We start from the raw sequence: 56787 nt of genomic DNA on the forward strand, positions 1-56787 counted from the left end.
GCGGATCGCGGCCAGCATCGGGGTGTTTTGCGCCAGGGCCTGATGATGCAGCTCCGGGTAACCGCCGGGCAGGTAGAGACTGTCGGCGTCGGGCAGTGCGCGGTCGTGGATCGGCGAGAAGAAGTGCAACTCGGCGCCCATCGCCCGTAGGAGGTCGAGGCTGGCGCCGTAGGTAAACGCGAAAGCTTCGTCGCGGGCCACGGCGATGCGCACACCGGCCAGCAACGGCTCGGCTTCCACGATCGTCGGCGCGGCGAAAGTGACCGGCGGCGGCACCGCGACTTCGCAACTGCTGCCCAGGGCTTGGGCGGCGGCGTCCAGGCGCAGGTCGAGGTCATTCAGTTCGCTGGCCTGCACCAGCCCCAGGTGACGGCTGGGCAGCTCGATCCCGGTTTCGCGGGACAGCGCGCCGTACCAGCGCAGGCCTTCGGTAAGGCTGCCTTCGAGCAGTTGCGCATGGCGCAGGGTGCCGACACGGTTGGCCAGCACCCCGGCGAACGGCAGGTCCGGCTGGTAGCGCGCCAGGCCCAGGGCCAGGGCGCCGAAGGTCTGGGCCATGGCGGTGCCGTCGATCACACCCAGCACCGGCACGCCGAAATGCCGGGCCAGGTCGGCGCTCGAAGGTGTGCCGTCGAACAGGCCCATCACGCCTTCGATCAGGATCAAGTCGGCCTCGCCGGCGGCTTCCCACAGCAGACGGCGACTTTCCTGCTCGCCCACCATCCACATGTCCAATTGGTACACCGGCGCACCGCTGGCGCGCTCGTGGATCATCGGGTCCAGGAAGTCCGGGCCGCATTTGAACACGCGCACCTTGCGCCCCAGGTTGCGATGCAAACGGGCCAGCGCGGCGGTGACCGTGGTTTTGCCCTGGCCGGACGCCGGTGCGGCGATCAGAACCGCCGGGCAATGACGGGGCTGATTCAAAGTTCGACGCCTTTCTGTGCCTTGATACCGGCCTGGAAGGCATGTTTGAGCATGCCCATTTCGGTGACGGTGTCGCCCATCTCGATCATTTCGGGCTTGGCGCCACGGCCGGTGACCACCACGTGCTGCATCGGAGGGCGGGCTTGCAGGTCGCTGAGCACTTGGTCCAGGTCGAGATAACCGTGCTTGAGGGCGATGTTCAGTTCGTCCAGCACCACCAGGCCGATGGCAGGGTCTTGCAGCATCGCGCGGGACACGGCCCAAGCGGCCTCGGCGGCGGCGATGTCGCGTTGGCGGTCCTGGGTTTCCCAGGTGAAGCCTTCGCCCATGACGTGAAAGCGCACTTGTTCAGGGAAGCGTCGGAAGAACAACTCTTCGCCTGTGCTGTGGCGGCCCTTGATGAACTGCACCACGCCGCATTGCATACCGTGGCCCATGGCCCGGGCCAGCATGCCGAAGGCCGAGCTGCTCTTGCCTTTGCCATTGCCGGTCAGTACCAGCAGCAAACCGCACTGATTAGGGGAATTGGCGATGCGCTCGTCGATCACGGCTTTTTTGCGCAGCATGCGCGCCAGGTGGCGTTCGTCGCGGTCGGGGGAATCGGTCATGGCAGCTCTCCGTTGGGGCTGGACAAAAACGGCGGGCAGGAAAAAACACAATCAGACAGCCAAGCATCGCCCACCGTGATGCTGTTGAATGGTCCAGGCCGGTCTCCGGGCTCATAAGTGGCCGTACCCTGGCGAACCAGGAGCGGACCCACGCTGCGCCTTCCCATATCGCATGCGATACAGTGGCCAAAGGCAGCGTCTTGACTCATTTACCGTTGCGGGGGCAGCGCCGGAATTGCGGCAGCACTGTGTCTAAGTGCGCTCACTCACCGGCTTCCCTGTTTCACTCCGTCGACCCTTGGGTCACAGAGCACCTGAAACAAGCCGCGAAGGTTAGTGGGTTGGGGGTGGAGCGTCAATTAAAGCCGGCCTTGTACTTGAACCATCGCACCCGCGCCCTCCTCTATCCCTACAGGTATTAAGGAGAACACCATGCATAAAACCAGACTCGCCTTACTGATCATGCTCGCCGGCACTCTTGCCGCCTGTGGCGAAAGCTCCACGTTGCAGATCAGCGACGGCACCGGGCCATCGCCTAACCTGCCGGAACCGAACAAGACGCTGATCCCCACCGTCAATATCGCCCCTGCCATCGGCTGGCCCGAGGGCGTCAAGCCCACCGCAGCACCCGGCCTGCAGGTGAGCGCTTTTGCCGAAGGCCTGGACCACCCGCGCTGGCTGTACGTATTGCCCAATGGCGACGTGCTGGTAGCTGAAACCAATGCGCCGCCCAAGCCGGACGATTCGAAGGGGGTGCGTGGCTGGGTAATGGAAAAAGTCATGAGTCGCGCAGGCGCCGGTGTACCCAGCCCGAACCGCATCACCCTGCTGCGCGATGCCGACCACGACGGCGTGGCCGAAACCCGTACGGTGTTCCTGGAGAACCTCAATTCGCCGTTCGGCATGACGCTGGTGGGCAATGACTTGTACGTGGCCGACTCGGACAAACTGCTGCGTTTCCCCTACCAGCCAGGTGAAACCGCGATCAAGCAAGCCGGCACTAAAGTCGTGGACCTGCCGGGCGGCCCGCTGAATCACCATTGGACGAAAAACGTGGTGGCCAGCAAGGATGGCAACCAGTTGTATGTGAGTGTGGGCTCCAACAGCAACGTCGGCGAAAACGGCCTGGAGGCCGAACAGGGCCGCGCCGCGATCTGGGAAGTCGACCGCGCCAGCGGCCAGCACCGCCTCTTCGCCTCAGGCTTGCGCAACCCCAACGGCATGGCGTGGGAACCCCAGAGCGGCAAGTTGTGGACCGCAGTGAATGAGCGCGACGAAATTGGCAGCGACCTGGTGCCGGACTACATCACCTCGGTCAAGGACGGCGCTTTCTATGGCTGGCCTTTCAGCTACTACGGCCAGCACGTGGACGAACGCGTCACGCCGCAGAACCCGGATCTGGTGGCCAAGGCCATCGCCCCGGATTACGCGGTAGGGCCACATACCGCCTCTCTGGGCCTGACCTTCGCCGACGGCAGCAAGTTGCCAGCCGCCTACAGCAACGGCGCCTTTATCGGCCAGCACGGCTCGTGGAACCGCAAACCCCACAGCGGCTACAAAGTGATCTTCGTGCCATTCGAGGGCGGCCAGCCCAAAGGGCAACCGCTGGATGTACTGACCGGCTTCCTCGATAAAGATGAGAAAGCCATGGGCCGGCCGGTGGGCGTGGTGATTGATCGGCAAGGCGATTTGCTGGTGGCCGATGATGTCGGGAATAAGGTGTGGCGGGTGTCGGCCGCTCGATAGGCGCTGTGAAAACCTGTGGGAGGGCGTTGCACCCTCCCACAGCGGACTCAGGGATTGCGCGCCAGATGCTCAGCCGGCAATACGCGTTTGGCACTCAAGTAAGCATTCTGCCAATACGCCTTGGACAAGGTGTCCAGCTTTACCGTGCCGCCGGTTTGCGGGGCGTGCACAAAGCGGCCCTCGCCCACGTAGATGCCGGCATGGCTGACTTGGGAGCCTGCGCCGGTGGCAAAGAACAACAGATCACCGGTCTGCAGGTTCTGCGCGCTGACGTCCTGCGCACGCATGCCGATCAGCTCTCGGGTAGTGCGAGGCAGGGAAATGCCGGCGGCGTCGCGGAACACGAAGCCGATCAGGCCGCTGCAATCAAAGCCTGAATCGGGCGTGTTGCCGCCCCAGCGATAAGGCGTGCCGACCAGGCCGAGCGCGCGAAACAGCACGTCTTCGGCGACAGGCGAGTCATTCTGGGTGGTATAGGTGAAGACCGGCTTGGGCTTGACCGCAACAGGCGCGGGCGGTGGCCGGTTGGCGCAGGCGCTGATCAGCGCGGCGCAGAGGATAAGAATCAGGCGGGCCGAGGTCGACATGTGCAGAACAATCCTGGTCTGGATGCGGCTTTCGCTGCCGAACGTTGAAAACCAGAACGCGCGAGCAAGGCTCGCGCGAACGGATTACAACAATGTCCAGGGATTCTAGCGCTTACACGTCAAACTTCAAGTATCACTTTAACTTTACTTGCTGGCGGTAACCGTGGTCGGAGCCATCGCCAGGGCACGCTTGGCCTCGATGAAGGTTTTGCTCCAGTAGCTGTCACCCAGGCTGTCGACTCGGACACCGCCACTGCGACGGCTGCTGGAGTGAATAAACTGGTTATCGCCCAGGTAGATACCGGCGTGGCTTACGCGGCCACGACCACTGGTACTGAAGAAAAGCAGATCGCCGGGCTTGAGGTTGTTACGCGCGACCAGCGGTGCATTAACGTTGATCATTTCACGCGTCGAACGCGGCAGATTCATGCCGGCCTCTTCACGGAACAGATAACCGATAAAGCCGCTGCAATCGAAACCGGCTTCCGAGGTGCCGCCGAAACGGTAGCGAGTACCGATCAGGGACATGCCGCGTTCAAGGATGCTGTCGGCCAGAACTGGAAGCTGGTAAGGCTTGTTGCCGGAGAAGTCGGCCAGTTCCTTTTCGGTCGCCACTTCTTCCTCATAAACAGTGGAAGACTGGGCTGCGACGAATTTTGCCTGGTTTTGAACCTGTGGTTTCTGCTGTTCCGCCACCTGTTGAGGGTGGGACGCGCAACCAAACAACAGGGTAACGAGTGCGAGAGGCACGAGGGGTGCGAAGCGATTTAGCATGGGCACGACCGTGGCTGATGGATAAAGAAGCCGCGACTATGCCCTCTATCACATCGATTTGCAAATTCAATCGTGGCTTTTGTGACTTGGCGATTAGACGCTGACATCTAAGCCGTAATTCCATTTATCGACAAAATTGCGTAGCTCACCGGGCTTAAATGCAGGTTTTCTGACGCCTGTAAAATGTCGAAACATTGAAAATCAACGAGTTACCAACCCAACGTCTCTTTGAGAAAAGGGATCGTCAATTTTCTTTGCGCCTGCAATGAGGCCTGGTCGAGCTGTTCAAGCAGATCGAACAGCGCGCTCATGCTGCGGGTACCCCGGGTCAGAATAAAGTGCCCGACTTCATCGGTCAGGTGCAGACCGCGACGCGAGGCGCGTAGTTGCAACGCGCGCAATTTGTCTTCATCGGACAGAGGGCGCATCTGGAAGATCAGCGCCAGGGTCAGGCGCGATTTGAGGTCGGCGAGTTTTATCGGTAATTCCCGCGGCGAAGTCGAAGCCGCAATCAACAGGCGCCTGCCGCTGTCACGCAGGCGGTTGAACAGATGGAACAGTGCCTCTTCCCAATCCGCTTTGCCGGCGATGGCCTGCAGGTCGTCCAGGCACACCAGCTCGTATTGCTCGAGGTGGTCGAAAATCCCGATACCGCGATCCATCAACTCAGCCAGCGGCAAGTACACCGCCGGTTCGCCCATCTGTTCGAAACGCAGGCACGCGGCCTGCAACAGATGAGTACGCCCCACGCCGTGCTTGCCCCACAGATAAATCAGGCTTTCAGTCCACCCGGCGTCGGCTTCGCAGAGCCGCTCGACATAGCCGAGTGCAGCGGCGTTGGCGCCTGGGTAGTAATTGATGAAGGTGGCGTCGTCACGCAGACGCACACCCAAGGGCAGCTGAATCGGTTTCATGCTGACTGAACGGCTCCCATCGAACCGTTAGTGGCCTCTGTGAAAAGTTTGCGAAGTTTATACCCGTGACGTCGGGCGCACAATGCAGCAGACCCCAAGCAAAATCAAAGGTTTGCGTTAACCCGTTGGTTTTAAGCGAATTGTTTGACGCCAAGCCTGCCTGAACGCCACACCCGGCGTTGCGCCGGGTGTGGGTCGTAGCGACTACAGGTCGGGGTCTTCAACCCCGGTATAGACATCCGAATCCTTGTAGAGATCATGCGCATGGCGCACCAGCACCATGATCACCGCCGCCACCGGCAGCGCCAGCAGGATACCGGTGAAACCGAACAGCTCACCTCCTGCCAGGATCGCGAAGATTACCGCCACCGGGTGCAGACCGATTCGGTCACCGACCAGCAGGGGCGTGAGCACCATGCCTTCCAGGGCCTGGCCGACCATAAACACAGCAACAATGCCCAGCATCGGGTACAGGTCACCGCCAAACTGGAAAAGACCCGCCACCAGCGCCGCGCCGATCCCGATGACGAACCCCATGTACGGCACGATGGCGGCCAGACCGGCAATCAGGCCGATCAACAGACCCAGCTCCAGGCCAATAGCCATCAAGCCTGCGGCATAGATAATCCCCAGTGCCAGCATCACCAGCAACTGGCCCCGCACGAATGCACCCAGGACTTCATGGCACTCTTCGGCCAGGGACACAATGCGCTCTTCGCGGTCACGCGGCAGCAGGCTGCGGACCTTGGCCATCATGATGTCCCAGTCACGCAGCAGGTAAAACGCCACCACCGGAATCAGCACCAGGTTGGTCAACCAGCCGATCAATGCCAGGCCGGACGCCGTGGCCTGGCTGAGTACCACCCCGACGATGTCGCCGGTCTGGCCCATATGCTCGCTGATCGCCGCCTTGACCTTGTCGAACTTCCAGAAGCCATCCGAAAGCCCCAGCTTGGCCTGGGCCCACGGCATCGCCGTGTGCTGCAGCCAGTCGAGCATTTGCGGCGCCAGTTCGTACAGCCGGTACAACTGCTTGACCAGCATCGGCACCAGCACCAGCACCAGAGCCGTGATGATCAAGGTGAACAGCGCGAACACCGTGACAACACCGAGCGTGCGCGACAGGCCAGCCTTCTCCAGGCGATCCACCACCGGATCGAACAGATAGGCCAACAGCAACGCGACCAGGAACGGCGTCAGGATCGAATGCAGCAAAAACACAAAAACGCACAGCAGGACGATCCCGCCAAGCCACACCCAACGACGCGTATCCGCCATAAACCACTCCATTTATTTGCTTCTATCTATATAAGGAAGAACATTTACCAGCGAAACCGCAGTTGCGCCTGGGGTTCGGGTGCGCTGGCCGGTGGCGTTCCATCGCCCACAGGCTGCGCTTCACCTGCCGCAATCTCCTGCAACTTGCCCAGGCTCAACTGGGTGCGCAACTGCTCGGCGTTGCCATTGACGCGATACACAATGCGATTGCCATCAACCAGCAGCGGCTGAGCGCCAAATGGCTCCAGCAGATGCCCCAGGGTCGCATAGCGCTCCAGATTCATGCCCTGCACCTCCAGTAACTGCTCAGTGCTGACACCGGGCTTGACCGCAAAGCGTGGCGCCAGCTTCTGGCTGACCGCCAGCATCACCGCATCCGCCAGCGCAGCCGTGTCTGTGCCTTGGGCGGTGCCCTGCTCGGCCTTGTCGCCCAACCACAGGCGCCACTTGGCCTGCCATTGATTGCCTTCCTGACGCGCGTGCACCGCCAGCAAGGCGTCGGCACCGTAGCGTTCGGAAGCGGCGCGCAACGGCGTGGCATCGGCGCTTTCCAGATTCGGCGCGGTGGCCACCACTTGCTCTTCCAGATCGCCCATGGGCAGACGCAGCGGCAAGCCGCGGTGTTGCGCTGCACGGCGCAGGGCCTGGGCAACGGCCTGGCCATCGCCGACCAGGCTGCTGCCTTCGGTGGAGTCGTTCAGCCACCAGCCCAGGATCGAGGGCCGATTGCTGCCCCAGATCGACAGGCCCGCGTCACGCAACGCGCGGTCGGTACTCACCGGGTCGAAATCCACCTGCAGGCTTTCCGGCGGACCGGCGTCGTAGCCGTACTGGCTGATGATTTGCTGCGGGTCTTTGCGCACCGCCGCCAGGCCCGGCCCTTCGGCGGCCTTGGCATCGCCGGTCAGGCGAATCACCAGCGTCTGCACCGCGCGCTGGGTGGCCTGGTCGCGCTCCTGGGGCGACTGGCTGCTGACCGGTTCAAGTACTTGATAAAGGCCATTGAGGGTTTCGGCATGACTCGCCAGGCTGACCAACGACAAACAGCCCACAAAAAACACATTACACAGACGCATGAAAGATTCCCGAACGACAGATTTAGCGGCTGGAACAAACCGCGCGAACTCGGTTTCGCCAGGCTGTGACCATGGCAACCGGTGAAACATTCGCGGGGTCTCGGTAAGTTTTCGTACTGTCACAGTACTAGCGGATTCAAGGCTATACCTTAATACGCGCTGAAGCCGAGCCGATTAGCATTTTTTAATCCGCTTTTTTAGTCGATATGGCCCTGCCCGTCGGCCCGAGGATGGCCGCTGCCCCGCAAGCCTGATAAAATCGCGCGCCTTCGCAGACCGTCAACGGCTGGGCCTCTTTTTCAAACGCCCCCGCCCGCCCGGTCGTTACCCAGAAATCCCCCCTAAAGGCCTGGATCATGAGCAAGCAACCCTCCCTGAGCTACAAGGACGCCGGTGTAGACATCGACGCCGGTGAAGCATTGGTCGAACGCATCAAGAGCGTCGCCAAGCGCACTGCGCGCCCTGAAGTCATGGGCGGCCTGGGCGGTTTTGGCGCCCTCTGCGAAATCCCGGCCGGCTACAAGCAGCCTGTGCTGGTGTCCGGCACCGACGGTGTGGGCACCAAGCTGCGTCTGGCCCTGAACCTGAACAAGCACGACAGCATCGGCATCGACCTGGTAGCCATGTGCGTCAACGACCTGGTGGTGTGTGGCGCCGAGCCGCTGTTCTTCCTCGACTACTACGCCACCGGCAAGCTGAACGTGGACACCGCGGCACAAGTGGTCACCGGCATCGGCGCCGGCTGCGAGCTGGCGGGTTGCTCCCTGGTGGGCGGCGAAACCGCTGAAATGCCGGGCATGTACGAAGGCGAAGACTACGACCTGGCCGGCTTCTGCGTCGGCGTGGTGGAAAAAGCCGACATCATCGACGGCTCCAAAGTGGCCGCCGGCGACGCCCTCCTCGCCCTGCCATCCTCCGGTCCTCACTCCAACGGCTACTCGCTGATCCGCAAGATCATCGAAGTGTCCGGTGCCGACATCGAAAACACCCAGCTCGACGGCAAACCGCTGACCGACCTGCTGATGGCGCCAACCCGCATCTACGTCAAGCCACTGCTCAAGCTGATCAAGGACACCGGCGCGGTAAAAGCCATGGCCCACATCACCGGCGGCGGCCTGCTGGACAACATCCCGCGCGTGCTGCCAAAAGGCGCCCAGGCCATCGTCGACGTGGCCAGCTGGCAGCGCCCTGCGGTGTTCGACTGGCTGCAGGAAAAAGGCAACGTCAACGAGACCGAAATGCACCGCGTGTTGAACTGCGGCGTAGGCATGGTCATCTGCGTGGCGCAGGAACATGTGGAAACCGCGCTGAACGTATTGCGCGAAGCCGGCGAGCAGCCTTGGGTCATCGGCCAGATCGCCACCGCTGCGCAAGGCGCGGCTCAGGTTGAACTGAAGAACCTTAAGGCGCACTGATGCCTGCAACCTGTGATGTCGTGGTGCTGCTCTCCGGCACCGGCAGTAACTTGCAGGCCCTGATCGACAGCACGCGCACCGGCGACAGCCCGGTGCGCATCGCTGCGGTGATTTCCAACCGCAGCGACGCCTACGGCCTGCAACGCGCCAGGGATGCGGGGATCGAAACCCGCTCGCTGGATCACAAGGCGTTCGACGGCCGCGAGGCCTTCGACCGCGCCCTGGTCGAACTGATCGACGCCTTCAACCCCAAGCTGGTGGTACTGGCCGGCTTCATGCGCATCCTCAGCGGCGATTTCGTGCGCCATTACGCCGGGCGCCTGCTGAATATCCACCCTTCCCTGCTGCCCAAATACAAGGGCATGCATACCCATCAGCGTGCCCTCGACGCCGGTGACCGCGAGCATGGCTGCAGCGTGCACTTCGTCACCGAGGAACTCGATGGCGGCCCTCTGGTCGTACAGGCAGTGGTTCCGGTAGAGTCTGACGACTCGGCGCAGACGCTTGCGCAACGGGTTCACACCCAGGAACACAGGATTTACCCGCTGGCGGTTCGCTGGTTTGCCGAGGGGCGGTTGATTCTCGGTGACCAGGGTGCATTATTGGACGGTCAGTTACTCGCGGCCAGCGGCCACTTGATTCGAACCTAGGAGATTTTATGCGTCGCGCCTTGCTCTTCGCTTTTGCGCTATTCGCCTTGCCTGCCGTGCAAGCGGCAGACCTTCATCCCTTCTCCGTAAGCTATACCGCCGACTGGAAACAGTTGCCCATGAGTGGTTCGGCCGAACGCAGCCTGACCAAGAACCCAGACGGCACGTGGACCTTGAACTTCAAGGCCTCGATGATGATCGCCAGCCTGACCGAAACCAGCGTGATCCTGTTTGACAAGGACAGCCTGCAACCGAAGAGCTACACCTTCGAACGCGGCGGCCTGGGCAAGGCCAAGAAAATCAACCTGGACTTCGACCAGGCGACCAAGAAAGTCACCGGCTTTGAAAACAAGGACGCGGTCAATGTGCCCCTGCAAAGCGGCATGCTCGATAAGTCGACCTACCAGTTGGCCCTGCAGCGTGACGTCGCCGCCGGCAAAAAGAGCATGAGCTACAACGTGGTGGAAGGCACCGACGTCGACACCTATGACTTCCGTGTAATCGGCCCGGAAAAAGTACAGACCAAGGTCGGCGCCATCGACGCGATCAAGGTCGAGCGCGTGCGTGATCCGACGCAAAGCAAGCGCATCACGCAGATGTGGTTTGCCAAGGACCAGGGCGGCATCCTGGTTGCCCTGCGCCAGGTCGAGACCGACGGCAAGGAATACAACATCATGCTGCAGGACGGCAAAGTTGACGGTAAAGAGGTCAAAGGCAGCTGATCCAAACGCAAGACCAGGAGCCCCGCAAATGCGGGGCTTTTTTTCGCCTGGGTTTTGTCGCTCGCACCCGTGCGATAAGCCTTTGCACATGAAACTTTCGTCATCTAACCCAGCGCTCTAAAGCGCAACGCCTTGGTTTATCTGGCCTGCAGCATTGTTGCGTATGACGCAATGAATTGTTGCGGGCAAAACCGGTTTACTTAGCAAGCTAACAAAACATATAACGAAGGCCTGCGACGACTTGCCGCAGATCCACCAGAGATTGGAGCAAGCAGATGACTGTAAAAGTAACTGAACGCGACGATGCACATATGTCCCACGAAGCCTTGGGCCATGGGATTCACATCTGGGATGTACACCAACAAGACCTGCTGGTCGGCATGTTTCACAACGAGAGCGACGCTCAGAACTACAAGAACGAGCTCGAAACCCTTGAGATGAGACGCCAGGCACAAAACGTCTGAACCGCTGAAAGTGCGCAGGCGCTGCGTCCACGACACGGAGCACCTGCGAAACAAAACCCCGCCTTCGAGCGGGGTTTTGCGTGGTCAAGACGGTACTTTTTAATCACCGCATAAAACCAGACACGTCTTACAAAAATTGCATCTACGTACTACGGGCTGCGTTAAAAAACCTGAACAGGCCCATTCCAGAGCCTCCCAAGCCCGCCTCCCCGCCTCCAAAGCGACACAGTTGCCTTGAGACACCCCGCCCCAGCCAAGCGCGAATAAACGTGGGCGTCTATTCGAGTAACAAAAAATAGACATTTGATAATGGTTCTCGATACTATCGCGCCGCCTTCGACTCAGTACCCAGGATAAGGAATTCGACTTGATGTACGGAAACAGCATGACGCCTGAATCGTCCCTGCTCGCACGTTGGAGCGAAGCACTGGCCACCTCGCCCTTCCAGGCAAATCACATCACCCTCGAAGACCTTGCCGGCACCTTGCACCCCGCCGCTGAACGTAGCTTTCAACGGCTGCTCCAGGCACTGTTCCGCGAAGCGCTGCTGGCTCCCGACACCTGTACCTACGACGGTCATGGCCATTGCTGGCTGGTGTTGCCGGACCAGTCGCGCCTGTGCTTCGAGCATCTGCGTCCAGGCCGTATGGCCAGCTGGGATCTGCGCGGGCGCGTCGTGCATGTGCGCGAGGGTCAGCCGGCGCTCAAACTGCAATTCCCCTCGCAATTGCTGACGCTGCTCAACAGTACGCTTCAAACCCCTGCCGCGCCGGATGTACTGAATCGTCTGAACACTGAAATTGACGACAGCTTCGTGAACGACACGCTGTGCCTGGCCTTTCACGCGCATTGGACGCTGAAGCTTCAGGCCGCCATGCCACCTGCCCACGCGGGCAACCTGCTCAGCTATCTCAAGCAGGATCCACAGGTCGCCAACCCGACCTGCGTGTTGGAGCAATGGGGCACGCTGGGCCATCCCTGGCACCCCAACTACAAAACTAAACTGGGCTTGAGCACCGAGCAGGTGATCGCGTTCTCGCCGGAGTTCGAAGCGCGCTTCCCGGTGTTGCTGTGCGCCTTGCACCGTCAATACGCACACGTTGAAACGCTGGCCGGTTCTGCGGATTACTGGCCGTGGTGGCAACAGCATTTTCCCCAGGCCGCCCGGGAATTGGCCGACGTGCTGACCGCGCAAGGCCTTGCACCCGCCGACTATCTACCGCTGCCCGCTCACCCCTGGCAGGCTCGCCAGGAGTTGCCACAGCTGTTCGCCAATGAGATCAGCGACCGGCTGCTGGTGCTCACCGAGATTGTCGCGTTTACAGCCCACCCCACCATGTCTTTTCGCACCGTATTGCCGGACGGCCGCTGCGATGCACCGATGGTCAAGCTGCCAGTCTCGCTGCGCCTGACCAGCGTGCAGCGTACCGTTTCACCACGTTCGGCGCGTATGGGGCCGCGTATCAGCAAGCTATTGTTGAGCATTCTTTCCCGTGAGCCGGGTATCTCCAAGCGGCTCAACATCGTACCGGAGCGAATCGGCGTGCACTTCAAGCCGCAACCGGCCAATGACGAACATTCCCGCCACCTCGCCGTGCTGTACCGCGATAACCCGCTGAGCCAGCTGCAATCGGGGGAAATGGCTGTGCCGGTCGGCAGCCTGTTCGCCCTCGACCAGCACGGCGAACCGCTGCTGCGACACTGGGTACGCCTGAGCCAGGGCCGGGACGATGCCCAAGGCATGCGCGCGTTTTTCCGTGATTACGCCGCGATCACGGTGCCGGCGCTGTTGGGCATGTACCTGCGCTACGGCGTCGCATTCGAGGCCCATCAGCAGAATTCCTTTATGGTCATGAGCGACGACGGGCAACTGAGCCGCCTGTTGCTGCGCGACTTCGGCGATATCCGTATCGACCGCAAGACCTTGCATGGCCAGGGTCTGGACATTGAGCTGCACGACCCGAAAATGACCTTGTACGACGACGCCAGCTTCGTACGCGACAAGTTGCTGCACACGGTTTTCATGTGTCATTTGGGCGAGCTGGTCCTGCTCAGCGCGCGTCATTTCGAAATGCCCGAGGCGCAGCTGTGGGATGAACTGTCAGCCCAGGTCAGCCAGTGTTTCGACGCGCTGCGCGACCAGGTCGAGCCCCAACGCTGGCGGACCGAACGCGCAGCACTGCTGGAGCAGGCATGGCCGGCCAAGTCGTTTATGCGCATGCGCCTGTTGGAAAGCCACGCCGATATTGTCGGGCGGCTGCCCAACCCGCTGAGTGCCACCGCCAATGGGCTCTGACCGTACGGCGTTGCGGTTGCTGGTGATGATTCAGTTGGTGTCGATGGGCGCCATGGAAATGAGCGGGCCTTTCTGGCCGTTGCAAATCCAGAAACTGCTCGGCGTTGCCGACGCTCATTACACTGGGCTGCTGTCATCTCTGGTGTACGCCGGGCCGATGATGGCGGCGATGCTCCTGACACCGATGTGGGGCCGCCTGGGTGACCGCACCGGTCACAAGCCGATGATCCTGCGCGCGCTGCTGGCGCTGGCGGTGTGCCAGGCGCTGGCAGCGATCGCACAGGATCCTTGGTTGCTGGTGGCAATCAGGGTCGTGCAAGGCGCGTTGGCGGGCTTTATCGCAGCGGCCCAGGCCTACGCTCTGGCGTGCTGCGGCGACGGCGGACGCGGGCACATCCTAGCGCGGCTGCAATCGGCGACCGCCGTGGGTTCGCTGGCAGGCCCGGTATTGGGCGGCTGGCTGATGGACGTCTCGGGGTTCGCCCTGCTGTGCTACAGCGCCACTGCGGTCTGCCTGCTCTGCGCAGCGCTCAGCCTGTGGCTGCCCAGCGATACACCGCGCGCACGACCGGCGCGCAACGCGACCCGCGCCGCGCTGCCCAAGGGCTGGCTCGGCGCGATGCTTGGCATCATCGTGTTGATCCAGGCGGCCAAAATGATGCCGCAGCCGTTCTATGCGCTGTACGTGGCCGATGTGCTGCACGCGCCGGCGTGGTTGATTGGCGCCAGCTATGCCGCCAGCGCGCTCACCCTGGCGCTTTCCGCGCCGCTGTGGGGTCGCCTGTTCGACCGGCACCCACCGGCGCATACGCTGCGCATCATCGAATGGGTCACGTGGGCCTGTGCCCTGACGCTGGCATTCACCGCCATGGCCAGCGAGTGGCTGGGGTTTCTCGCCAGCCGGCTGCTGTGGGGCGTATGGCAAGGCGCATTGCTGCCTGTCGCTTATACGTTGATCGCCAGCACCGTGCCCCCCAGCCAGCAAGGGTTTGCCCTTGGGCTGGGTAATAGCGCCGCCAAGGCCGGCGCGCTGTGTGGCGCGCTGATCGGCGGTATCGGCATGGGGATGGTGGGCCTGGCGCACAGCTTCTGGCTGGTCGCGCTCACCTATGCCGTGGCGGCCGTGGGCATCCGGGGGATCCGCGGGCTGGCGCGCGCGCCTGAGCCGTCCGATTTTTCTGTCAATACTTCTAATAACTCAAAGGCAAGGTCATGAATAAACCACACTTGGCACTTCTACTGCCCTTCCTCGGCTCACTCAGCAATGCTGCCTGGGCCGATACCGCGGAGCAAACCCAGGCAGCTCCCACTAACCTGCAGTTGCAGGCAACCGTGGTCTCGGCCACGCGCAATGAAACCAGCATCGCGGCGATCCCGGGCTCGGTGCAGGTCATCGACGAAGCGCAGATCCGTCAGCAAACGGGCGCCGGGCGCCGGGTCGCGGACATCCTCGGGCAGTTGGTGCCGGGCATCGCCCCTTCCAGCGGCGGAATGAGTAACTTCGGCCAGACACTGCGCGGGCGCAATACACTGATCCTGATCGACGGCGTGTCCCAGAACGCCACGCGCGACAACTTCCGCCAGCTCAACAGCGTGGCGCCGGAGAGCATCGAGCGTATCGAAGTAATTTCCGGCGCCAGCAGTGTCTACGGTGCGGGGGCCTCCGGCGGCATCATCAACATCATCACCAAGCGCAACAAAGGTGAGGACCTGGCGTTCAGCAGCAAAATCGGCATGACCTCCGGCAACAATTTCAACCGTAAAGGCTTTGCCTACGAGGCATTCCAGAGCGCCACCGGCCGCCAGGGCCCGGCGGACTGGTATTTGTCCGCCAATACCGTGCAACGCAACGACCAGTTCGACGGCAACGGCAAGCGCATCCCCCAGGACACGTCCCAGGGCAGCAACATGGACACCGACACCTACGACCTGCAAGGCCGTTTCGGCTACGAGTTGGATGACGATAAAAAGATCAGCCTGTCGCTGCAGGACTACAAGGACGAACAGGATACCCGCTACACCAAGAACCCACGCATCACCAGCACTGCTGTTGCGGTCAAAGGCCTGGACCTGGACGACCAGCCGTCCACCCACAACCAGGCCGTCAACCTCAACTACACCGACCGGGACTTCTACGGTCAGGGCCTGCAGGTGGAAAGTTACTGGCGCCGCGCCGACGCGCTGTTCTTCCCGGACCTGTCTCGGGGCCGCGCCGGGGTATCGGACAATAACAGCGTGCAGGACGTGTACGGCCTACGCGCCGCCATCGACACGCAAATGCCGGACATCGGCCGCGCCACCGGCAACCTGGTGTGGGGCGCGGATTACGATCACGAGACATCCCGCCAACGCGGTGACCAGTACCGGGTCAATGGCCTGACCTACACCAAGACCGGCACTACCTTCGAGTTGGGCCCGGACATCCAGACCACTACCAAAGCCATCTTCGGGCAGCTGTCCTACGACATTGATGACTGGACCCTACGCGGTGGTGTGCGCCGCGAATGGATCGAAAGCGATGTGGACGACAGCATCGCTTACGGCGAAATCGTGCAGACCGGCAATCGCGCGACACTGCCGGGGGGCACCCTCAAGTATGACGACACCCTCTACAACCTGGGCGCGGTGTACCACCTGAGTGAAAACCAGGATGTGTTCGTCAATTTCAGCCAGGGGTTTTCCCTGCCGGATATCCAGCGTTTTCTACGTGACGTGAGCAGTCGATACGATATCCAGAACCTCAACGCCCAGGCGCTGAAAGTCGACAGCTACGAGCTGGGCTGGCGTGGCAATTGGGACAAATGGCTGGCCAATGTCACCGTGTATGAAAACACCTCGGACGTCACACAGTTCTACGACGCCAACGACCGTGTGCTGCGCCTGGTCAGCCAGAAAGAGCGCGTGCGCGGTATCGAAACCAGCCTGACGTATAACGTTACCGATGAGTGGTCAGTCGGCGGAACCTACGCCTACGCCAAGGGCGAGACGCGCCAGAATGGCCAATGGATTGACCTTCCGGCCACGCGCATCGCGCCAGCCAAGACTACCGCCTTTATCGGCTATGACCGCGGCGACTACAGCCTGCGCCTGCAAGGTATGCGCCTGGCCGACTACGACGTCGCGTTCAAGGACAATAACGGTCGCGATATCAAGGGCTACACATTGGCCGATCTGCTGGGATCGGTGCGGTTGCCGGTGGGGCGCCTCGAAGGCGCGGTCTACAACCTGACTAATCGCAACTACCAGAACATGTTTGCCCAGGCGAATGCGCGCGCGCCCTATCCGAACGCAGAGGGGCGCACGTTCAGCTTGAGTTACGCCGTGGATTGGTGAGGGAAACTCCCCTTGTAAAAGCGCTTTAAGAAGAAAAACAAACCCCGCCATTGAGCGGGGTTTGTTGTTTGCAGCGGGACGCGCCGCTTACCACATCAGGTCGTCAGGGATCTGGTAAGCCGCGTATGGATCATCCTCGTCCGGCACCTGGCTCTCGGTGAGGATATTGAGCTGCACGATGCGCTCGGGTGCGCGTTCCTGAATCTTCAGCGCGGCTTCACGCGGGATCACTTCGTAACCGCCGCCGTGGTGCACGATCGCCAGGGAGCCGTTACTCAGTTTGTTGCGCATCAGCGTGTTGACCGACAGGCGCTTGACCTTCTTGTCATCCACGAAGTTGTAGTAATCCTCGGTGGTCAACTTGGGCAGGCGCGAGGTTTCGATCAGTTGCTTGACCTGGGCCGCGCGGGCCTTGGCTTCGGCTTTTTCCTGCTGCTGACGGTTCAGTTCCTGGTCGCGCTTGACCTTTTCCGCCTTGGCTTCAAGGGCCAGGCGCGCCTGGGTGTCGTCGGCTTCGGCCTGGCCTTTGTGGACCAGGCGTTGCTGCTTCTGTTTCTCTTTGCCGACCTGTTTGGCCTGCTTTTGGTTGACCAGACCTGCTTTAAGCAACTGGTCGCGAAGGGAAAGGCTCATGGTGCTTACTCACTTAGGCAACTGCTCAACCGCAGCTGGACACGTTCTTTTCCTGACGTTTGGCTTCGCCCCACAGGGCGTCCAACTCTTCGAGGGTGCAATCTTCCATGGGACGCCGGGTCTCGCGCAATGCCTGTTCGATAAATCGGAAACGTCGTTCGAACTTGGCGTTGGCGCCACGCAGCGCGGTTTCGGGGTCGACCTTGAGGTGACGGGCCAGGTTGACCGCCGCGAACAGCAGGTCGCCGACTTCATCGGCAATGGCCGCCGGGTCGTTATCGGCCATGGCTTCGAGGACTTCATCCAACTCTTCGCGCACGTTGTCGACCACCGGCAAGGCGGACGGCCAGTCGAACCCGACCTGGCTGGCGCGCTTCTGCAACTTGGCGGCACGGGACAGGGACGGCAAGGCGTTGGGCACGTCATCGAGCAGCGACAACTGCTGCGGTGCGTCGGACTTTTCCGCACGCTCCTCGGCCTTGATCTGCTCCCAACGCTCCTTGACCTGGTCTTCGCTGAGTCGCGGAACGTCCAGCGGCGCATACAGGTCGCCGCTCGGGAACACATGGGGATGACGCCGAATCAGCTTGCGCGTGATGCTGTCGACCACCCCGGCAAATTCAAAGCGCCCCTCTTCCCGCGCCAGCTGGCTGTAGTACACGACCTGGAACAGTAGATCGCCGAGCTCGCCTTGCAGGTGATCGAAGTCGCCACGCTCGATGGCATCGGCCACTTCGTAGGCTTCTTCGAGGGTATGCGGGACGATGCTCGCGTAGGTTTGTTTGATATCCCACGGGCACCCGTATTGCGGGTCCCGCAGGCGATTCATCAAGTGCAGCAGGTCTTCGAGGCTGTACATCGGGTTACTCATGATGGCGTGCGATTACGCCGCGTCTCGATGATGTTCGGCAACTGGGAAATCCGCCCCAGCAACCGCCCCAGCGCATCCAGCCCGGGAATCTCGATGGTCAGGGACATCAGCGCGGTGTTGTCCTCTTTATTCGAGCGGGTGTTGACCGCCAGCACGTTGATCCGCTCGTTGAGCAGCACCTGCGAGACGTCGCGCAGCAAGCCCGAACGGTCGTAGGCGCGGATCACGATGTCCACCGGATAAGTGAGCACCGGCACCGGCCCCCAACTGACCTGGATGATGCGTTCCGGCTCGCGCCCGCCCAACTGCAGCACCGAGGCGCAGTCCTGGCGGTGAATGCTCACGCCACGGCCCTGAGTGATATAGCCGACGATGGCATCGCCCGGCAGCGGTTGGCAGCAGCCGGCCATCTGCGTCATCAGGTTGCCCACGCCCTGGATCTGGATATCGCCGCGCTTGCCAGGCTTGTAGCCGGTGGCTTTGCGTGGGATCAGCTCCAGTTGTTCGTTGCCGCGTTCCGGCTCGACCAACTGCTGGGCCAGGTTGACCAGCTGCGCCAGGCGCAGGTCGCCGGCACCGAGGGCGGCGAACATGTCTTCGGCGATCTTCATGTTGGCCTTTTCGGCCAGCTTGTCGAAGTCCACCTGGGGCAGGCCCAGGCGCGCCAGTTCGCGTTCGAGCAGGGTCTTGCCGGCAGCGACGTTCTGGTCGCGGGCCTGCAGTTTGAACCAGTGGACAATCTTGGCCCGCGCCCGCGACGTGGTGATGTAGCCCAGGTTCGGGTTCAGCCAGTCGCGGCTCGGCGTACCGTGCTTGCTGGTGATGATCTCGACCTGTTCACCGGTCTGCAGGCTGTAGTTGAGCGGCACGATGCGCCCGTTGATCTTGGCGCCCCGGCAGTTGTGGCCGATTTCGGTGTGCACCCGGTAGGCGAAGTCCAGCGGCGTGGCGCCCTTGGGCAAGTCGATGGCATGGCCGTCCGGGGTGAAGATGTAGACCCGGTCCGGTTCGATATCCACCCGCAGCTGTTCGGCCAGGCCGCCGATGTCGCCGAGTTCTTCGTGCCATTCCAGCACTTGGCGCAGCCAGGAGATTTTCTCTTCGTACTGGTTGGAGCCGGCCTTGACGTCGGTGCCCTTGTAGCGCCAGTGCGCGCACACCCCCAGCTCTGCCTCTTCGTGCATGGCGTGGGTGCGGATCTGCACTTCCAGCACCTTGCCCTCGGGGCCGATCACCGCGGTGTGCAGCGACCGGTAGCCGTTTTCCTTGGGGTTGGCGATGTAGTCGTCAAACTCTTTGGGAATGTGCCGCCACAGCGTGTGGACGATGCCCAGCGCGGTGTAGCAGTCGCGCATTTCCGGCACCAGCACGCGCACCGCGCGCACGTCGTAGATCTGGCTGAAAGCCAGGCCCTTGCGCTGCATTTTGCGCCAGATGGAATAGATGTGCTTGGCGCGACCGCTGATGTCGGCATCGACGCCCGTGGCCTGCAGTTCGGCGCGCAGTTGGCTCATCACGTCACTGATAAAGCGCTCACGGTCCAGGCGCCGCTCATGCAGGAGCGTGGCGATCTGTTTGTATTGATCGGGTTCGAGGTAGCGGAAGGACAGGTCCTCCAGCTCCCATTTGATATGGCCGATACCCAGGCGGTGCGCCAGGGGCGCGTAGATATCGAAGACCTCGCGGGCGACGCGATTGCGCTTTTCGTCGTCGGCGGTCTTGACCGCACGGATCGCACAGGTGCGTTCGGCCAGTTTGATCAGGGCCACGCGCACGTCGTCGACCATCGCCACCAGCATCTTGCGCAGGTTCTCGACCTGGCCCTGGGTGCCCAGCACCATCGACTGGCGCGGACTGAGGCTGGCGCTGATGGCGGCCATGCGCAGCACGCCGTCGATCAGCTTGGCCACCACTGCGCCGAAGCGCTGGCTGACCGTGGGCAATGGAATATGCCCTTCACGCACGCCGCGATAGAGCACGGCGGCGATCAGCGAATCCTGGTCCAGCTTGAGATCGGCGAGGATCTCGGCGATCTCAAGGCCGGTGCGAAAACTTGAAGTGCCTTCGGCCCACAGATTCTTCGCCGCGTTGTCCTGTTGTTCAGACTCACGGGCGAACTCGCAGGCGGCCTTCAAGGCTTCACGGTCCAATGCCGGATCGACACTGACCGCATGATCCAGCCATGCCTCGAGATTGATACTGCCGTCAGTGTTGATCGGCTGGTGTGCTCTCACCTGTACCATCTTGCTTACCTTCCCTACGACGCACCTTCGATGCGTCAAAAATCATCGCCGACCGGCTTTATCGCTAAAGCTCATCCTGCAGATTCCCTGGCGGATCATGGCCCTGGAGAATGCAGGCCAGTCGGATTAAACGGGCATCCTAGCCCGCCTCAAATAACGCCATGGCCTCGACATGCGCTGTCTGCGGAAACATGTCGAGGATCCCGGCACGTTTTAGCCGGTAGCCTTGCTTGACCAACTCAACCGTATCCCGCGCCAGCGTCGCCGGGTTACAGGACACATACACCAGACGCTTGGCCCCCAGGGTGGCGAGCTTGCGCACGACCTCCTGGGCACCGTCGCGAGGTGGGTCCAAGAGTACCGCAGAAAAGCCCTGTTTGGCCCATTCCGCGTCAGTCAAAGGCTGGGACAAATCGGCCTGAAAAAACCGCGCATTATGCAAATTGTTACTGACGGCATTGAGCGCCGCCCGGTCCACCATGGTCTGCACGCCTTCTACCGCCACCACTTCGCGCACTTGGCGCGCCAGTGGCAAGGCAAAGTTGCCCAGACCGCAAAACAGATCCAGCACCCGCTCGTCGGGTTGCGGTGCCAGCCACTCCAGCGCCTGGGCCACCATCGCGTCATTGACCGCCGCATTGACCTGGACAAAATCCCCCGGCCGATACGCCAGGTCCAGACCCCACGCCTCCAGGCGAAAGCCCAGGGCCGTATCGGGGTCCACCGGTGCCGGTGGCCCCTCGCCGTGCAGCCATAATTGAGCGTCATGGAACGCGCAGAACTCTTTCAACACCAGCAGGTCCGCTTCGCACAGCGGTGCCATATGCCGCAGTAACACAGCAATGGACGACCCACTGAACAACTCCACATGCCCCAGGGCTTGAGGTTTGCTCAAGCGACGCAGCATGTTCGGCAAGCGCTGCATGATCGGCTGCAAAGCCTGTACCAGTACCGGGCATTCATCGATGGCGACAATGTCCTGGCTGGCCACGGCGCGAAAACCCACTTCAAGGGTCTTGGCCTTGGCATCCCAGCGCACGGCCACGCGGGCCCGGCGACGGTAGCCGAATTCGGCGCCGCTCAACGGCTCCGCCCATTCCTGGGGTTCGACGCCGGCCACGCGGGTCAGCTGCTCGGCGAGCATGCGCTGTTTCAGGGCCAGTTGTTCGTCATGGGCCAGGTGCTGCACGCTGCAGCCACCGCAACGGCCGAAGTGAGCGCAAGGGGCCGGACGACGCAGTTCACTGGCCGTGAATACCCGTTCGGTACGGGCCTCGACCACTTTGCCGTGGGCACCCAACACCCGCGCCTCAACCTCTTCACCGGCCAGCGCACCATTGACGAACCAGGTGCGGCCTTCGAAAAACACGATGCCGCGTCCGTCGTTGGCCAGGCGCTCGATGGTCAGGCGTTGTTTCTTGCCCACCGGAATCTGCGGCGCTCGGCTACCGCCCGTCGGTTGGAAGCGCAGGCCTCTTTCATGCTTGGCCATCAGTTGGGTTCGTCGAAAATGCCGGTCGACAGATAACGGTCGCCGCGGTCACAGATGATCGCGACGATCACCGCGTTTTCCAGTTCTTTCGACAGACGCAACATGCCGGCCACGGCACCGCCGGAGGACACGCCGCAGAAGATGCCTTCTTCACGCGCCAGGCGACGAGTGGTGTCTTCGGCTTCGCGCTGGGCCATGTCGATGATGCGATCAACCCGCGAGGCGTTGTAGATCTTCGGCAGATACGCTTCGGGCCAGCGGCGAATGCCGGGGATGGCCGCACCTTCCATCGGCTGCAGGCCGACGATCTGAATCGCCGGGTTCTGCTCCTTGAGGTAACGCGAGTTGCCCATGATGGTGCCGGTGGTGCCCATGGAACTGACGAAATGGGTGATGGTGCCTTGGGTCTGGCGCCAGATTTCCGGGCCGGTGCTGGCGTAGTGCGCCTCGGGGTTGTCCCCATTGGCGAACTGGTCGAGCACCAGGCCGCGGCCTTCGGCGGCCATGCGCTCGGCGAGGTCGCGAGCGCCTTCCATGCCGTCTTCCTGGGTGACCAGCACCAACTGGGCGCCATAGGCGGTCATCGCCGCCTTGCGCTCGGCGCTGCCGTTGTCAGGCATGATCAGGATCATCTTGTAACCCTTGATCGCGGCGGCCATGGCCAGGGCGATGCCGGTGTTACCCGAGGTGGCTTCAATCAGGGTATCGCCCGGCTTGATCTGCCCGCGCAGCTCGGCGCGGGTGATCATGGACAGCGCCGGGCGGTCTTTTACCGAGCCGGCCGGGTTGTTCCCTTCGAGCTTGAGCAACAGGGTATTGCTGGTTTCACCCGCCATGCGTTGCAAGCGGACCAGAGGTGTATTGCCGACGCAATCGGCGATTGTTGGGTACTGCAAGGTCATGGCGTATTCGCAATCCAGACTGCGGGGCGGACATCATACCGGGAAAGGCTGGCGGGCCATATCACGCAAAGTGTGGTGCTTATGGCTTATGGGAATAAGCGAGGGAAATGGGCAGCTGTGAGGGCCCTATCGGGGGCGAGCCCCCACCCACATGCGAGCGCATTTCATGCTGCATCGCCCCCCGCCTACTCCCAATGCCCGCCGCCATGATTTTTCTGGAAAACCTCCTCCCCCATCGCCGCAATCTGCCCATCGATCAACGCTTCAAAAGGTTTGAGCAGCGGCTCGAAAGAAGTGGGTGCCTCCAGCACCTGCAATGCCTGCGCAATTGCTTCAACCGTCGACAAGGCTCCCGGCCCGGGTGCCTTGCGCAGCCGATAGCGCGACACACCGCCCTCGGCCAGCGACACCCGTGACAACGCCGCCAACAATGGATTCAGGTGCAGCAATTTACGTGCTTTTCGCCAGGTGCCGTCGGGGACCACCAGCAACAGCGGCTGATCGACAGGCCCATAGGCTTGCAGCGGCTGGGCATCGTCAGCGGGAAACAATAATCGTGCCTGATAGCCGGGTGGATTCAGCAAGGTCTGCAGATCGTCGAATACCTCGCCCACCACCAGCTGCGCATTGTTCAGGCCCAACGCAGCCAGGCGTGCGGTATTGAGCGCATGGTTGACCTCGCTCGGGTGCTGCAAAACAAGCACACGTGTGCGGCTGTCGAGGCTGGGTATCAGTGCGCACAAGCAATGCGCAGCGGGCCTGAGGCAACGGGAACATTGGGGTCTGGGCATGGCGGTATCAGGCCTGATTGAGCTGGGCTTTAAGTAAATCGCGGAAAGTCTGGATCAGCGGTTCGCGGCTGCGGCCCCGGCGCATGATCATCGAAAACGGTGCCTGATAACCAAAGGTGGCCGGCAACAACACCCGTAGATCGCCTCTGTCGGCCCAGGCCTGGGCGTAGTGTTCAGGCAGGTAACCGATATAGGCGCCGGACAGCACCAGGATCAATTGCGCTTCCATACTTTCCACCGTGGCGGCGCTGTGCTTGAAGCCGTGGCGCGCCAGTTCCGCCTGGCTCCAGTAGCCGCGTCCGACCATGCGCTGCTGGGTAATCACCTGTTCCGGGATGCGCCGCTCGCTGAACAACGGATGCCGCGAGCTGCAATACAGCCAATGCTGTTCGCGGTACAGCGGCATATACATCAGCCCACTCATGCGGTTGGAGAAGGCGCCGATGGCCAGGTCGAGGCGGTTGTCCTGCACGCCCAGCTGCAGTTCGTAGGGGCTCATGACCGACAGGTGCAGGTGCACCGCCGGGTGCTCCTGGCTGTAGGCACCGATGACCTCGGCAAATGGCAGGGCCTTGTCGCTGACCGTGGAATCCAGCACACCGAGCTTGAGCGTCCCGCGCAGCTCACCCTTGAGCGCGGCGGCGTATTGCTCGAAGCCTTCCAGTTCGCCGAGCAGGCGCAAGGTTTCCTGGTGGAACAGCTCGCCCTTGCTGGTCAGGCTGAACCCGCCCCGCCCGCGATGGCACAGCACCAGGCCCAGCGCGCTTTCCAACTGGCTCATATAGGTGCTGATGGCCGAGGTGGACAGGTTGAGTTCGTGCTGGGCGTTGGCGAACCCCTGGTGCCGCACGACACTGACGAAGATGCGCAGGAGTTTCAGATCGGGCAAGGCGTTGGCCATGGTCGGCTCCGGGGGTCGAGAGCAGCAGTCTACCCGCCCCTTTAGTTTAGAAAAACCTGAACTAAGTATTTGCCTCAGCCGATTCTTCCCACTCCAGGCTTTTCGCAGAATCGGCCCCCAACAACCAAAACAACGATGAGGCACTCCCGTGGACAAGATTTTTCACCAACCACTGGGCGGCAACGAAATGCCGCGCTTTGCCGGCATCGCCACCATGATGCGCCTGCCCCACCTGCAAACGGCCCAGGGCCTGGACGCCGCGTTTATCGGCGTGCCCCTGGACATCGGCACTTCACTGCGCGCCGGCACCCGCTTCGGGCCACGCGAGATTCGCGCCGAATCGGTGATGATCCGCCCTTACAATATGGCCACCGGCGCCGCACCGTTCGACTCGCTGTCGGTGGCGGATATCGGCGACGTGGCGATCAACACCTTCAACCTGCTCGACGCGGTGCGCATCATTGAAGAGGCGTATCACCAGATCCTCGAACACGACGTGATCCCCCTGACCCTGGGCGGCGACCACACCATCACCCTGCCGATCCTGCGGGCGATCCACAAGAAATACGGCAAGGTCGGGCTGGTGCACATCGACGCCCACGCCGACGTCAACGACCATATGTTCGGCGAGAAAATCGCCCACGGCACCACGTTCCGCCGCGCCGTGGAAGAGGGCCTGCTCGATTGCGACCGCGTGGTGCAGATCGGCCTGCGTGCTCAGGGCTATACCGCCGAGGACTTCAACTGGAGCCGCAAACAGGGCTTTCGCGTGGTCCAGGCCGAAGAATGCTGGCACCACTCCCTTGCGCCGCTGATGGCCGAAGTGCGGGAAAAAGTCGGCGGTGGCCCGGTCTACCTCAGCTTCGATATCGACGGCATCGACCCGGCCTGGGCGCCCGGCACCGGCACGCCGGAAATCGGCGGCCTGACCACCATCCAGGCGATCGAAATCATCCGCGGCTGCCAGGGGCTTGACCTGGTGGGTTGCGACTTGGTGGAAGTGTCGCCGCCCTACGACACCACCGGCAACACCTCGCTGCTGGGTGCGAATCTGCTGTACGAAATGCTCTGTGTACTGCCCGGCGTGGCGCACCGCTGATGAGCACGCAGGAGGTGCTGCAAGCGGCCGCCGACCTGGTGGCAGCCTTCGCCCGCAATGACCGCGCCGCTTACTTCGGCGCGTTCACGGCCGATGCCAGCTTTGTGTTCCACACCCTCCCCCAGCCGCTGCTGAGTCGCGACGCCTACCAGTCGTTGTGGGACAGCTGGCGCAGGGACGATGGATTCGAGGTGCTGTCCTGCACGTCGAGTAACGCCCACGTCAGCCTGCACGGGGATGTGGCGATTTTCATGCATGACGTGGCCACCGCGTTGCGCATGCACGGGGAGCAATGCTTCAGCCAGGAACGCGAGACCATTGTGTTTATTCGACAAGGGTCTGGCACACAACAAGAACAAGGCCTGTGGCTGGCCTGTCACGAACATTTGTCCGCTATGCCGGAAGGGCTGCCGCCCCCTTAGCCAATGTGATCGGAGCTGATCATGAATAATAAAAACAACCAAAAAAGTATTCGCACCATAGAAACCAACGGGGTCGAACAGATCCCGGACCACGAGCGTACCGCCAGCCCCAAGGATCTGTTCCGACTGATCTTCGGCGGTGCCAATACCTTTGCCACCGCCGTGCTGGGCTCCTTCCCGGTACTGTTCGGCCTGTCGTTCCAGGCCGGCGTGTGGGCGATTGTGCTCGGTGTGCTGGTGGGCGCGCTGATCCTGGCGCCCATGGGCCTGTTCGGGCCGATCAATGGCACCAACAACGCCGTATCGTCCGGCGCGCATTTTGGCGTGCATGGGCGCATTGTCGGCTCGTTTCTCTCGCTGCTGACGGCGATTGCCTTCTTCTCCTTGTCGGTGTGGAGTTCGGGTGACGCACTCGTAGGCGGCGCGAAACGTCTGATCGGCCTGCCGGAAACCGACCTGACACTGGGCCTGGCCTACGGCCTGTTCGCCTTGCTGGTGCTGACGGTGTGCATCTACGGCTTTCGCTTCATGCTGTGGGTCAACCGCATCGCCGTGTGGGCCGCGAGCCTGCTGTTCCTGCTGGGCATCTTCGCCTTCGCACCGGCCTTCGACAGCCACTTCGCCGGCAGCGTGGCCCTCGGCCAGAGCGGTTTCTGGGCGGCCTTTATCGGCGCCGCGCTGGTGGCCATGAGCAACCCGATTTCCTTCGGTGCGTTCCTGGGCGACTGGTCGCGCTACATTCCGCGCCAGACGCCGAAACTGCGCATCATGCTGGCGGTGATTGCGGCGCAGATCGCCACGCTGATCCCGTTCCTGTTCGGGCTGGCCACCGCGACCATCGTGGCCGTCAAGGCACCGGACTACATCGCGGCCAACAACTATGTCGGCGGTCTGCTGGCGGTGGCGCCGACGTGGTTCTTCCTGCCGGTGTGCCTGATCGCAGTGATCGGCGGCATGTCCACCGGCACCACCTCGCTGTATGGCACCGGGTTGGATATGTCCAGTGTGTTCCCGCGTTTGCTCTCACGGGTCAAGGCGACGTTGCTGATTGGGGTGATGTCGATTGCCTTCATCTTTATCGGACGTTTCGCCGCCAATCTGGTGCAGAGCGTGTCGACCTTCGCCGTGCTGATCATCACCTGCACCACGCCGTGGATGGTGATGATGATCATCGGCCTGATCGTGCGCCGCGGCTTCTACTGCCCGGATGACCTGCAGGTGTTCACCCGTGGCGAGACCGGCGGGCGCTATTGGTTCAGCCATGGCTGGAACTGGCGCGGACTGGGGGCGTGGATCCCGAGCGCGCTGGTGGGCCTGTGCTTCGTCAACCTGCCGGGGCAGTTCGTCGGCCCGCTGGGCAACCTGGCCGATGGCATCGACATCAGCCTGCCGGTGACCCTGGGGCTGGCCTCGGTGGTGTACCTGACGCTACTGCGAATGTTCCCGGAGCCGGCCTCGGTTTATGGACCGACCAAGTCGGCCAGGGCTTTGGCCACAACCCGCGCGCAAACCGCCTGAAAAAAATAATCGGAGACTTGCCGTCATGGCTTTGGATTTATTCGTCGTACTCATCTACGCCGCCGGCATGCTCGTGCTCGGCTATTACGGCATGCGTCGCGCCAAGACCCACGAAGACTACCTGGTGGCCGGCCGCAACCTGGGCCCCTCGCTGTACATGGGCACCATGGCCGCCACGGTGCTGGGCGGCGCGTCCACCGTCGGCACGGTGCGCCTGGGCTATGTGCATGGCATCTCCGGCTTTTGGCTGTGCGCTGCGCTGGGCATGGGGATCATCGCGCTGAACCTGTTCCTGGCCAAGCCGCTGCTCAAGCTGAAGATCTTCACCGTGACCCAGGTGCTGGAAAAACGCTACAACCCCATGGCACGCCAGGCCAGCGCGGTGATCATGCTGGCGTATGCGCTGATGATCGGCGTGACGTCGATCCTGGCCATCGGCACCGTGCTGCAAGTGCTGTTCGGCCTGCCGTTCTGGGTCTCGGTGCTGCTGGGCGGTGGCGTCGTGGTGGTGTATTCGACCATCGGCGGCATGTGGTCGCTGACCCTCACCGACATCGTGCAGTTCGTGATCAAGACCGTCGGCCTGATGTTTATTCTGCTGCCGATCTGCCTGTATCGCGTCGGTGGCTGGGACGAACTGGTGGCCAAGCTGCCGGCGTCGAGTTTCAGCTTCACCGCGATAGGCTGGGACACGATCATTACCTACTTCATGATCTACTTTTTCGGCATCCTGATTGGCCAGGACATCTGGCAACGCGTCTTCACCGCCCGCGATGAAAAGGTCGCGCAGTACGCCGGGACCTTCGCCGGCTTCTATTGCGTGCTCTACGGGCTGGCCTGTGCGCTGATCGGCATGGCGGCCCATGTGCTGATCCCGGACCTGGACAACGTCAACAACGCCTTCGCCGCCATTGTGAAACTGTCGCTGCCGGACGGCATTCGCGGCCTGGTGATCGCTGCGGCCCTGGCGGCCATGATGTCCACCGCCAGCGCCGGCCTGCTGGCAGCGTCCACGGTATTGACCGAAGACCTGCTGCCCCGACTGCGTGGCGGTAAACAATCGAGCCTGAGCATCAACCGTCTGTTCACCCTACTGACCGGCACCGCAGTGCTGGGCATTGCGCTGGTGGTCAATGACGTCATCAGCGCCCTGACCCTGGCCTACAACCTGCTGGTGGGCGGTATGCTGATCCCGTTGATGGGGGCGATCTTCTGGAAGCGCGCCACCACGTCCGGTGCCATTGCTTCCATGACCCTGGGCTTTGTGACGGCGCTGGTGTTTATGTTCAAGGACGGGCTGGATGCAAACACGCCGATCTACTACAGCCTGGCAGTGGGCTTGGTGAGTTTCGTGGCGGTGAGCCTGCTGTCGCGCAAACCACAAGGTGTGGCTGCGCGCGCGGTGTGAGGCGTGGGAATTTCTTCAACGGGTGCGACGTCGGAGGTCGCACCCGTTTTTTCAGTGGGCGTTCATGGCCAAGACCATAGGCGCTTTGGCCTGGATAATTTCCTGCACCAGAGCGGCCCACAGCAACCCCTGTGTGGTGCCTGCGGCATAGGTTCCGCCGGCGGCGATGCGGTTGTGGGCGCAGTAGTACACGATGGATAAACCATCCTGGGTGCCCGGCCTGGCACATTCGATAACGTGCAAGTCACCGGTCTCAACAGCCATTCGATAAGACGTCGGAAAGTGTCTAGAAACGGCTGCCAGACAGGCGGCGAGTATTTGCTCTTTGTATTCCGGTGATGAGCCCGGCGGAACCTGCCCACCGGAGATCAAAATGCAATCTTCGTCCAGGCGGCAATTCATGACGCCGATGGGCAGTTCATACTGCAACTTAAGCCCACGTATACTTGCACCTTCATTAGCCATCGCGCGCAGTTTGAAAAACCAGCCGATGATTGGGAGCACTGCTTGTTCCTCTATCCCCATGGCAGTGACAACAATGTGCTCTCTACTGAGCTGGGCAATTTCGACCGCACTCAGGTGCCGGGACCTGAACTGTACCCCGGCACGCCGCAAAAGTACCTCTATCTCAGCCATCAGCTGGATAAACTCCAGATCGTAACCCGATACTTCAACCGCCTGATCGACCCCAGGAACTCCAAACTCTGCGCTGAATGTTTGCTGAGTAAGCGTTTTCAGTTCAGATCCCGGCTTACCACTCGGCCAAGGTCTATTTTCAATATCGCGTTGCTCGCCAATCGCTGCGTCGACGTCGCTGATATTATCGGTATAGGCTCTTACGATCTTTGATCGCGTGAAGGGCGCCAATGACGGATTGTCGACAAGTAGCTTCTCAAACAACTCGATACCAGCGCGATTGCACTCAACAGTCAAATATTGATTTATGGGAAATAAGTAGTCGTTGTGCAGTGGTTTTGCCATGGTCTCTGTTGCTGACATATGGCGCATGTTCACGAGCTTATGACTGGCACCATCGTTCTGTGAGTTTCCGCCATATACCACCACACGATAATTTGCCAGACGCAACATTACGGCTTGAAGCAGGCCATTGATACCTCGCCCGATAATAGATACCTGCGGCGCACCGGCATTTGCTGGCTGAGAAGGAATCGTCAGTGGCTGTGTAAGCTTACGCCTTACAAGCCCACGTAAAGCCGTCAAGCTCAATTGAACACTGACCGCGTAATCCAAGTCGCAATTGCAGTTTTCGGTTGTAGCCGCATGTGTAGTGAGCATCGGGGGTCTGCGCCAAGTTGCAATGGCGCAGTCGAGCTCCTTTGCGCGAATCCGAAACGCCTCCAGCGTCGCAGGGCCATAGTCCAGAATAAGCTGGACATCGTCAGTTACCGCCAACGCACGCAAAGCCTCACTACTGAACACATCTGGCTTGGCGACGCAGATCAAGCGAGCATCACTGTGTAGACACTGTATAAGCGTCTGATCAATACGATGAGCAGACTCTTCATTCAGCGATAAGCAGATAGCTACAGCATGGGCCCCCTTCATTGCCTCATGCCAATCATCAAAAAATGAAACTCTATTATCGAGTTGAGCGCTCCCTCTATTGTTCAGGATTCGACTTTTTCGTTCCAAAACCCTGATCCGAGCGTCCGAATCTTGTTTCAACAGCAATTTAACCAGCTCTTTACCGACGTTTCCGTATCCGAGCACACAAATATCCAGGGGCATCGTATCGTTAGAAAGCGTCAGCCAGTGCGCCACATACGCCGCCACATGCGGCGCGTTCACGCCTGGGGTATTGATCACCCGGATATGGTTCGCTTCGCACAGGTCCAGCCGTACTTTATCCAGGCTGGTGCCTCTACGAATCAGACAAAGGTCGCCAAACGGGTGAGCGACGCGCCATCGCTCAATGAGGTCGGCATCGATGACTTGGTCCGCGACAATCAATGTGGACGGGCGCAACAGGGCGATCTGCAACAGCAGCGTTTGTTGGGGGATGGTTGGGGGAAGAAACACGACATTGCCGGGAGCCTCGGCCCGCCAGCGTCTCGACACCGGAGCGATGTGTAAGACTGTGTCTAGGGTGGCGATCAGTGAGGCGACGACGGGCGGCACACAAGAGAGGGTCATGTCCTCATCTCCAGCAGGTTCAAGTAGGCGCTGGAGAATTTTCTACGCTGATTTTTCGAATTAACTAAGCCAGCCGATTCTGACAAATAAGTAGTCTGATTCCGACGCTTGAAGACGAAAGTCTGACAGGCAGGGAAGCATAAGTATCTTATTGGCGAGGGAGCTTGCCACAGCAAGCCCTCTCCCGCGGTGGGGTCCTCAGTGTCCTATCAACCGCGGATTACCGGCGACGTGGGCGACGCTGTTCATCATCCGTACGAATCGGCACCGGCTGCAGCGGCGGCTCGATCAGGCCCAGCGCGACGCCGAGGTCATGGAGCCAGGTTTGAATTTTCTCTTTCATAGTGGTGCCCCCTTTGAGGGTAATGCGGATCGGCGGTAGCTGAATTGCCTTACATAAAATGTCGCCGCTTCCTACTGATAATAGCCCTAAGTACTACGTATTGCTTGAACCAAACCACAACGAACTATTACCGAATGGGTCCGAATCCTGACGGATCGCTCAAGCAATCGCGCGCGTGTCCGACAGCACCTCGGCCTTGCCTTTTTGCTGCAGGTCGATCCATGCGTTGAGGTTAGCGCCGAGCATACCCTTTCGCCACATTAACCAGGTGGTCGCAGTGGCAAATTGCCCTATCAGCGGATGAACGGACACGCTGTCCCTGCCCGGCAGGCTGGCAAGCATGGATTCGGACATCAATGCCACTCCCGAGCCGGCGATGACACAGGCGAGCATGCCCTGATATGACTCAATCTCGATGGCGCGGCCCATGGCTACGCGATCCTGGGCAAACCAGCTTTCCAGACGCGTACGGTAGGCGCAGCTGCGGCGGAAGGTGAACACTGAGCGGCCGGCCACATCCTGCGGCCCGCGTACCGGCGGGTGGTCCGCTTCACAGATCAGCACCAGGCGCTCCTCACATAGCGGGATCCCGTCCAGGGAGGCGATGGTCAGCGGGCCGTCCACCAAGGCCGCGTCCAGGCGTCCGGTGATCAGGCCTTCAAGCAATTCGCCGCTGGGCGCCGACTGGACCTGCAGGTTCACCATCGGGTAAGCCTTGTGATAACGCGCCAGCAACGTCGGCAAGTGAATCGCAGCGGTGCTGTACATGCTGCCCAGCACAAAATCCCCGGCCGGTTGGCCACCTTGCACCGCGCCGTGGGCTTCGTCATGCAAGGCCAATAGCCGCGTGCTGTAGTCCAGCAAGACTTTGCCGGCCGGGGACAGCTGCAAGCGCTGACGTTCGCGCACGAACAATTCGACGCCGAGCTGTTCCTCCATCTGCTTGAGGCGAGTCGACAGGTTCGACGGCACGCGGTGCAGGCGCTCGGCCGCGCGGGTGATGGAGCCCTCTTCGGCCACGGCTTGGAAGATGCGCAATTGACTGAACTCCATACCTTTCTCCAAAGCTGAACAAGTTGCTCACTATTATTCATTTTTACAGAAAGTCAATGCACCTTAGGCTGATCGTCATTCGCCTCTCGCCGGAGCCTGACCATGTCGCCGTTGATTCGCTTACTTGCCAGCTTTGTCGCCTTGATGATGGCCATGGGCATTGGCCGCTTCGCCCTCACCCCGCAGCTGCCGCACTTGCTCAACGAAGGTCAGATCGACCTGACGGGGGCGGGATTGATAGCCGCCGCCAACTACCTGGGCTATTTCGTCGGTGCCGTGGATTCGATGTTCGCCCGCAGCCATCACCACATTCGTGGCCGTCTGTACGGCGGGCTGTGGCTGTGTGCGCTGCTGACCCTGGCCTCGTACTGGGCCCACGGGTTCTGGCCGCACCTGCTGCTGCGATTCGGCACGGGGGTGGCGAGCGCCTGGGCGTTGGTGATGATTACCAGCCTGAGCCAGCCGCTGGCTATTGCCGCCGCCCGGCCGCGCGCGGGGACGCTGGTGTTTGCCGGGCCGGGGTTCGGGATTGTGCTGACCGGCCTGCTGGCGCTGGGCTCCAACCTGCTTGGGCAAAGCAGCGCAACGCTGTGGCTGGTGTATGGCGGCGTGGCGTTGGTAATGCTGCTGGGGATACTACCGTTCCTGCCGCCGGTCAACGCAACGGCCGCCCCGGTGGCCGACACCAGCGTCGTCGGCAACGCCAGCATCACGCATCTGTGCTGGACGTACGTGTTGTACGGCGTGGGCTACATCATCCCGGCGACGTTTCTGTCGCAGATGGCCAGCGCGCAATTCAGGGGCGCCTGGCAGGCAGACCTGTTCTGGCCCTGCTTTGGCCTGGCATCGGCTCTCGGTGTGGTGGCCGCGAGCCTGCGCCGCAAGGATGCGCACACCACACGCCGCTGGCTGATGACGACCCTATGGCTGCAAGCGGCCGGCGTATTCGCCTGCCTGCTGGGCAATGTCTGGGGCCTGGCTTTGGGGGTGCTGTTGTGCGGCGGGCCGTTCCTGGCGTGCATGCAACTGGTGATGGCGCGCCTGCGAGAGATCGCGCCCCACGGCTACCAGCGCAACACCGGCCTGCTCACCGCCAGCTTCGCCATCGGGCAATTGAGCGGGCCTTTGCTGGCGTCGTTCAGCAGCCATTTGAGCGGCGGCCTGCAGCCGGCGCTGGTGATGGCCGGTGCAGGTCTGTTACTGGCGGGCGGGATCGTACTCAGCTCGCGACCAACGGCGCCGGCATGCGAACCTGCTCGCGTCGCGCCAGCACCAGGAAGAACAGCCCACCCAGCAAACACCCGGTGAACCAGGCGAAGTTGGCCAGCCCCTGCAATGCCGGGGTGAAGGTGATCGCGACGCCCACCAGCGTCGCGGGCACCAGCGCCTTGACCGCCGTCCAGTTCACGCCGCCGTCGAAGTAGTAACGCCCGCTCGGGCTGTCGTCGAACAGCGCATCCACGTCGATCCGCTGCTTTTTGATCAGGTAGAAGTCCACCAGCAGGATGCCGAACAACGGCCCGATAAACGCCGCGAGAATATCCAGGGTGTAGTGGATCATCAGCGGGTTGTTAAACAGGTTCCACGGGGTGATGAAGATCGAAGCCACCGCAGCGATCATGCCACCGGCACGCCAGCTGATTTTGCTCGGCGCGACATTGGCGAAGTCGAACGCCGGGGACACGAAGTTGGCGACGATGTTGATGCCGATGGTGGCGGTCACGAACGCGAAGGCGCCGAGCAGAACGGCCATGCTGTTATCGATCCGCGAGACGGTCGCGATCGGGTCGTGGAGCATCTCGCCAAACACCGGCAAGGTGCCTGAAACGATCACGACGGTGACCAGGGAAAACGCCAGAAAATTCACCGGCAGGCCCCAGAAATTACCGCGTCGCACGTCCTGCATGCTGCGGCAGTAGCGGCTGAAATCGCCGAAATTCAGGGTAGGCCCGGAAAAGTACGACACCACCAAAGCCGTAGCGACGATTACCTGGCCGAACGCCTGCCAACCCGAGAGGGATTTCTCCGCCAGGGTGAAACTGATATTCGCCCAGCCGGCCTTCCACACGATCCAGCCGGCCAGGATAAACATCACGGCGTACACCACCGGACCTGCCCAATCGATAAAACGACGGATGGACTCCATCCCGGCCCAGAACACCGCGGCCTGCAGTACCCATAAGCTGAGGAATCCGAACCAACCCAAGTAGGAAAGACCCGCAAAATGCGGCTCGGCGTACACCGCCATCTGTGGGAAAAAGCGCAGCACCACAATGATCAAGGCACTCGATGCCAAGTAGGTCTGAATGCCGTACCACGCCACGGCGATCAGGCCGCGAATCACAGCAGGAATATTCGCACCGAACACCCCGAATGCCAGCCGGCAGATCACCGGGTAAGGTACGGCCGCCTGCTGGCTGGGCTTGGCCACCAGATTGGCGATCAACTGCACGATACAAATGCCGGCGAGCAAGGCGATCAACACCTGCCAACTGGCCAGCCCCAGCGCGAACAGGCTGGCGGCGAACACGTAGCCGCCGACGCTGTGTACGTCGCTCATCCAGAAGGCAAAAATGTTGTACCAAGTCCACTTCTGCGGCAGTGGTCCCAGGTCCTGGTTATACAGGCGTGGGCTGTAGCCGTTGGGCAATTGCTCGGTCATCGCTGGGCTCCTCGTCATACCCGCCTGCGCTGCCGTAGCGGGTGCATACGGGAGGCGGCATAGTTTGTATACGGAAGAGTCAGCAGAATACGTGCCAATGGCACACAATCCCTGTGGCACGGGGCTGCAAAGCGATCATCAAGCTTTAACCAACGGCACTTCGCTCAGCAACGGTGCAGGTTGATCCTGTACACAATCATCGGTGCACCCGATCTGCACACGCATAACCCACCGTGCAGCAGGCCGCTGTGAGGAAGGTGCCCCAGGCCATATCCATCATTGCCAATTGGGCGGACCACCCCTGCAGCGTGGCCCAATTGCTCAAGTCATAGGTGCCATAGGCCACCAGGCCCAACAATGCCCCCAGGCGCGCCGCACGTTGCCGGCTGGCACTGGGCAGCACCACGAACACGACGCATCCGAGTACATATAAGAGATAGAAGAGTGCTGCGGGCAACAACCGCGGCTGATCGAGCATCAGCGGGCCCAGCAGGGATTTGTAGGTGGGGCCCATGACCACGCCGAGCCAGAGGCCGTCCAGAATCAGAAACGCGAGCATAGTGCCGAGGTAGGCAAACAGGGTCTTCTTGGTCATGGAAACAGCCTCCGTAGGCACCGATTGGTGCCTACAGAAGAGCAAACCGCACTCAGCTTAGTTCAATGCGATCGGCATGAATCACAATCTGCCCCTGCTTGTAGAGCGCACCAATGGCCTTCTTGAAGTTGCCTTTGCTCACCCCGAACAAGTTGCTGATCAGCGCCGGGTCACTTTTATCGCTGACCGGCAAGGTGCCGTTGTTGTCGCGCAACTTGGCTAGGATCTTCGAGTTCAGGCTGGACGCCGCTTCCTGGCCGACCGGTTGCAGGCTCAGGCTGATGTTGCCATCGGCGCGGATCTCTTTGATAAAGCCCTTCTCTTCCTTGCCAGGACGCAGAAACTTGAACACTTCGTTCTTGTGGATCAGGCCCCAATGCTTGTTGTTGATGATCGCCTTGAACCCCATATCGGTGGCTTCAGCGACCAGCAGATCGACTTCCTGACCCACCTGATAGTTGGCGGGGGTCTTGTCCAGGTAGCGGTCCAGGCGCGCCGTGGCAGTGATGCGCTTGGTGTGCTTGTCGAGATAGACGTGCACCACGCAATACTCACCCGCGCTCAATTGACGTTTTTCTTCCGAATACGGCAGCAACAGATCCTTAGGCAGCCCCCAATCGAGAAACACGCCGATGCTGTTAACTTCCACCACTTTCAAACTGGCGAATTCGCCGACTTGAACTTTGGGTTTTTCGGTAGTGGCGATAAGTTTGTCATCGCTGTCCAGATAAATGAAAACGTTAAGCCAGTCTTCATCTTCACTGGGAATATCCTTGGGAATATACCGATTAGGCAAGAGGATTTCGCCATCTTGCGCACCATCAAGGTACAAACCAAAGTTCGTGTGTTTGACTACTTGCAAACTGTTGTAGCGCCCGACTAAAGCCATTTCCAACCCCCTCGTTACGTGGGCGGCATTCTACCCGAGTTGTGCCCGCCACGCGCGCGCGCCTGAAAAATCGCGGGGTTGCGTGGCTTTCTACTGGCCCTGCTCCGCTCGTCAGATCATCGTGGTGAATTCCACTGTGGGAGAACGTCACGCCGATGCACGGCTTTCGAGTTAAAACAGCAAGTTAGCGGCTTATTTGCGTGACGAACTTCCGCCATTGCGGACAGCAGCACTTATTCCAAAGGGATATTTGCCAAGCAATTGTCAAGTATTTCCTGTACGATGCCTGGCCAAGTTAATTTTCTACAGGTTAGTGGCCGCCATGCGTGTAAAAGCATCCAACAGCAAAGCAAAGCCAGCTCCCGCCGTTGAAACCAGCGAATCGATCAACAGCCAGATCGCTGCGTTCCTCAAGTCCGGTGGCGAAATCCAGCAAATTGCCAAGGGCGTGAGCGGCCAGACTTTCGGCCCGTCCAAGCAAATCAGCCTGGGCAAGAAGTAACCCCCCGCACCACACCCTGGTTCCTGAGCGCCTTGCCTTCAAGGCGCTAGGGCTGGCGTCTGAGACACCCTCACATCGCATTCAATAGCACGCTAATCGACGAACGGAGCTCAACGCCCGCCATTCGCCGGTATCCTTGCACACGTCTAGCACGGGCATCCGCTCGATTTTCTCCGTCACTGCTCCTCGCTTTTCATGGAGTGAAGCATGTTCAAACCCTGCATATTCCTGATCACTGCCCTGGTCGCCAGCCCGCTGGCCGAAGCGCAAATCTTCCAGCGCGAATTGGGCGACTTCGACCTCAAGCTGGGCACCACCCCCAGCCGCAGCATGGCCCAGGGTCTGGTCAAACCGACGTCGCCGGGCAGTGATTCGTTTCACGGTGGCCTGGACCTTAGCCACGACAGCGGCCTGTACTTCGGCCAATTTTCGCCCAACATGGGCCTGTCATCGTCCAGCAACCTCGAAGTCGATTCCTACATGGGCTTCAAGCACCCCTTTGACCAGACCCTGGGCTATGAAGTGGGCCTGATCCACTACAGCTACCCCACGCTCAGCCCGATGAACAGCCAGGAGTTCTACGGTGGCCTGAACCTGCTGGGCAATCGCTTCGGCGCCTCATTCAGCAACGACCCGGACCGTCAGGACAGCACCCTCTTCGCTGACCTGGGCGGCACGCAGCCCTTCGGTATCGGCGTGAGCATGAAGTACACCACCCATCAGCTGGGCTCCCCGGTCTCGGTGAACGGTGGCTCCATCAGTAGTTTCAGCGATTGGTCGGTGCAATTCTCCCGCGCCTGGAAAGGCATCGACCTGGACCTGATCTACAGCGATTCCAGCCTCAGCGGCGGCGACTGCTCGGCCTACTCCGGGCACAACACAGAATGCGATGGCCTGCTGACCCTCAAGGCCGTGCGCTCGTTTTACTAACCGGCTGAACTGTCGGACCCGGCCAGCGTTCACATGCACTAATCCCCTCTGCGCAAGGTTTCGCTCATGCTGCGTCGGCTCAAATTAACGGTGGCACTGCTGGCCCTGAGTCTGCTGCTCGCCGGCTGCAATCGCGTGGGCCTGGCCTATCGCAACCTGGACGTAATCATTCCCTGGACCCTCAACGACTATCTGGACATGAACGCCGGGCAGAAAAGCTGGTTCAACGACAGACTCAAGGAACACCTGGCCTGGCATTGCACCACCCAATTGCCGGGTTATCTGGACTGGCTCGACCGCCTGCAACAGATGGTCGACAGCAACCAAGTCACCGACGTCGAACTTCAGGCTCGTACGGCAGAGGCCAAGCGAGCGATCGCCGAGGTCGCCCGCGAAATCACGCCCTCGGCCATCGAGCTGCTTAAGGGATTGGACGATGAGCAGGTCAACGCGATGAACGACGCGCTGGCCAAAGACCTGCGCAAACGCCAGGACGAATACCTCAAGCCGCCACTGGAGCAACAGATAAAGGAACGCGCCGAGCGGATGCGCAAGCGTCTGGACAGTTGGATGGGCCCGCTCAGCGCCAGCCAGCAAGCCAGGGTCATGGCCTGGTCGGTAGCGTTGGGCCAGCAGAATGAGCAGTGGATCGGCAACCGCGCCCATTGGCAGGCGCAGTTTATCGACGCGGTGCAGCAACGCCGTAGCGCCGATTTCCCACAAAAAATGCAGCAGCTGCTGGTGGACCGGGAAAGCCTGTGGACCCCGCAGTACCGAGCGGCCTACGCGCAGACGGAAGCGCAGGCGCGCAGCCTGATTATCGACCTGATGGCGGACAGCACTGCGCAACAGCGGCTGAAACTGACTCAGAAAATCGACGGGGTGCGCAGCGACTTCAAAGCCCTCAAATGCCTGAAGGCCACTGAGCGCTAACGGGGCGGGGTGCCCCCCGCCACGACAGCGTCGTACAGACCTTAGATCGCGCCGCCCGCATTCGCCGCTTCGCAGGCCACACGCTCAAAGGTCGCTTCGTCCAACGCGTCTTCCTGTTCGTCCAGGATCTGACGCGAACGGGCATCGCCGGGAATGGAGCTGTCGATCAGCGCCAGCAAACTCGAACCCCGCGGGGTCAAGATGAAATTTTCACCGTTACCGCCCTCTTCTTCCGGGCGCGATTGGATAAAGCCGCGCTTGAGCAGCAGCGCCTCATAATCGGCGGCGGTTTTTTTCAGTGCATCCAGGTTACCAATGGATTCGCCGGCCGTGGCCTTATCGGCGGCTTCCTGCTCCGCATACTTGCGCGGGGCAAAGCTGCCCTCGCCGTTCTGCACTTCATGCAGCAAACGTTCGATCAAATCCCAATTGTAAGTCGTCATCCTGATTCCTCCTGCGGGCGTGAGGAAAAGTAGCCCGTCAGCAGGTGTGACCTGTGACGTCAGCGGCCGTTCAGCCGAATGCACGGGCGGTATTTCTCTGAACTTTCCAGACGTTCGCCCCCTCAACTGACTACTAACGCCAAGGAGGTCGATCATGAAAACCCTGATGAACCTGGCTGCCGCTGCCGCCCTGCTCACCGCCCTGCCCGCCTGGGCCTGTACTCCGGAAGAAGCCACCGCCAAGCGCGAGGAACTGGCCAGGCAAGTCACCCAGCTCACCGAACAGAACCCGGCCAAAGCCAAGGAGATGAACCAGCAATTGCAGAAAATGGACCTGGACACCGAAAGCGCGGAGTTTCCCGACAAATGCCAGTTGATCGACGCGCGCCTCAAAGAGTTGAAAGAGGCTGCCGCCAAGGCCAAAAACTGAGCCTATAAAAAAACCGGACATTGTCCGGTTTTTTTTATATTGCCTCAGGCTTATTCAGCGGCCGGCACTTGCGGCTTGCGGCGCTTGAGCGGGGCCATGCCGTCCTTGCTTACCAACGACAGGTTGTCGGTCTTCGGGCGGTTGGCGATCTTGCGCTTGGTCGGCGACTTCGCGCCGGCTTTCTTCTTTTCTCCCTTGGCGTCGGTCTTTTTCTTCTTCACGCCGACGGCCTTGCCCGACGCCTTGACCTTTTTCGGCCCGGTGTAGGTGCCTTTGACTTCCTTGATGGTGCGGCGCTCGAAAGACTGCTTCAGGTAGCGCTCGATGCTCGACATCAGGTTCCAGTCGCCGTGGCAGATCAGGGAGATCGCCAGGCCATCGTTACCGGCTCGCCCGGTGCGACCGATGCGGTGCACGTATTCGTCGCCGCTGCGCGGCATGTCGAAGTTGATCACCAGGTCCAGGCCATCCACGTCCAGGCCACGGGCGGCGACGTCGGTGGCCACCAGGATCTTTACACCGCCGGCCTTGAGGCGGTCGATGGCGAGCTTGCGATCCTTCTGGTCTTTCTCGCCGTGCAGCACGAACGCCTTGTATTCCTGAGCGACCAGACGGCCGTAGATGCGGTCGGCGGCGGCGCGAGTGTTGGTGAACACAATGGCTTTCTGATACGTCTCGTTGGCCAGCAGCCAGTTGAGGATCTGCTCTTTGTGCACGTTGTGGTCGGCGGTGACGATCTGCTGGCGGGTGGTCGCATTGAGGTCGCTGACGTTGTTGACCTGCAGGTGCTCCGGGTTGTTCAGCACCTTGGCGACCATGTCGCGCAGGGTCGAGCCGCCGGTGGTGGCGGAGAACAGCATGGTCTGCTGACGGTTGACGCACTCGCCCACCAAACGCTGCACATCGTCGGCAAAGCCCATATCGAGCATGCGGTCGGCTTCGTCGAGCACCAGCACTTCGACTTCCTTGAGGTCCAGGTTGCCGGCGTTCAGTTGCTCGATCATGCGCCCTGGCGTGCCGATCAGAATGTCCGGCACTTTACGCAGCATGGCGGCCTGGACCTTGAAGTCTTCGCCGCCGGTGATGATGCCGGACTTGATGAAGGTGAACTGCGAGAAGCGCTCGACCTCTTTCAGGGTTTGCTGGGCCAACTCGCGGGTCGGCAGCAGGATCAGGGTCTTGATGCTGCCGCGGACCTTGGCCGGGCCGATCAAACGATTCAGGACCGGCAGGACGAACGCGGCGGTCTTGCCGCTGCCGGTTTGCGCCGTCACCCGCAGGTCACGCCCTTCAAGCGCGAGCGGAATGGCCGCGGCCTGCACTGGCGTAGGCTCGACAAATTTAAGCTCGGCCACGGCTTTGAGCAGGCGTTCGTGCAGGGCGAATTGGGAAAACACGGGTGCTACCTCGAAGAAATGCAAAATATCAGCTGCATAGGGTAACGGTTTCGGGCGTCCAAACCGAGTTTCTTTACGCGAGCGGTGCCAATCAGGCGTTTTTTTGTGCGTGATTGTGTCAATGACATCAACTTTGTCGCACTCAGATGCTCTAATCGCCCCCGACCTGTCTTACCGAGGAACCGCTTCATCCATGGATATCAAACAGCTTTGGCGTAACGTCCAAGACCTCTGGGGCGCACTGGATCAACACCCGCTGTTGCACGCGAGCCTGGGCCTGCTGGTATTGCTGGTGGTGGCGCTGGTACTGGGTCGGGTGGCGCGCTACCTGATCCTGCACGCGGTCAAATTGCTCGGCCGGCAACCGGCCCTGCACTGGCTCAACGACTTGCGCCACAACAAAGTCTTCCACCGCCTGGCGCAACTGACCCCGTCACTGGTGATCCAGTTCGGCCTGTACCTGGTGCCCGACCTGAGCAAGACCGCCACCCTGTTCATCGGCAACGTAGCCCTGGCGTTCACCATCCTGTTCCTGGTGCTGGCCATGAGCGCCCTGCTCAACGCCCTGCTGGACATCTATGCCCGCACCGAACATGCCCGCACACGCTCGATCAAGGGCTATGTGCAATTGGCGAAGATGGTGCTGTTTGTGTTCGGCACGATCATCATCGTCGCCACTCTGATCGACCGTTCGCCGTTACTGCTGCTATCCGGCCTGGGTGCGATGTCGGCGGTGATCCTGTTGGTCTACAAGGACACGTTGCTGTCGTTCGTCGCCAGCGTGCAGCTGACCAGCAACGACATGCTGCGGGTCGGCGACTGGATCGAAATGCCTCAGGTCGGTGCCGACGGCGATGTGGTCGACATCACCCTGCACACGGTGAAAGTGCAGAACTTCGATAAAACCATTGTCTCCATCCCGACCTGGCGCCTGATGTCGGAGTCGTTCAAGAACTGGCGCGGCATGCAGGTTTCCGGCGGGCGTCGCATCAAACGCAGCCTGTTCATCGACGCCAGCGGCGTGCGCTTCCTGCGTGACGACGAAGAAGTGCGCATGACCCAGGTGCACCTGCTCACCGATTACATCAGCCGCAAACAGGCCGAACTCAAGGCGTGGAACGAAGCCCAGGGCCACAGTGCGCAACTGTCGGCCAACCGCCGGCGCATGACCAACCTGGGCACCTTCCGCGCCTATGCGCTGGCCTATCTGAAAAGTCATCCGGACATCCAGCCCAACATGACGTGCATGGTCCGCCAGATGCAAACCACCGCCGAGGGCGTGCCGCTCGAGATCTACTGTTTCACCCGCACCACCGTGTGGGCGGACTACGAGCGCATCCAGGGGGATATTTTTGACTATCTGCTGGCAGTGTTGCCGGAGTTCGGACTGAACCTGTATCAGCAACCCAGCGGCACCGACTTGCGCACCGCAATACTGACCTTGGCACGCGATACCCACGCCTCGCAATCCTCCGAGCATTGACAGCGATACCGGCGAGGCACTGGCAAGCGCCTCGCTCCAAGGTCAGCCACTGCTGACTCACCCGCCGTAAAAAAGCCCGCCACTATGTGTAGCCGCCACGGCCCATTCTTCAACCGGCACAGCCCACAAAGAAAATTCTTCCTACGCGTTTAGTGAATTTCACTACGTGCGCGCACTGTTTCTAATCTGTTTTAAAAAAAACCAACTGCTTAGCATCTGGGCCATCGAACCACGCCAGCAAAAGGCCCCCGCCATGTTATGGACAACTCAGCTTTCCGTTAATGCAGCAGATTTTGTATTAAGTTCGAATGCCGAAGCCCTGACCCACTATTGTGGTGCCGCCGCCTTTGCTCAACCCCACGACTTTTATACCCAAAGCCCTTATCAACGACCGTCGCGGCCACAGGACGTCACCGATTCAATCATTACCACCTGCCTGACCAGCGATCAACTTTCAAACAGTCAGCATCTCTTGGCACAGCGGTTATTGTTGAATATCTACGAACAGGATCTGGTCTTTTTACCCAAGCCGCCATTGGAACTGGATTTAAAGGCTTTTAAAAGTTTCTACGATCCCGTTCACGCCGCCAGTGGTAAAAAGATCCGGCCCTTGTTGGAACACTATCTATACAACTGGCTCAAGGAAGAAGTGCATATCAACGGCCCTTGGTGCCTGGAGTCCTTTATCGCCCACACCGATAAGGTATTGGACGACGTCGCTCACTCCGAGTCCAAACTCCATGAAGTGTTAACCACCAGCCGCCAGCCGGAACGTGCCGCCAGGTTTTTCATGACGCAATGTGCGGGAGACTTTCTCAGTGAAGCATCGGCGATGGCCCGCAACGTACTGGGCAACAGCGGTGTGTACACCAGCGAATTGTTCAAGATCCTGATCGACGAGTATGGCTACGGCGTCGACAAAAAGAAGCACAGCACCATTTTCGAAGACATGCTCCAGGACATGGGCATGCCCCATCACGTACACCATTACTGGCAGTTCTATACGCCGGCGTCGCTGTCGCTCACCAACTACTTCCACTACGTATCGGCCAACCACGGCGAACTGTTCCGCTATATCGGCGCGATGTACTACACCGAAGCCACGTTGGCACTGACGACCAAGCACCAGTCACGCGCAATCAAGACCATCTTCAACGGCACCGTCTCCACGGACTATTTCGACGAACATGCCCACATCGATGTACACCACGGAAGAATGGCGCTGCAGCGCTTGATCATGCCCATGATCAAGCAGTTCGGCACCCAGATCATTCCCGACCTTATACGCGGCTTCGAAGAGTTCAGGCTGCTTCAGGACATCGCCGACGAAGAGTTGTATGCCCATATCCAATGGCATGACGAGTTGGATCAGCATCGCGCACGGGCAGCGGCGCTGCAGGGCCAAAAACCCGTGGACCTGAGGATTACCGAGACTGAACTCGAACTGTCGGTGCTGCATACCCACCCCAATGACGAACTGTTCTGGGTCGAATCAGGCGAGCTGGAGTTTGTCGCCAGCCCCGAACTGACGGTACGCCTCAAAGCCGGCGAAGGCGTTGTGATTCCCAAGGGAATGCTGCATGGCACGCGCATCTGCAGTCCCTCCTGCACCTACACCGTAACCGCCATTTGAGTGGGCAACCCCATGAAAGCCATCAGCCTGAATATCTCCCACGCCAATTATGTGGCCGTGGAGGAACGCACCTACTTTCTCAAGCGTCACGCGTATTCGACGCAATTGCTGCCCACCAAGTGCCCCCACCGTGGCGGCCCGCTGCACATGGGCGAAGTGACAGGCGACGGCCAAAGTGTGATCTGTCCCTGGCACGACAACGCCTACAGGGTCTGCAACCTGGAAAAGAGCGCACTGCCCACCGTGCGTGTCAGGAACCGGATCAGCACGGTCGTCGGCGACACAGAGCGGTGTGTGCCGCTGCTTAAAATTTCCCGCTACGACGGATGAAGCTCATGAAGACTAAATCGACACTGACAGCGTTCTACTCAATCGTGACGCTCTTCACCGGCCTCGACATGGCGATTGTCATCGCGATGGTCTGGTTCGGCCTGGAGACTACCGGTTCGACCTTCCTGGTCGGCGCCACCTTGTGCGTGGCGACCGTCGTGCCTTATCTGTGCGAACAGTACATCGGCCGGTTCTTCACCATTGAACTGAGCCTGAAACGGCTGTTGTACATTCGCCTGGTGGCCTTTGCGGCAGTCCTGGGCTTGTCGTTTACCGAGGCCGCCCTGCTACCGATCGGCTTCCTGGCCATTGCGTTCGTAGTGGGCGTGACCGACTACTTCACCATCAGCACACTGGAATCGAAAAATACCAAGCTGGTGCTGGCCGGCCTCACCGACAGCGATACCTGCGCGCGGTTGATGCAAACCTCCATACAGATCGGTGCCTTCGGCGGCGCGCTCCTGGGCGGGTTGATTGTGGATGTGTTTTCGGTCAACCAGACGCTGCAGATCATCAGCCTGGCAGCGATTGTCTCGCTCGCGGCCATCCTTCTGGTAGCCGACAGCCCCAACGAACACGCCACCGAACAGGCCACGGCAACCTCCACCGCGCGGCCACTGGAGCTACCGCGAAACCTCTATATCCTGATCATCGTGTTGAGCATGATCGGTTTCCATATCGGCGCGTTCAACAGCCTGGTGCCCATCGTTTTTCAAAAACTCAATGAGTGGAATGCCACGCTGTTCGGGGTCGCCAGCGGCCTGGCGGGCCTGGGCGCCTTCAGCGCTGCGGTGTTGCCGCGCATCAAGCTCAACCGCTACGGCGCGATCTCGCTGGTGATACTGGCGGACGTGGCGATCGTCTACTTCCACAACCTCTACGTGATGATGGCCGCGGCCTTCCTGCTGGGTTTTTGCATCAACAGCCTGCGCATCCAATTGCGCAGAACCTTGATCGAGTCGGCGCCCAACGCAAGGGTAGCCGACGTGATCGCGGCCAAAAGCTCGCTCTACTACCTGCTGGTCAGTGGCTCGGCGCCGATGATCCTGACGTTCTTCACCACCTCCGGCTTCCTAGGACTCGAAGGCGCCCGCCTGTTGATGATCGTCTCCGCCGGCCTGTTGGCCACTGCCGTACTGGCGTGGAACCTGACCCCGGCCCCCGCGCCCACCGCCACCACGGAATAAGGAATACACGACGTGACAGTAGTGAAAACCGTATTGATCGTTGACCCGTTCTCCACGGGCAAACTGTATGCCCCCCTGCTCAACGCGCAGGGCATCCGGTGCATCGCCGTGATCTCCACCCGTGACTTGCCGGAACACTTCACCCAAGACTTGATCGCAGACAACTTTGATCAGGTATATCACTGGGAAGAAAGCCTGTTGATCACTCTGGAAACCTTGTCGCTGAGCGCCGTGATCGCCGGTTGCGAAACCGCGATCTATCTCACCGACTACCTGACGGAGCTGCTCGACATCCCCGGCAACAGCCGCATCACCAGCGACCTGCGCCGTAACAAGTTCTCCATGCAGCAGGCATTGAAACACCACCAGTTGTCCCACATCGCCTCGCACCTGCTGAGCTCACCGAGCCGCATCGGCGAGGTGGTGGCCAAACTCGACGAGTCGGCCACCTATGTGGTCAAGCCACTGAACTCGGCCGCCACTGAAGGCGTGGTGTTTGCCCAGGGCAAGCGCGAAGTGGAAACCGCCTTGAAAAACGCCGCCTGGCAGCAGAAAAACGACCTCGGCGAAGTCAATCTCGGGTTTATCGTGCAGTCGTTCATAGCGGGGCCTGAGTACGTGGTGGATATGGTCGCCTTCGGCAGCACCTACATCGTCGCCAGCGTCTGCAAGTACACCAAGATCCAGAAGAACGGCAGCATGTTTGTCTACGAAAGCCTCGACACCCTCGACCCTCAGGCGCCCGAACTGCAACCGCTGACCGATTACGCCCGCCAGGCGGCGGCGGCCCTGGGCGTACGCGTCGGGCCGATCCATATGGAGATCATTTGGTCCGACGCCGGGCCGGTAATGATTGAGGCCGGCGGTCGCTTGCACGGCGGCATCGCGCCCCTGCTGTTCCAGCAGGTGTATCTCCCCGACTTGCTGTCACTGTCGATCGACAGCTACCTCGGCCACCCCCGCCCCCAGGCTGCTGCGGCCAGCCAGATCAGCCATGGCCGGATCGGTTTCTTCTGCTCCGATGAAAGCCGAACCTTCGAGCCGCCGTCACCCCAGGCCTTACAAAGCGCCCAGGCGGACGAAGCCTACTGCGGGCACCGGTATTTCATGCGCGCCGGCGATACCACCCCGGTCACTATCGACTTCGCCACCTGTCCAGGGCTGTTCTGGCTGCAAAGCCCCTCGGCGCAGCAACTGGACGTGAGTACCGCCAATCTGCGAAAAAAACTGTGGGCCTAAGGTTATGAGAAGCCGTTTGATTATCAAAAAGTCAGCTTGCGAGCTGGGCATCAACAATGCGTGCGCGGCCGTTATCGAGGACGTCACCGTCTCGGATGATCGGAGCTTCGTCGGGGTACTGCAGAGCAACCTGAACCACGTGGCCTCGCATCTTAACGAGCTGGATTCGAACGTCGTCTACGAAGGGTTTTCCAGGCAGCTCAAAAAACTCGGCTACGAAAATACCGTCAGCGCTAATGAAAAACTGCTGCGACGCTTCATCGCCAAAGGCGTTTACCCCATCAACAATATCGTCGATGCCTATAACGCGGTCGCAATCCGGCATGGGGTCAGCATCGGCGTGCACACGTATCACCAGAAGGATGACATCTATGTGATGCGCTCGGACAAACCGAGGGTGCTACGCCCGCTGTTCGCCAAGAAGCCCATCACGATTCCTGTCGGCGACATCGTCTATACCTGCGGGGATGTGCCGTTGGCGAGCATCGGCAAGGTGGACGCCGATGCCCATGACTTCCGGCTGACGAAAGACTCATCGAGGCTGCTGGTGGTGATCCTGGGACATGACGACACATCGTTCCAATTCAACCAGGCGGTCATCGAAGAACTCGTGGACACCCTTCGTCAGCAAATGCCGAACCTGAGTCATCATTTTCTTGAAACCGTTCGCGATCATGCGTGAAGCCATGCCGGCCATGGCCTGGGCCTAACGCCAGGCCTTCAGCACGGGGTTGACCACCACTTCCTTCACATGCTCGATCTTCAACAGGCTTTCCTTGAACACCATCAGCTCTTCAAAGCTTCTGTAGCGAACGTCGAGCATCATGTCCACGTCGCCAAACAGTGAGTAGGCATGCACCACCTGGCTGAACTGCTGAAGCATCGGATACACCAGGTGACAGTGACTGCCATTGAGCGTCAGCATCAAAAACGCCGCTTGCAAGGTGCCATCGCCCTCCGCGACGTTGATGGTAAAGCCCAGGATGACGCCTTTTTCAATCAGCTTTTGTACGCGCGACTCTACTGCGGTTCGAGACTTGTGAACTTGCCGCGCCAATTGCGCCAGGCTGACGCGGGAGTCATCCTTCAAGGCCGCAATGATCAGTTCATCAATCTTGTCCACTCTGCCGCCCCCACACCGTTCTTTCCGATAGCAGACTTTCATCGCCGCTCACGCCGCCCAAGGCCCATCACGTCGCAGACTGTACGCCAGGCGCGGGCTTTACGCCCAATCGACTTATCCAGACCGCCGCCAGAATCACCAGGCCACCCAAGGCCAGGCGGCCCAGCGGCTCGTGCTGGTTCCAGATCAGCAGGTTGAGCAGCAGGCCCACCGGTACGTGCAGGTTGTTCATCACCGCCAGCGTGCCACCGTTTACCAGACACGCGCCTTTATTCCACCAGTACAGGCCCAGCGCCGTACTGACCAGGCCGAGGAACACCAGCACGCCCCATTGCAGCGGCGCCTCCGGCAGGAAGTCAGCCTTGCCGAACAGCAGGAACGCCGGCAACACCACCAGCAACGCGCCAAGGTAGAAGTAGCCGAAGCGTCGATAGTGCGGCAGGTCGCTCGGGTAGCGCGCCACCAGGTGCTTGTACATCACCTGCCCGGCGGCATAGGTGAAGTTGGCCAGTTGCAGCAGCAAAAAGCCCACCAGGAAGTGGGCGGTGATCTGGTCGAAGCGAATCACCGCCGCGCCCGCCACCGCTACCAGCGCGGCCAGCAGCGCCCAGAAGTTGAAACGCCGGTTCAGGGCGTCCTCGATCAGGGTCACGTGCAACGGCGTAAGGATGGTGAACAGCAGCACCTCCGGCACCGTGAGCACGCGAAAGCTCAGGTAAAGGCACACATAGGTCACGCCGAACTGCAGCGCGCCGATCACCAGCATGCCGCGCATGAACGCAGGCTCCACCGAACGCCAGCGCGTCAGCGGGATAAATACCAGCCCGGCCAGCACCACGCGCACCAGCACCGCGAAGTAGCTGTCGACGTGACCGGCGAGGTATTCGCCGATCAAGCTGAAGGAAAATGCCTGAATCAGGGTGACAACCAGTAGATAGCCCATGCGCGCCTCGTTTCGAATGGGCGGGACATTAAAGCTTTTCGTTGCGGGACGAAACTGGAGGCAAAAAAAACCCGACCTCGCTATAGCGGCAATCGGGCAGGAGCACTCAGGAGCAACAAGTGCAAAGGGAGGTTCGTTACGCGTACTTGAAGGGTTGGCGTGGAGCGATATAAACACCGAGCGATTACGTGGCGATTAAAGGATCACGCCACCTGGGCAATCAGCGCCTTGGCGTGGTTGATGCCCTTCTCCTGGAAGTCACCGCTCAGGTTCACCCCTTCGGCATGAATGAAGGTGACGTCGTAAATCCCGATGAAGGCCATGACCTGACGCAGGTACGGTTCCTGGTGATCGGAGCTGGCGCCGGTATGAATACCGCCGCGAGCGGTGAGCACGATGGCGCGCTTGCCGGTCAGCAGCCCCTGAGGCCCGGTGGGGGTGTATTTGAACGTCACACCGGCACGCAACACGTGGTCCAGCCAGGCTTTCAGCGTGCTGGGGATGGCGAAGTTGTACATCGGCGCCGCCAGCACCAGCACGTCGGCGGCGAGCAGTTCATCGGTCAATTCGTTGGAGCGGTCGAGGGAGATCTGTTCGTCGTCATTGCGCTGCTCCGCCGCCTTCATCCAGCCGCCGAGCAAATTCGCGTCCAGGTGCGGCACCGGGTTAAGGGCCACGTCGCGCACGCTGATCCGGTCCGCCGGGTGAGCGGCGCGCCATTGGCCGATGAACTGCCGGGTGAGCTGGCGGGAGATCGAATCCTGCTGACGTGCACTGCTTTCAATAATCAGAACGTTGGACATGGCTTTGTAGGCTCCATCTGAAACTGCTGTAAGTCGATGGAGAAAAGATTATCCAGGGCTGATTCGATTAAAAAGCGCAAAAAACTGCTATAACCCATCTAGAAATTTGTTGATTAACCGGGTATCCCTGTAGAGCGCTCCACCGGCGCGCTATTTCGGGGCGCACTCCAGAGCGATACGCATCTTGATAATGGAGCGGGTGAACTTGACCGTGGTGTTTGTGCTTTTGCCGGCCGGTACCGAGACATTACGTCGACGGGGCGATTCCGGACCGTTGGTGAAGACTACCGAACACTGTGCGTCAATGGTGCCGTAGTTATTCAGTTGAATCGAACTGATGTCATCGTCCACGTCGGACGCCGTGTAGTCCAGGCTCACGCCTTCGATCTTTTTGGTCACATCGATGGGGTAGGCATACGCACTCATCGGCAACAGCGCCAGCAACACACAACAGAATTTTCTCATTCGGCAGTCTCCAATAAGGACCGCCAGCTTAGGACAAGAGGAACCTATCTTGAAAGCGCCCCGCGTTACCCTCGATCAATGGCGCACGCTGCAAGCCGTGGTCGACCATGGCGGCTTCGCCCAGGCGGCCGAAGCGCTGCACCGTTCGCAGTCTTCGGTGAGCTACACCGTGGCCCGCATGCAGGACCAGCTCGGCGTGCCGCTGCTGCGCATCGACGGGCGCAAGGCGGTGCTCACCGATGCCGGCGAAGTGCTGTTGCGCCGCTCGCGGCAACTGGTGAAGAACGCCAGCCAGCTGGAAGACCTGGCCCACCATATGGAGCAGGGCTGGGAAGCCGAAGTGCGCCTGGTGGTGGACGCCGCCTACCCCAACGCCCGGCTGGTGCGCGCCTTGAGCGCATTTATGCCACAAAGCCGGGGTTGCCGTGTGCGGCTGCGCGAGGAGGTGTTGTCCGGTGTCGAAGAGCTGCTGATCGAAGGCGTGGCCGACCTGGCGATTTGCGGGTTCAGTATCCCCGGCTACCTGGGCACCGAGATGAGCGATGTGGAGTTCGTCGCCGTGGCCCACCCCGAGCATGCCCTGCATCGCATGAACCGCGCGCTGAGCTTCCAGGACCTGGAGAGCCAGATGCAAGTGGTGATCCGCGACTCCGGTCGCCAGCAACCGCGAGATGTGGGCTGGCTCGGCGCCGAACAACGCTGGACCGTCGGCAGCCTGGCCACGGCGGCGTCCTTTGTGGGCAGCGGCCTGGGTTTTGCCTGGTTGCCACGCCACATGATCGAACGCGAACTCGCCGAGGGCGTACTCAAGCAGCTACCCTTGGAACAGGGCGGCAGCCGCCACCCGACGTTCTTTCTGTACTCAAACAAGGACAAACCCTTGGGCCCGGCCACGCAGATCCTTGTCGAATTGCTGCGCACCTTCGACACCGCCCCGCTGGACGCGCCTTTCGCCGCGCCTCGGCAAGCCTGAAACGGAGTTCGTGCATGGCCTGGTTCGACCATCAAGGCTGCACCCTGCACTACACGGAATACGGCCACGGTACTCCGCTGATCCTGATCCACGGCCTGGGTTCCAGCAGCCAGGATTGGGAGCTGCAGGTGCCGGTACTGTCCCGGCATTACCGCCTGATCGTGGTGGATGTACGCGGCCATGGGCGCTCCGACAAGCCGCGCGAGCGTTACAGTATCCCGGGCTTCAGCGCGGATCTGATCGCGCTGATCGACCACCTCGACCTGCCGCCGGCCCATGTGGCCGGGCTGTCCATGGGCGGTATGATCGCCTTTCAGCTGGCGGTGGACGCGCCCTGCCTGGTGCGCAGCCTGTGCATCGTCAACAGCGCGCCCGAGGTCAAGGTACGCAGCGTCAATGACCATTGGCAATGGGCCAAGCGCTGGACACTGGCGCGCGTGCTCAGCCTGAGCTGCATCGGCAAGGCCCTGGCCGAGCGGTTGTTTCCCAAACCGCAGCAGGCCGATCTGCGTCGCAAAATGGCCGAGCGCTGGGCAACAAACGACAAACGTGCTTATCTCGCCAGCTTCGATGCGATTGTGGGCTGGAGCGTGCAGGAACGACTTTCCAGGATCGCCTGTCCAACCCTGGTCATCAGCGCCGACCACGACTACACCCCCGTGGCGCAAAAAGAAATCTATGTAAAACTGCTGCCCGATGCGCGACTGGTGGTCATCGAAGATTCCCGCCATGCCACGCCTTTGGATCAACCCGACGTCTTTAACACGACCCTGCTCGATTTTCTAAAGACCGTCGACACCACTACCAGGATCACTGACCCATGCTGAAAAAAATCGCCTTCTTCGCCGGTTCCGCCTTGTTCGCTGCCAACCTGATGGCCGCAGAGCCGGCCAAGGCGCCGCACGTTCTGCTCGACACCACCAATGGCCAGATTGAAATCGAACTGGACCCGGTCAAGGCGCCGATCAGTACCAAGAACTTTCTGGCCTATGTCGACAAAGGCTTCTACACCAACACGATTTTCCACCGTGTGATTCCAGGTTTCATGGTCCAGGGCGGCGGTTTCACTACGCAGATGGTGCAAAAGCCGACCGAAGCCCCCATCAAGAACGAAGCCAGCAACGGCCTGCACAACGTGCGTGGCACGCTGTCGATGGCGCGCACCTCGAACCCGGATTCGGCCACCAGCCAATTTTTCATCAACGTGGCTGACAACGCCTTCCTCGACCCCGGCCGCGATGCCGGCTACGCGGTATTCGCCAAAGTGGTCAAGGGCATGGACGTGGTCGATATCATCGTCAACTCCCAGACCACCACCAAGCCAGGCATGCAGAACGTGCCAATCGACCCTGTCGTGATCAAGTCGGCCAAGCGCATCGACTGAAGTCTGCAGGACGCACCGCGCGCAGCCCACAAGGCTGCGCGCGCACCTGAAAGGAGAGCCCGCCCGGCGGGCGTCAACCCCAATGCTCTATCGTCGTTTCGAACAACTGATCGATATTTTCCGCGACGCGCCCAGCGCCGCCCCGCCTGACAAAGTCCTGCCCTTCTACCTCTATTACCTGCGCCAGGTATGGCCGCACTTCGCCGCCCTGCTGGTGGTGGGCTTGATCGGCGCGCTGATCGAAGTCGCGCTGTTCAGCTACCTGAGTCGCATCATCGACCTGGCCCAGGGCACGCCGCCCGCGGACTTCTTCCAGGTACACAGCACCGAGCTGATCTGGATGGCCGTGGTTGCCCTGCTGCTGCGCCCGATCTTCGGCGCCCTGCATGACCTGCTGGTGCACCAGACGATCAGCCCCGGCATGACCAGCCTGATTCGCTGGCAGAACCACAGCTACGTGCTCAAGCAGAGCCTGAATTTCTTCCAGAACGACTTCGCCGGACGAATCGCCCAGCGCATCATGCAAACCGGCAATTCGCTGCGCGACTCCGCCGTGGCGGCAGTGGATGCCATCTGGCACGTGGCGATCTATGCCATCAGTTCCCTGGTGCTGTTTGCCGAGGCGGACTGGCGTCTGATGATCCCACTGGTGAGCTGGATCATTTGCTACAGCCTGGCATTGCGTTACTTCGTACCGCGGGTCAAGGAACGCTCGGTGATCTCCTCCGAGGCGCGCTCCAAATTGATGGGGCGCATCGTCGACGGCTACACCAACATCACCACCTTGAAGCTGTTCGCACACACTCAGTACGAGCAGCAATACGCCAAGGAAGCGCTGATCGAGCAGACTGAAAAAACCCAGTTGGCCAGCCGCGTGGTCACCAGCATGGACATTGCCATCACCACCATGAACGGCCTGCTGATCGTCACCACCACGGGCCTGGCGCTGTGGTTGTGGACCCAGTCGCTGATCTCGGTGGGCGCCATCGCCCTGGCCACTGGCCTGGTGATCCGCATCGTCAACATGTCCGGCTGGATCATGTGGGTGGTCAATGGCATTTTCGAAAACATCGGCATGGTCCAGGACGGCCTGAAAACCATCGCCCAGCCGCTGGCCGTGACCGACCGCGACAATGCTCCACGCCTGAACGTACCCCATGGCGAAGTGCGCTTCGAGCAGGTGGATTTTCACTACGGCAAAAAAAGCGGGATCATTGGCGGCCTCAACCTGAGCATCAAGGCCGGGGAAAAAATCGGCCTGATCGGCCCGTCCGGCGCGGGCAAATCGACGCTGGTCAACCTGCTGCTGCGCCTTTACGACCTGCAAGGTGGGCGTATCCTCATCGACGGCCAGAACATCGCCGAAGTGACCCAGGAGACCCTGCGTGAACAGATCGGCATGATCACCCAGGACACGTCGCTGCTGCACCGCTCGATCCGCGACAACCTGCTGTACGGCAAGCCCGATGCCACTGACGAAGAACTCTGGAGGGCGATTCATAAAGCGCGCGCCGATGAGTTCATCCCCTTACTGTCGGACGCTGAAGGCCGCACCGGGCTGGATGCTCACGTCGGTGAGCGCGGGGTGAAACTCTCCGGCGGGCAACGCCAGCGCATCGCCATTGCGCGGGTGCTGCTCAAGGACGCGCCGATCCTGATCATGGACGAGGCCACCTCGGCGCTGGACTCGGAAGTGGAAGCGGCGATCCAGGAAAGCCTGGAAACCCTGATGCAAGGCAAAACGGTGATCGCAATTGCCCACCGCCTGTCGACCATCGCCCGCATGGACCGCCTGGTGGTGCTGGAGAAAGGCGCGGTCGCCGAAAGTGGCAGCCATGCCGAACTGCTGGCGCATGGCGGGCTGTATGCGCGGCTCTGGCAGCATCAAACCGGTGGCTTCGTCGGTATCGACTGACTGACAGATCGGTGAGGGGCCACGTTGTCGTGAGCGGGCTTGCCACAGGCAAGCTCCTCACGGGCAACACGGTAAGGGGATTACCGACGTGTATCGTCGCTCAGGTCAGCGACAGTACGGTCGCCGCAGCGCCGTTGTGAAAGTGGGGCTGGATAAAGGGCCTCAAGCTTGACACCCCATGCAAAGAAGGATCAGGGCACCTGCTCACCCCTGATGGGCCTGCATGTATTGGCGCAACAACTGGTTGATCCGCGTCTGATAACCCGTGCCTTGACCTTTGAACCACTCAAGAACGTCGGCATCCAGCCGAATAGTCACTGCCTGTTTTACAGGCACACGTAACTCCGCACGACGGAAAAATTCGGCGTCCAATTCAGGGATATCGCTGGTATCGATCTCTTTATCACTCATTTTGGCCAGGCGCTCCCAATCAGTTTTGGATGTTTGCGTCATAGTATTTGGCCTCCTTCTTAGTTGCCTTTCGCGCGGAGATGATACGAATCACATCACCACATCGCTCGGTGTATACGACTACACCCATTAACAGTTTTATCCAACCAATACATATCCAACGCTCTTCCCCATAATCCGCTCGATCATCGCGCAAGGCCAGCATTGGATGGCGAAATATATCGGGGACGTCATTGAAATCGATGCCGTGCTTGGAGATATTGGCCTTGTTCTTGGAATCATCCCATTCAAAATGCATGGCAAACGCCTGTATGTACTTTTGTACATACATGATAGCCAGATTATTACCTGTGAGTACCGATGCAGACCAACGGTCTTTATACCTGCCGATACGGCAGCGCCACCTTCGCCTCCTCGGCATACGCCAGAATCCCTACCCGTTCGCGCTCGAGAAAATCCTCCACCGCGCTCTTCAAGCCCGGATGCCGCAGGTAGTGCCATGAACGCGTGATCACCGGTTCGAACCCACGGATCAGTTTGTGTTCGCCCTGGGCGCCGGCGTCGAATCGTTGCAGGCCGTGGGCGATGGCGTAATCCATGCCCTGGTAGAAACAGGTTTCGAAATGCAGGCGGTCGAACTCCGCCAGGCAGCCCCAGTAGCGGCCGTAGAAGCTGTCGCCGCCGATCAGGCTGAAGGCCATGGCCACCGGACGTGTGCCTTGCTTGGCCAGGACTACGCGGATCGCCTCGGGCATACGCTCGGCCAGCAGGCTGAAAAAGGCGCGGGTCAGGTACGGCGCCTGGTGACGGACCGCGTAGGTATTGGCGTAACAGGCGTAGACAAAATCCCACTGCGCCTCGCTCAGTTCGTGACCTTGCAGCCATTCGAACGCGATGCCCTGCCCCGCTACCTGCTCGCGCTCCTTGCGCATCTGCTTGCGCTTGCGCGAGCTCAGAGCGTCGAGGAAGTCCTGAAAGTCGCGATAATCGCGGTTCTGCCAGTGGAATTGACAACCCAGGCGCTGCAACCAGCCCGGTTGGCCGCCCAAGGCTTCATCGGCCAGCCCGTCGGTGAAGTTGATATGTGCGCTGCAGAGCCCTTCTATTTCCAGGTAACCGGGCAGACTGTTGAGCAGTTCGAAACCGTCCTCGACGCTGGCGGCCAGCAAACGCGGGCCGCTGACGGGGCTGAACGGCACCGCCACCAACAGTTTGGGGTAGTACTCGATCCCGGCACGCGCACAGGCATCGGCCCAGCCGTGATCGAACACGTACTCGCCATAGGAATGCCATTTGCGATAACCGGGCAGCGCCGCCACCAGACGATCGCCCTCCCAGTGCAACAAATGCTCCGCTTTCCAGCCTGACTGCGGACCGAGGCTGGCACTGTCCTCCAAAGCGCTGAGGAAGGCGTGTCGCACAAAGGGCTGGGCGCTCGGCACCAGCGCATCCCATACCTGCGGGGAGATTTCGGACAGGTTGTCCAGACGTTGCAAC

56 protein-coding genes and 1 riboswitch (2 of these 57 only partly in view) are annotated in these 56787 nt (G+C 60.7%); of the genes, 27 read left to right on the forward strand and 29 right to left on the reverse strand.

Going from position 1 to position 56787, the window contains the following annotated elements; translation table 11 throughout:
* Both G7025_RS00990 and cobO read right to left on the reverse strand, forming a co-directional pair.
* On the reverse strand, window positions 1–927 hold the 5' portion of the coding sequence (locus G7025_RS00990; RefSeq protein ID WP_181075936.1) for a cobyrinate a,c-diamide synthase. It extends 423 nt beyond the left edge of the window; the window shows 927 of its 1350 coding nt (coding positions 1–927); it begins with the start codon at window positions 925–927; the stop codon falls past the left edge of the window.
* Window positions 924–1535 (reverse strand): cob(I)yrinic acid a,c-diamide adenosyltransferase, encoded by a 612-nt coding sequence (cobO, locus tag G7025_RS00995; protein WP_181075938.1) that lies wholly within the window; start codon window positions 1533–1535, stop codon window positions 924–926. Before cobO ends, G7025_RS00990 begins: the two co-directional genes overlap by 4 nt.
* 79 nt (window positions 1536–1614) lie before the next feature.
* Window positions 1615–1868, reverse strand: a riboswitch (cobalamin riboswitch).
* A gap of 99 nt (window positions 1869–1967) precedes the next feature.
* Here cobO and G7025_RS01000 point away from each other — a divergent pair.
* Window positions 1968–3281 carry a PQQ-dependent sugar dehydrogenase gene (locus G7025_RS01000; protein WP_181075940.1) on the forward strand — a complete coding sequence of 438 codons (1314 nt, stop codon included), beginning with the start codon at window positions 1968–1970 and terminating at the stop codon, window positions 3279–3281.
* A 47-nt stretch (window positions 3282–3328) separates the two neighbouring features.
* Here G7025_RS01000 and G7025_RS01005 read toward each other — a convergent pair whose 3' ends face one another.
* The 5 genes from G7025_RS01005 to G7025_RS01025 all read right to left on the reverse strand — a co-directional run bounded on the left by G7025_RS01005 (window position 3329) and on the right by G7025_RS01025 (window position 7910).
* A complete protein-coding gene (locus G7025_RS01005) occupies window positions 3329–3868 on the reverse strand; it encodes a C40 family peptidase (RefSeq protein WP_181075942.1) in 540 nt (179 codons plus the stop codon).
* A gap of 144 nt (window positions 3869–4012) precedes the next feature.
* A complete protein-coding gene (locus G7025_RS01010; RefSeq protein ID WP_181075944.1) occupies window positions 4013–4642 on the reverse strand; it encodes a C40 family peptidase in 630 nt (209 codons plus the stop codon).
* Window positions 4643–4851: 209 nt separating this feature from the next.
* Window positions 4852–5556, reverse strand: coding sequence for a DnaA regulatory inactivator Hda (hda, locus tag G7025_RS01015; RefSeq protein WP_025855817.1), 705 nt, complete (start codon window positions 5554–5556; stop codon window positions 4852–4854).
* 204 nt (window positions 5557–5760) lie between these two features.
* Window positions 5761–6834: an AI-2E family transporter gene (locus G7025_RS01020; RefSeq protein ID WP_181075946.1), complete on the reverse strand. Its 1074-nt coding sequence runs from the start codon at window positions 6832–6834 to the stop codon at window positions 5761–5763.
* Window positions 6835–6878: 44 nt separating this feature from the next.
* A complete protein-coding gene (locus tag G7025_RS01025) occupies window positions 6879–7910 on the reverse strand; it encodes a DUF2066 domain-containing protein (protein WP_181075947.1) in 1032 nt (343 codons plus the stop codon).
* Window positions 7911–8266: 356 nt separating this feature from the next.
* On the opposite strand from G7025_RS01025, the gene purM reads away from it, so the two are divergent.
* The 7 genes from purM (at window position 8267) to G7025_RS01060 (ending at window position 16790) form a co-directional block, all read left to right on the forward strand.
* Window positions 8267–9325 (forward strand): phosphoribosylformylglycinamidine cyclo-ligase, encoded by a 1059-nt coding sequence (gene purM / locus G7025_RS01030; RefSeq protein WP_181075949.1) that lies wholly within the window; start codon window positions 8267–8269, stop codon window positions 9323–9325.
* Window positions 9325–9975 carry a phosphoribosylglycinamide formyltransferase gene (purN, locus tag G7025_RS01035; RefSeq protein WP_181075951.1) on the forward strand — a complete coding sequence of 217 codons (651 nt, stop codon included), beginning with the start codon at window positions 9325–9327 and terminating at the stop codon, window positions 9973–9975. The genes purM and purN overlap by 1 nt, the downstream gene beginning before the upstream one ends.
* Window positions 9976–9983: 8 nt before the next feature.
* Window positions 9984–10697 carry a DUF3108 domain-containing protein gene (locus G7025_RS01040; RefSeq protein ID WP_181075953.1) on the forward strand — a complete coding sequence of 238 codons (714 nt, stop codon included), beginning with the start codon at window positions 9984–9986 and terminating at the stop codon, window positions 10695–10697.
* Between the two features lie 275 nt (window positions 10698–10972).
* Window positions 10973–11161 carry a hypothetical protein gene (locus tag G7025_RS01045; protein WP_181075955.1) on the forward strand — a complete coding sequence of 63 codons (189 nt, stop codon included), beginning with the start codon at window positions 10973–10975 and terminating at the stop codon, window positions 11159–11161.
* A gap of 370 nt (window positions 11162–11531) precedes the next feature.
* Entirely contained in the window at window positions 11532–13457 is a 1926-nt protein-coding gene (locus tag G7025_RS01050) for an IucA/IucC family protein (protein ID WP_181075957.1), read from the forward strand.
* Window positions 13447–14673 (forward strand): MFS transporter, encoded by a 1227-nt coding sequence (locus G7025_RS01055; RefSeq protein WP_181075959.1) that lies wholly within the window; start codon window positions 13447–13449, stop codon window positions 14671–14673. The genes G7025_RS01050 and G7025_RS01055 overlap by 11 nt, the downstream gene beginning before the upstream one ends.
* Entirely contained in the window at window positions 14670–16790 is a 2121-nt protein-coding gene (locus G7025_RS01060; RefSeq protein ID WP_181075961.1) for a TonB-dependent receptor, read from the forward strand. The genes G7025_RS01055 and G7025_RS01060 overlap by 4 nt, the downstream gene beginning before the upstream one ends.
* Before the next feature lie 87 nt (window positions 16791–16877).
* Here the strand turns inward: G7025_RS01060 and G7025_RS01065 are convergent, their stop codons facing one another.
* The 7 genes from G7025_RS01065 to G7025_RS01095 all read right to left on the reverse strand — a co-directional run bounded on the left by G7025_RS01065 (window position 16878) and on the right by G7025_RS01095 (window position 24623).
* The gene (locus G7025_RS01065) at window positions 16878–17423 is read right to left on the reverse strand and encodes a DUF2058 domain-containing protein (RefSeq protein WP_034114768.1); all 546 of its coding nucleotides are present in this window, start codon (window positions 17421–17423) and stop codon (window positions 16878–16880) included.
* 25 nt (window positions 17424–17448) lie between these two features.
* Window positions 17449–18282, reverse strand: coding sequence for a nucleoside triphosphate pyrophosphohydrolase (gene mazG, locus G7025_RS01070; RefSeq protein WP_181076174.1), 834 nt, complete (start codon window positions 18280–18282; stop codon window positions 17449–17451).
* Window positions 18283–18290: 8 nt separating this feature from the next.
* On the reverse strand, window positions 18291–20537 hold the full coding sequence (relA, locus tag G7025_RS01075) for a GTP diphosphokinase (protein ID WP_181075962.1): 2247 nt from the start codon (window positions 20535–20537) through the stop codon (window positions 18291–18293).
* Window positions 20538–20676: 139 nt separating this feature from the next.
* Window positions 20677–22029, reverse strand: a complete 1353-nt coding sequence (rlmD, locus tag G7025_RS01080) for a 23S rRNA (uracil(1939)-C(5))-methyltransferase RlmD (RefSeq protein WP_181075964.1) — start codon at window positions 22027–22029, stop codon at window positions 20677–20679.
* Window positions 22029–22931 carry a cysteine synthase CysM gene (gene cysM / locus G7025_RS01085; RefSeq protein WP_181075966.1) on the reverse strand — a complete coding sequence of 301 codons (903 nt, stop codon included), beginning with the start codon at window positions 22929–22931 and terminating at the stop codon, window positions 22029–22031. The genes rlmD and cysM overlap by 1 nt, the downstream gene beginning before the upstream one ends.
* Before the next feature lie 185 nt (window positions 22932–23116).
* A complete protein-coding gene (locus tag G7025_RS01090) occupies window positions 23117–23722 on the reverse strand; it encodes a tRNA-uridine aminocarboxypropyltransferase (protein WP_181075968.1) in 606 nt (201 codons plus the stop codon).
* 7 nt (window positions 23723–23729) lie between these two features.
* On the reverse strand, window positions 23730–24623 hold the full coding sequence (locus G7025_RS01095; RefSeq protein ID WP_181075970.1) for a LysR family transcriptional regulator: 894 nt from the start codon (window positions 24621–24623) through the stop codon (window positions 23730–23732).
* 148 nt (window positions 24624–24771) lie between these two features.
* Between G7025_RS01095 and speB the strand changes: the two genes are divergently transcribed.
* Genes speB through G7025_RS01115 form a run of 4 tightly spaced genes read left to right on the forward strand, consistent with a single transcriptional unit; the run spans window position 24772 to window position 29070 of the window.
* Entirely contained in the window at window positions 24772–25722 is a 951-nt protein-coding gene (speB, locus tag G7025_RS01100; protein WP_181075972.1) for an agmatinase, read from the forward strand.
* Complete coding sequence (locus tag G7025_RS01105) at window positions 25722–26144, forward strand: YybH family protein (protein WP_181075974.1); 423 nt, start codon at window positions 25722–25724, stop codon at window positions 26142–26144. The genes speB and G7025_RS01105 overlap by 1 nt, the downstream gene beginning before the upstream one ends.
* Window positions 26145–26165: 21 nt before the next feature.
* Window positions 26166–27662 (forward strand): purine-cytosine permease family protein, encoded by a 1497-nt coding sequence (locus G7025_RS01110; RefSeq protein ID WP_181075976.1) that lies wholly within the window; start codon window positions 26166–26168, stop codon window positions 27660–27662.
* Window positions 27663–27687: 25 nt separating this feature from the next.
* Window positions 27688–29070, forward strand: coding sequence for a sodium:solute symporter (locus G7025_RS01115; protein ID WP_181075978.1), 1383 nt, complete (start codon window positions 27688–27690; stop codon window positions 29068–29070).
* A 51-nt stretch (window positions 29071–29121) separates the two neighbouring features.
* Here the strand turns inward: G7025_RS01115 and G7025_RS01120 are convergent, their stop codons facing one another.
* The 3 genes from G7025_RS01120 to ptrR all read right to left on the reverse strand — a co-directional run bounded on the left by G7025_RS01120 (window position 29122) and on the right by ptrR (window position 32620).
* Complete coding sequence (locus tag G7025_RS01120) at window positions 29122–31224, reverse strand: FAD-dependent oxidoreductase (RefSeq protein WP_181075980.1); 2103 nt, start codon at window positions 31222–31224, stop codon at window positions 29122–29124.
* Window positions 31225–31444: 220 nt separating this feature from the next.
* A complete protein-coding gene (locus tag G7025_RS26685; protein ID WP_017737772.1) occupies window positions 31445–31567 on the reverse strand; it encodes a PA1414 family protein in 123 nt (40 codons plus the stop codon).
* A 159-nt stretch (window positions 31568–31726) separates the two neighbouring features.
* Entirely contained in the window at window positions 31727–32620 is an 894-nt protein-coding gene (ptrR, locus tag G7025_RS01125; protein ID WP_181075982.1) for a putrescine utilization regulator PtrR, read from the reverse strand.
* Between the two features lie 102 nt (window positions 32621–32722).
* Between ptrR and G7025_RS01130 the strand changes: the two genes are divergently transcribed.
* On the forward strand, window positions 32723–33928 hold the full coding sequence (locus tag G7025_RS01130; protein ID WP_181075984.1) for an MFS transporter: 1206 nt from the start codon (window positions 32723–32725) through the stop codon (window positions 33926–33928).
* Here the strand turns inward: G7025_RS01130 and G7025_RS01135 are convergent.
* The 3 genes from G7025_RS01135 to G7025_RS01145 all read right to left on the reverse strand — a co-directional run bounded on the left by G7025_RS01135 (window position 33840) and on the right by G7025_RS01145 (window position 36766).
* On the reverse strand, window positions 33840–35282 hold the full coding sequence (locus tag G7025_RS01135; protein ID WP_181075986.1) for an NCS1 family nucleobase:cation symporter-1: 1443 nt from the start codon (window positions 35280–35282) through the stop codon (window positions 33840–33842). The genes G7025_RS01130 and G7025_RS01135 overlap by 89 nt on opposite strands.
* A gap of 196 nt (window positions 35283–35478) precedes the next feature.
* Entirely contained in the window at window positions 35479–35877 is a 399-nt protein-coding gene (locus G7025_RS01140) for a DUF2177 family protein (protein ID WP_181075988.1), read from the reverse strand.
* 52 nt (window positions 35878–35929) lie between these two features.
* Window positions 35930–36766, reverse strand: a complete 837-nt coding sequence (locus G7025_RS01145) for a CvfB family protein (RefSeq protein WP_181075990.1) — start codon at window positions 36764–36766, stop codon at window positions 35930–35932.
* A 322-nt stretch (window positions 36767–37088) separates the two neighbouring features.
* On the opposite strand from G7025_RS01145, the gene G7025_RS01150 reads away from it, so the two are divergent.
* From G7025_RS01150 to G7025_RS01160, 3 genes are all read left to right on the forward strand, one after another.
* Window positions 37089–37268 (forward strand): hypothetical protein, encoded by a 180-nt coding sequence (locus G7025_RS01150; RefSeq protein ID WP_003193095.1) that lies wholly within the window; start codon window positions 37089–37091, stop codon window positions 37266–37268.
* A gap of 207 nt (window positions 37269–37475) precedes the next feature.
* Window positions 37476–38198 carry a TorF family putative porin gene (locus G7025_RS01155; RefSeq protein WP_181075992.1) on the forward strand — a complete coding sequence of 241 codons (723 nt, stop codon included), beginning with the start codon at window positions 37476–37478 and terminating at the stop codon, window positions 38196–38198.
* Window positions 38199–38264: 66 nt separating this feature from the next.
* The gene (locus tag G7025_RS01160) at window positions 38265–39131 is read left to right on the forward strand and encodes a DUF6279 family lipoprotein (protein ID WP_181075994.1); all 867 of its coding nucleotides are present in this window, start codon (window positions 38265–38267) and stop codon (window positions 39129–39131) included.
* 41 nt (window positions 39132–39172) lie between these two features.
* On the opposite strand, the gene G7025_RS01165 is transcribed toward G7025_RS01160, so the two are convergent.
* Entirely contained in the window at window positions 39173–39574 is a 402-nt protein-coding gene (locus G7025_RS01165) for a transcriptional regulator (protein WP_181075996.1), read from the reverse strand.
* Between the two features lie 154 nt (window positions 39575–39728).
* Here G7025_RS01165 and G7025_RS01170 point away from each other — a divergent pair, with 154 nt between their 5' ends.
* Window positions 39729–40004 (forward strand): hypothetical protein, encoded by a 276-nt coding sequence (locus G7025_RS01170; RefSeq protein WP_181075998.1) that lies wholly within the window; start codon window positions 39729–39731, stop codon window positions 40002–40004.
* Window positions 40005–40054: 50 nt separating this feature from the next.
* On the opposite strand, the gene G7025_RS01175 is transcribed toward G7025_RS01170, so the two are convergent.
* The gene (locus G7025_RS01175) at window positions 40055–41401 is read right to left on the reverse strand and encodes a DEAD/DEAH box helicase (protein ID WP_181076000.1); all 1347 of its coding nucleotides are present in this window, start codon (window positions 41399–41401) and stop codon (window positions 40055–40057) included.
* Window positions 41402–41594: 193 nt separating this feature from the next.
* Here G7025_RS01175 and G7025_RS01180 point away from each other — a divergent pair, with 193 nt between their 5' ends.
* From G7025_RS01180 to G7025_RS01205, 6 genes are all read left to right on the forward strand, one after another.
* Window positions 41595–42884 carry a mechanosensitive ion channel family protein gene (locus tag G7025_RS01180; protein ID WP_181076002.1) on the forward strand — a complete coding sequence of 430 codons (1290 nt, stop codon included), beginning with the start codon at window positions 41595–41597 and terminating at the stop codon, window positions 42882–42884.
* Between the two features lie 610 nt (window positions 42885–43494).
* Window positions 43495–44517, forward strand: coding sequence for an iron-containing redox enzyme family protein (locus tag G7025_RS01185; protein ID WP_258197627.1), 1023 nt, complete (start codon window positions 43495–43497; stop codon window positions 44515–44517).
* Window positions 44518–44529: 12 nt separating this feature from the next.
* Complete coding sequence (locus tag G7025_RS01190; RefSeq protein ID WP_181076004.1) at window positions 44530–44847, forward strand: Rieske 2Fe-2S domain-containing protein; 318 nt, start codon at window positions 44530–44532, stop codon at window positions 44845–44847.
* A gap of 5 nt (window positions 44848–44852) precedes the next feature.
* Window positions 44853–46034, forward strand: a complete 1182-nt coding sequence (locus G7025_RS01195) for an MFS transporter (RefSeq protein ID WP_181076006.1) — start codon at window positions 44853–44855, stop codon at window positions 46032–46034.
* A 12-nt stretch (window positions 46035–46046) separates the two neighbouring features.
* Window positions 46047–47273 (forward strand): ATP-grasp domain-containing protein, encoded by a 1227-nt coding sequence (locus G7025_RS01200; RefSeq protein ID WP_266246303.1) that lies wholly within the window; start codon window positions 46047–46049, stop codon window positions 47271–47273.
* Window positions 47274–47289: 16 nt separating this feature from the next.
* Complete coding sequence (locus G7025_RS01205; RefSeq protein WP_181076008.1) at window positions 47290–47955, forward strand: phenylalanine--tRNA ligase beta subunit-related protein; 666 nt, start codon at window positions 47290–47292, stop codon at window positions 47953–47955.
* 24 nt (window positions 47956–47979) lie between these two features.
* Here G7025_RS01205 and G7025_RS01210 read toward each other — a convergent pair whose 3' ends face one another.
* From G7025_RS01210 to G7025_RS01225, 4 genes are all read right to left on the reverse strand, one after another.
* The gene (locus tag G7025_RS01210; RefSeq protein WP_181076010.1) at window positions 47980–48396 is read right to left on the reverse strand and encodes an Lrp/AsnC family transcriptional regulator; all 417 of its coding nucleotides are present in this window, start codon (window positions 48394–48396) and stop codon (window positions 47980–47982) included.
* A 67-nt stretch (window positions 48397–48463) separates the two neighbouring features.
* On the reverse strand, window positions 48464–49339 hold the full coding sequence (locus G7025_RS01215) for a carboxylate/amino acid/amine transporter (protein WP_181076012.1): 876 nt from the start codon (window positions 49337–49339) through the stop codon (window positions 48464–48466).
* 203 nt (window positions 49340–49542) lie between these two features.
* Window positions 49543–50142, reverse strand: a complete 600-nt coding sequence (locus tag G7025_RS01220) for an FMN-dependent NADH-azoreductase (protein ID WP_181076014.1) — start codon at window positions 50140–50142, stop codon at window positions 49543–49545.
* 150 nt (window positions 50143–50292) lie between these two features.
* Window positions 50293–50607, reverse strand: coding sequence for a 3-phosphoglycerate kinase (locus tag G7025_RS01225; protein WP_181076016.1), 315 nt, complete (start codon window positions 50605–50607; stop codon window positions 50293–50295).
* 49 nt (window positions 50608–50656) lie between these two features.
* Here G7025_RS01225 and G7025_RS01230 point away from each other — a divergent pair, with 49 nt between their 5' ends.
* The 4 genes from G7025_RS01230 to G7025_RS01245 all read left to right on the forward strand — a co-directional run bounded on the left by G7025_RS01230 (window position 50657) and on the right by G7025_RS01245 (window position 54879).
* On the forward strand, window positions 50657–51580 hold the full coding sequence (locus tag G7025_RS01230; protein ID WP_181076018.1) for a LysR family transcriptional regulator: 924 nt from the start codon (window positions 50657–50659) through the stop codon (window positions 51578–51580).
* A 14-nt stretch (window positions 51581–51594) separates the two neighbouring features.
* Window positions 51595–52407: an alpha/beta fold hydrolase gene (locus tag G7025_RS01235; protein WP_181076019.1), complete on the forward strand. Its 813-nt coding sequence runs from the start codon at window positions 51595–51597 to the stop codon at window positions 52405–52407.
* The gene (locus tag G7025_RS01240) at window positions 52401–52964 is read left to right on the forward strand and encodes a peptidylprolyl isomerase (protein ID WP_181076021.1); all 564 of its coding nucleotides are present in this window, start codon (window positions 52401–52403) and stop codon (window positions 52962–52964) included. Before G7025_RS01235 ends, G7025_RS01240 begins: the two co-directional genes overlap by 7 nt.
* Window positions 52965–53046: 82 nt before the next feature.
* Window positions 53047–54879: an ABC transporter ATP-binding protein gene (locus G7025_RS01245; protein WP_181076023.1), complete on the forward strand. Its 1833-nt coding sequence runs from the start codon at window positions 53047–53049 to the stop codon at window positions 54877–54879.
* A 204-nt stretch (window positions 54880–55083) separates the two neighbouring features.
* On the opposite strand, the gene G7025_RS01250 is transcribed toward G7025_RS01245, so the two are convergent.
* The 3 genes from G7025_RS01250 to G7025_RS01260 all read right to left on the reverse strand — a co-directional run.
* Window positions 55084–55332, reverse strand: a complete 249-nt coding sequence (locus G7025_RS01250) for a BrnA antitoxin family protein (protein ID WP_181076025.1) — start codon at window positions 55330–55332, stop codon at window positions 55084–55086.
* Window positions 55310–55588 carry a BrnT family toxin gene (locus G7025_RS01255; RefSeq protein ID WP_181076027.1) on the reverse strand — a complete coding sequence of 93 codons (279 nt, stop codon included), beginning with the start codon at window positions 55586–55588 and terminating at the stop codon, window positions 55310–55312. The genes G7025_RS01250 and G7025_RS01255 overlap by 23 nt, the downstream gene beginning before the upstream one ends.
* Before the next feature lie 79 nt (window positions 55589–55667).
* A protein-coding gene (locus tag G7025_RS01260) for a GNAT family N-acetyltransferase (protein WP_181076029.1) crosses the window boundary here: on the reverse strand, window positions 55668–56787 show its 3' portion. The gene runs 5 nt beyond the window's last position; 1120 of the gene's 1125 nt are visible here — the last part of the coding sequence; its start codon lies beyond the right edge, outside the window; it ends in the stop codon at window positions 55668–55670.

The organism is Pseudomonas lurida (assembly GCF_013522705.1).
Classification (GTDB): Bacteria; Pseudomonadota; Gammaproteobacteria; order Pseudomonadales; family Pseudomonadaceae; genus Aquipseudomonas; species Aquipseudomonas quebecensis.

Bases quoted from the DNA above. Each gene is read 5' to 3' on its own strand.
- cobO (WP_181075938.1), bottom strand. From the start codon at position 1,535: ATGACCGATTCCCCCGACCGCGACGAACGCCACCTGGCGCGCATGCTG.
- G7025_RS01000 (WP_181075940.1), top strand. From the start codon at position 1,968: ATGCATAAAACCAGACTCGCCTTACTGATCATGCTCGCCGGCACTCTT.
- G7025_RS01005 (WP_181075942.1), bottom strand. From the start codon at position 3,868: ATGTCGACCTCGGCCCGCCTGATTCTTATCCTCTGCGCCGCGCTGATC.
- G7025_RS01010 (WP_181075944.1), bottom strand. From the start codon at position 4,642: ATGCTAAATCGCTTCGCACCCCTCGTGCCTCTCGCACTCGTTACCCTG.
- hda (WP_025855817.1), bottom strand. From the start codon at position 5,556: ATGAAACCGATTCAGCTGCCCTTGGGTGTGCGTCTGCGTGACGACGCC.
- G7025_RS01020 (WP_181075946.1), bottom strand. From the start codon at position 6,834: ATGGCGGATACGCGTCGTTGGGTGTGGCTTGGCGGGATCGTCCTGCTG.
- G7025_RS01025 (WP_181075947.1), bottom strand. From the start codon at position 7,910: ATGCGTCTGTGTAATGTGTTTTTTGTGGGCTGTTTGTCGTTGGTCAGC.
- purM (WP_181075949.1), top strand. From the start codon at position 8,267: ATGAGCAAGCAACCCTCCCTGAGCTACAAGGACGCCGGTGTAGACATC.
- purN (WP_181075951.1), top strand. From the start codon at position 9,325: ATGCCTGCAACCTGTGATGTCGTGGTGCTGCTCTCCGGCACCGGCAGT.
- G7025_RS01040 (WP_181075953.1), top strand. From the start codon at position 9,984: ATGCGTCGCGCCTTGCTCTTCGCTTTTGCGCTATTCGCCTTGCCTGCC.
- G7025_RS01045 (WP_181075955.1), top strand. From the start codon at position 10,973: ATGACTGTAAAAGTAACTGAACGCGACGATGCACATATGTCCCACGAA.
- G7025_RS01050 (WP_181075957.1), top strand. From the start codon at position 11,532: ATGTACGGAAACAGCATGACGCCTGAATCGTCCCTGCTCGCACGTTGG.
- G7025_RS01055 (WP_181075959.1), top strand. From the start codon at position 13,447: ATGGGCTCTGACCGTACGGCGTTGCGGTTGCTGGTGATGATTCAGTTG.
- G7025_RS01060 (WP_181075961.1), top strand. From the start codon at position 14,670: ATGAATAAACCACACTTGGCACTTCTACTGCCCTTCCTCGGCTCACTC.
- G7025_RS01065 (WP_034114768.1), bottom strand. From the start codon at position 17,423: ATGAGCCTTTCCCTTCGCGACCAGTTGCTTAAAGCAGGTCTGGTCAAC.
- mazG (WP_181076174.1), bottom strand. From the start codon at position 18,282: ATGTACAGCCTCGAAGACCTGCTGCACTTGATGAATCGCCTGCGGGAC.
- relA (WP_181075962.1), bottom strand. From the start codon at position 20,537: ATGGTACAGGTGAGAGCACACCAGCCGATCAACACTGACGGCAGTATC.
- rlmD (WP_181075964.1), bottom strand. From the start codon at position 22,029: ATGGCCAAGCATGAAAGAGGCCTGCGCTTCCAACCGACGGGCGGTAGC.
- cysM (WP_181075966.1), bottom strand. From the start codon at position 22,931: ATGACCTTGCAGTACCCAACAATCGCCGATTGCGTCGGCAATACACCT.
- G7025_RS01090 (WP_181075968.1), bottom strand. From the start codon at position 23,722: ATGCCCAGACCCCAATGTTCCCGTTGCCTCAGGCCCGCTGCGCATTGC.
- G7025_RS01095 (WP_181075970.1), bottom strand. From the start codon at position 24,623: ATGGCCAACGCCTTGCCCGATCTGAAACTCCTGCGCATCTTCGTCAGT.
- G7025_RS01105 (WP_181075974.1), top strand. From the start codon at position 25,722: ATGAGCACGCAGGAGGTGCTGCAAGCGGCCGCCGACCTGGTGGCAGCC.
- G7025_RS01110 (WP_181075976.1), top strand. From the start codon at position 26,166: ATGAATAATAAAAACAACCAAAAAAGTATTCGCACCATAGAAACCAAC.
- G7025_RS01115 (WP_181075978.1), top strand. From the start codon at position 27,688: ATGGCTTTGGATTTATTCGTCGTACTCATCTACGCCGCCGGCATGCTC.
- G7025_RS01120 (WP_181075980.1), bottom strand. From the start codon at position 31,224: ATGACCCTCTCTTGTGTGCCGCCCGTCGTCGCCTCACTGATCGCCACC.
- G7025_RS26685 (WP_017737772.1), bottom strand. From the start codon at position 31,567: ATGAAAGAGAAAATTCAAACCTGGCTCCATGACCTCGGCGTCGCGCTG.
- ptrR (WP_181075982.1), bottom strand. From the start codon at position 32,620: ATGGAGTTCAGTCAATTGCGCATCTTCCAAGCCGTGGCCGAAGAGGGC.
- G7025_RS01130 (WP_181075984.1), top strand. From the start codon at position 32,723: ATGTCGCCGTTGATTCGCTTACTTGCCAGCTTTGTCGCCTTGATGATG.
- G7025_RS01135 (WP_181075986.1), bottom strand. From the start codon at position 35,282: ATGACCGAGCAATTGCCCAACGGCTACAGCCCACGCCTGTATAACCAG.
- G7025_RS01140 (WP_181075988.1), bottom strand. From the start codon at position 35,877: ATGACCAAGAAGACCCTGTTTGCCTACCTCGGCACTATGCTCGCGTTT.
- G7025_RS01145 (WP_181075990.1), bottom strand. From the start codon at position 36,766: ATGGCTTTAGTCGGGCGCTACAACAGTTTGCAAGTAGTCAAACACACG.
- G7025_RS01150 (WP_003193095.1), top strand. From the start codon at position 37,089: ATGCGTGTAAAAGCATCCAACAGCAAAGCAAAGCCAGCTCCCGCCGTT.
- G7025_RS01155 (WP_181075992.1), top strand. From the start codon at position 37,476: ATGTTCAAACCCTGCATATTCCTGATCACTGCCCTGGTCGCCAGCCCG.
- G7025_RS01160 (WP_181075994.1), top strand. From the start codon at position 38,265: ATGCTGCGTCGGCTCAAATTAACGGTGGCACTGCTGGCCCTGAGTCTG.
- G7025_RS01165 (WP_181075996.1), bottom strand. From the start codon at position 39,574: ATGACGACTTACAATTGGGATTTGATCGAACGTTTGCTGCATGAAGTG.
- G7025_RS01170 (WP_181075998.1), top strand. From the start codon at position 39,729: ATGAAAACCCTGATGAACCTGGCTGCCGCTGCCGCCCTGCTCACCGCC.
- G7025_RS01180 (WP_181076002.1), top strand. From the start codon at position 41,595: ATGGATATCAAACAGCTTTGGCGTAACGTCCAAGACCTCTGGGGCGCA.
- G7025_RS01190 (WP_181076004.1), top strand. From the start codon at position 44,530: ATGAAAGCCATCAGCCTGAATATCTCCCACGCCAATTATGTGGCCGTG.
- G7025_RS01195 (WP_181076006.1), top strand. From the start codon at position 44,853: ATGAAGACTAAATCGACACTGACAGCGTTCTACTCAATCGTGACGCTC.
- G7025_RS01215 (WP_181076012.1), bottom strand. From the start codon at position 49,339: ATGGGCTATCTACTGGTTGTCACCCTGATTCAGGCATTTTCCTTCAGC.
- G7025_RS01220 (WP_181076014.1), bottom strand. From the start codon at position 50,142: ATGTCCAACGTTCTGATTATTGAAAGCAGTGCACGTCAGCAGGATTCG.
- G7025_RS01225 (WP_181076016.1), bottom strand. From the start codon at position 50,607: ATGAGAAAATTCTGTTGTGTGTTGCTGGCGCTGTTGCCGATGAGTGCG.
- G7025_RS01235 (WP_181076019.1), top strand. From the start codon at position 51,595: ATGGCCTGGTTCGACCATCAAGGCTGCACCCTGCACTACACGGAATAC.
- G7025_RS01240 (WP_181076021.1), top strand. From the start codon at position 52,401: ATGCTGAAAAAAATCGCCTTCTTCGCCGGTTCCGCCTTGTTCGCTGCC.
- G7025_RS01245 (WP_181076023.1), top strand. From the start codon at position 53,047: ATGCTCTATCGTCGTTTCGAACAACTGATCGATATTTTCCGCGACGCG.
- G7025_RS01250 (WP_181076025.1), bottom strand. From the start codon at position 55,332: ATGACGCAAACATCCAAAACTGATTGGGAGCGCCTGGCCAAAATGAGT.
- G7025_RS01255 (WP_181076027.1), bottom strand. From the start codon at position 55,588: ATGCATTTTGAATGGGATGATTCCAAGAACAAGGCCAATATCTCCAAG.